This window comes from Streptomyces sp. NPDC026672 (assembly GCF_040638185.1).
GTDB lineage: Bacteria > Actinomycetota > Actinomycetes > Streptomycetales > Streptomycetaceae > Streptomyces.
Genome location: NZ_JBEZXS010000006.1, coordinates 1 through 56,343, shown reverse-complemented (window position 1 = coordinate 56,343; position 56,343 = coordinate 1). Strand labels below are relative to the sequence as shown.

General features: G+C 71.6%; 52 protein-coding genes, 1 pseudogene and 1 riboswitch (1 of these 54 only partly in view). Of the genes and pseudogenes, 15 read left to right on the top strand and 38 right to left on the bottom strand.

Annotation, left to right across the window (positions count from 1 at the left end):
• Positions 1-255 carry the 3' portion of a 2-oxoacid:ferredoxin oxidoreductase subunit beta gene (locus AB0F77_RS08620; RefSeq protein ID WP_361943639.1) on the top strand. The gene continues 810 nt to the left of window position 1, outside the view, so 255 of the gene's 1,065 nt are visible here — the last part of the coding sequence; the start codon falls outside the window, past its left edge; it ends in the stop codon at positions 253-255.
• Between the two features lie 46 nt (positions 256-301).
• On the opposite strand, the gene AB0F77_RS08615 is transcribed toward AB0F77_RS08620, so the two are convergent.
• A complete protein-coding gene (locus tag AB0F77_RS08615; protein WP_361943636.1) occupies positions 302-712 on the bottom strand; it encodes a helix-turn-helix domain-containing protein in 411 nt (136 codons plus the stop codon).
• A 91-nt stretch (positions 713-803) separates the two neighbouring features.
• On the opposite strand from AB0F77_RS08615, the gene AB0F77_RS08610 reads away from it, so the two are divergent.
• The 3 genes from AB0F77_RS08610 (at position 804) to AB0F77_RS08600 (ending at position 3,346) form a co-directional block, all read left to right on the top strand.
• Positions 804-1,658 (top strand): NAD(P)H-binding protein, encoded by an 855-nt coding sequence (locus tag AB0F77_RS08610; protein WP_361943633.1) that lies wholly within the window; start codon positions 804-806, stop codon positions 1,656-1,658.
• A 134-nt stretch (positions 1,659-1,792) separates the two neighbouring features.
• Positions 1,793-2,785, top strand: a complete 993-nt coding sequence (rarD, locus tag AB0F77_RS08605; protein WP_361943630.1) for an EamA family transporter RarD — start codon at positions 1,793-1,795, stop codon at positions 2,783-2,785.
• 96 nt (positions 2,786-2,881) lie between these two features.
• On the top strand, positions 2,882-3,346 hold the full coding sequence (locus AB0F77_RS08600; RefSeq protein ID WP_361943627.1) for a VOC family protein: 465 nt from the start codon (positions 2,882-2,884) through the stop codon (positions 3,344-3,346).
• Between the two features lie 6 nt (positions 3,347-3,352).
• Here the strand turns inward: AB0F77_RS08600 and AB0F77_RS08595 are convergent, their stop codons facing one another.
• Positions 3,353-3,952 carry a hypothetical protein gene (locus tag AB0F77_RS08595; RefSeq protein WP_361943624.1) on the bottom strand — a complete coding sequence of 200 codons (600 nt, stop codon included), beginning with the start codon at positions 3,950-3,952 and terminating at the stop codon, positions 3,353-3,355.
• Positions 3,953-5,501: 1,549 nt separating this feature from the next.
• Between AB0F77_RS08595 and AB0F77_RS08590 the strand changes: the two genes are divergently transcribed.
• Positions 5,502-6,104: an NAD(P)H-dependent oxidoreductase gene (locus AB0F77_RS08590; RefSeq protein ID WP_361943621.1), complete on the top strand. Its 603-nt coding sequence runs from the start codon at positions 5,502-5,504 to the stop codon at positions 6,102-6,104.
• Here the strand turns inward: AB0F77_RS08590 and AB0F77_RS08585 are convergent.
• The 4 genes from AB0F77_RS08585 to AB0F77_RS08570 form a co-directional block, all read right to left on the bottom strand.
• Positions 6,094-7,008, bottom strand: a complete 915-nt coding sequence (locus AB0F77_RS08585) for an ABC transporter permease (RefSeq protein ID WP_361943618.1) — start codon at positions 7,006-7,008, stop codon at positions 6,094-6,096. The genes AB0F77_RS08590 and AB0F77_RS08585 overlap by 11 nt on opposite strands.
• Positions 6,995-7,993, bottom strand: coding sequence for an ABC transporter ATP-binding protein (locus AB0F77_RS08580; RefSeq protein WP_361943615.1), 999 nt, complete (start codon positions 7,991-7,993; stop codon positions 6,995-6,997). Before AB0F77_RS08580 ends, AB0F77_RS08585 begins: the two co-directional genes overlap by 14 nt.
• A gap of 33 nt (positions 7,994-8,026) precedes the next feature.
• Entirely contained in the window at positions 8,027-9,250 is a 1,224-nt protein-coding gene (locus AB0F77_RS08575; RefSeq protein WP_361943612.1) for a DUF2092 domain-containing protein, read from the bottom strand.
• A gap of 392 nt (positions 9,251-9,642) precedes the next feature.
• Entirely contained in the window at positions 9,643-10,653 is a 1,011-nt protein-coding gene (locus AB0F77_RS08570; RefSeq protein ID WP_361943609.1) for a polyprenyl synthetase family protein, read from the bottom strand.
• Between the two features lie 659 nt (positions 10,654-11,312).
• Positions 11,313-11,493, top strand: a riboswitch (cyclic di-AMP (ydaO/yuaA leader).
• A gap of 5 nt (positions 11,494-11,498) precedes the next feature.
• Here AB0F77_RS08570 and AB0F77_RS08565 point away from each other — a divergent pair.
• A complete protein-coding gene (locus AB0F77_RS08565; RefSeq protein WP_361943606.1) occupies positions 11,499-11,990 on the top strand; it encodes a transglycosylase SLT domain-containing protein in 492 nt (163 codons plus the stop codon).
• An 11-nt stretch (positions 11,991-12,001) separates the two neighbouring features.
• Here AB0F77_RS08565 and AB0F77_RS08560 read toward each other — a convergent pair whose 3' ends face one another.
• The 3 genes from AB0F77_RS08560 to AB0F77_RS08550 form a co-directional block, all read right to left on the bottom strand.
• A complete protein-coding gene (locus AB0F77_RS08560) occupies positions 12,002-12,808 on the bottom strand; it encodes an HAD family hydrolase (RefSeq protein ID WP_361943603.1) in 807 nt (268 codons plus the stop codon).
• A gap of 187 nt (positions 12,809-12,995) precedes the next feature.
• Positions 12,996-14,198, bottom strand: a complete 1,203-nt coding sequence (locus AB0F77_RS08555; protein WP_361943600.1) for an FAD-dependent oxidoreductase — start codon at positions 14,196-14,198, stop codon at positions 12,996-12,998.
• 25 nt (positions 14,199-14,223) lie between these two features.
• Positions 14,224-15,468: an ATP-grasp domain-containing protein gene (locus tag AB0F77_RS08550; RefSeq protein ID WP_361944275.1), complete on the bottom strand. Its 1,245-nt coding sequence runs from the start codon at positions 15,466-15,468 to the stop codon at positions 14,224-14,226.
• A gap of 236 nt (positions 15,469-15,704) precedes the next feature.
• Here AB0F77_RS08550 and fahA point away from each other — a divergent pair, with 236 nt between their 5' ends.
• Together fahA and AB0F77_RS08540 are read left to right on the top strand one after the other, a co-directional pair.
• Positions 15,705-16,919: a fumarylacetoacetase gene (gene fahA / locus AB0F77_RS08545; protein WP_361943597.1), complete on the top strand. Its 1,215-nt coding sequence runs from the start codon at positions 15,705-15,707 to the stop codon at positions 16,917-16,919.
• A 194-nt stretch (positions 16,920-17,113) separates the two neighbouring features.
• The gene (locus AB0F77_RS08540; RefSeq protein ID WP_361943594.1) at positions 17,114-18,052 is read left to right on the top strand and encodes a M56 family metallopeptidase; all 939 of its coding nucleotides are present in this window, start codon (positions 17,114-17,116) and stop codon (positions 18,050-18,052) included.
• 31 nt (positions 18,053-18,083) lie between these two features.
• On the opposite strand, the gene recQ is transcribed toward AB0F77_RS08540, so the two are convergent.
• The 15 genes from recQ to AB0F77_RS08465 all read right to left on the bottom strand — a co-directional run bounded on the left by recQ (position 18,084) and on the right by AB0F77_RS08465 (position 36,152).
• A complete protein-coding gene (gene recQ, locus AB0F77_RS08535) occupies positions 18,084-20,060 on the bottom strand; it encodes a DNA helicase RecQ (protein WP_361944272.1) in 1,977 nt (658 codons plus the stop codon).
• 155 nt (positions 20,061-20,215) lie between these two features.
• A complete protein-coding gene (gene nuoN, locus AB0F77_RS08530; RefSeq protein ID WP_361943591.1) occupies positions 20,216-21,865 on the bottom strand; it encodes an NADH-quinone oxidoreductase subunit NuoN in 1,650 nt (549 codons plus the stop codon).
• Positions 21,862-23,433: an NADH-quinone oxidoreductase subunit M gene (locus AB0F77_RS08525; RefSeq protein ID WP_361943588.1), complete on the bottom strand. Its 1,572-nt coding sequence runs from the start codon at positions 23,431-23,433 to the stop codon at positions 21,862-21,864. The genes nuoN and AB0F77_RS08525 overlap by 4 nt, the downstream gene beginning before the upstream one ends.
• Before the next feature lie 5 nt (positions 23,434-23,438).
• On the bottom strand, positions 23,439-25,334 hold the full coding sequence (nuoL, locus tag AB0F77_RS08520; protein ID WP_361943585.1) for an NADH-quinone oxidoreductase subunit L: 1,896 nt from the start codon (positions 25,332-25,334) through the stop codon (positions 23,439-23,441).
• A 15-nt stretch (positions 25,335-25,349) separates the two neighbouring features.
• Positions 25,350-25,649 (bottom strand): NADH-quinone oxidoreductase subunit NuoK, encoded by a 300-nt coding sequence (gene nuoK / locus AB0F77_RS08515; protein WP_046726439.1) that lies wholly within the window; start codon positions 25,647-25,649, stop codon positions 25,350-25,352.
• Entirely contained in the window at positions 25,646-26,488 is an 843-nt protein-coding gene (locus AB0F77_RS08510; protein WP_361943582.1) for an NADH-quinone oxidoreductase subunit J, read from the bottom strand. The genes nuoK and AB0F77_RS08510 overlap by 4 nt, the downstream gene beginning before the upstream one ends.
• Positions 26,485-27,096 (bottom strand): NADH-quinone oxidoreductase subunit NuoI, encoded by a 612-nt coding sequence (nuoI, locus tag AB0F77_RS08505; protein WP_361943579.1) that lies wholly within the window; start codon positions 27,094-27,096, stop codon positions 26,485-26,487. The genes AB0F77_RS08510 and nuoI overlap by 4 nt, the downstream gene beginning before the upstream one ends.
• Positions 27,089-28,453, bottom strand: a complete 1,365-nt coding sequence (gene nuoH / locus AB0F77_RS08500; protein WP_361943576.1) for an NADH-quinone oxidoreductase subunit NuoH — start codon at positions 28,451-28,453, stop codon at positions 27,089-27,091. Before nuoH ends, nuoI begins: the two co-directional genes overlap by 8 nt.
• Positions 28,450-30,954 (bottom strand): NADH-quinone oxidoreductase subunit G, encoded by a 2,505-nt coding sequence (locus AB0F77_RS08495; protein WP_361943573.1) that lies wholly within the window; start codon positions 30,952-30,954, stop codon positions 28,450-28,452. Before AB0F77_RS08495 ends, nuoH begins: the two co-directional genes overlap by 4 nt.
• A complete protein-coding gene (gene nuoF, locus AB0F77_RS08490) occupies positions 30,951-32,300 on the bottom strand; it encodes an NADH-quinone oxidoreductase subunit NuoF (RefSeq protein WP_361943570.1) in 1,350 nt (449 codons plus the stop codon). Before nuoF ends, AB0F77_RS08495 begins: the two co-directional genes overlap by 4 nt.
• A complete protein-coding gene (nuoE, locus tag AB0F77_RS08485; RefSeq protein ID WP_361943567.1) occupies positions 32,297-33,154 on the bottom strand; it encodes an NADH-quinone oxidoreductase subunit NuoE in 858 nt (285 codons plus the stop codon). The genes nuoF and nuoE overlap by 4 nt, the downstream gene beginning before the upstream one ends.
• Complete coding sequence (locus AB0F77_RS08480; protein ID WP_361943564.1) at positions 33,151-34,482, bottom strand: NADH-quinone oxidoreductase subunit D; 1,332 nt, start codon at positions 34,480-34,482, stop codon at positions 33,151-33,153. Before AB0F77_RS08480 ends, nuoE begins: the two co-directional genes overlap by 4 nt.
• Positions 34,479-35,228 carry an NADH-quinone oxidoreductase subunit C gene (locus AB0F77_RS08475; protein WP_361943562.1) on the bottom strand — a complete coding sequence of 250 codons (750 nt, stop codon included), beginning with the start codon at positions 35,226-35,228 and terminating at the stop codon, positions 34,479-34,481. The genes AB0F77_RS08480 and AB0F77_RS08475 overlap by 4 nt, the downstream gene beginning before the upstream one ends.
• Positions 35,225-35,779 (bottom strand): NADH-quinone oxidoreductase subunit B, encoded by a 555-nt coding sequence (locus AB0F77_RS08470; RefSeq protein WP_043442859.1) that lies wholly within the window; start codon positions 35,777-35,779, stop codon positions 35,225-35,227. The genes AB0F77_RS08475 and AB0F77_RS08470 overlap by 4 nt, the downstream gene beginning before the upstream one ends.
• A 13-nt stretch (positions 35,780-35,792) precedes the next feature.
• Positions 35,793-36,152 carry an NADH-quinone oxidoreductase subunit A gene (locus AB0F77_RS08465; RefSeq protein WP_007383963.1) on the bottom strand — a complete coding sequence of 120 codons (360 nt, stop codon included), beginning with the start codon at positions 36,150-36,152 and terminating at the stop codon, positions 35,793-35,795.
• Between the two features lie 742 nt (positions 36,153-36,894).
• Between AB0F77_RS08465 and AB0F77_RS08460 the strand changes: the two genes are divergently transcribed.
• Entirely contained in the window at positions 36,895-37,710 is an 816-nt protein-coding gene (locus AB0F77_RS08460) for a C40 family peptidase (protein ID WP_361943557.1), read from the top strand.
• Positions 37,711-37,827: 117 nt separating this feature from the next.
• Here the strand turns inward: AB0F77_RS08460 and AB0F77_RS08455 are convergent, their stop codons facing one another.
• Entirely contained in the window at positions 37,828-39,666 is a 1,839-nt protein-coding gene (locus tag AB0F77_RS08455; RefSeq protein WP_361943554.1) for an FAD-dependent oxidoreductase, read from the bottom strand.
• A 166-nt stretch (positions 39,667-39,832) separates the two neighbouring features.
• Positions 39,833-41,167: a geranylgeranyl reductase family protein gene (locus AB0F77_RS08450; protein ID WP_361943551.1), complete on the bottom strand. Its 1,335-nt coding sequence runs from the start codon at positions 41,165-41,167 to the stop codon at positions 39,833-39,835.
• Positions 41,168-41,213: 46 nt separating this feature from the next.
• Between AB0F77_RS08450 and AB0F77_RS08445 the strand changes: the two genes are divergently transcribed.
• On the top strand, positions 41,214-41,720 hold the full coding sequence (locus AB0F77_RS08445; protein WP_361943548.1) for a GNAT family N-acetyltransferase: 507 nt from the start codon (positions 41,214-41,216) through the stop codon (positions 41,718-41,720).
• Positions 41,721-41,840: 120 nt separating this feature from the next.
• Positions 41,841-42,149 carry a PASTA domain-containing protein gene (locus AB0F77_RS08440; RefSeq protein WP_361943545.1) on the top strand — a complete coding sequence of 103 codons (309 nt, stop codon included), beginning with the start codon at positions 41,841-41,843 and terminating at the stop codon, positions 42,147-42,149.
• A gap of 62 nt (positions 42,150-42,211) precedes the next feature.
• Here AB0F77_RS08440 and AB0F77_RS08435 read toward each other — a convergent pair whose 3' ends face one another.
• The gene (locus AB0F77_RS08435; RefSeq protein ID WP_361943542.1) at positions 42,212-42,907 is read right to left on the bottom strand and encodes a demethylmenaquinone methyltransferase; all 696 of its coding nucleotides are present in this window, start codon (positions 42,905-42,907) and stop codon (positions 42,212-42,214) included.
• Positions 42,908-43,017: 110 nt separating this feature from the next.
• Here AB0F77_RS08435 and AB0F77_RS08430 point away from each other — a divergent pair, with 110 nt between their 5' ends.
• Positions 43,018-43,998, top strand: coding sequence for a chitinase (locus AB0F77_RS08430; RefSeq protein WP_361943539.1), 981 nt, complete (start codon positions 43,018-43,020; stop codon positions 43,996-43,998).
• Positions 43,999-44,029: 31 nt separating this feature from the next.
• Here the strand turns inward: AB0F77_RS08430 and AB0F77_RS08425 are convergent, their stop codons facing one another.
• From AB0F77_RS08425 to AB0F77_RS08405, 5 genes are all read right to left on the bottom strand, one after another.
• The gene (locus AB0F77_RS08425) at positions 44,030-44,680 is read right to left on the bottom strand and encodes a hypothetical protein (RefSeq protein WP_361943536.1); all 651 of its coding nucleotides are present in this window, start codon (positions 44,678-44,680) and stop codon (positions 44,030-44,032) included.
• A gap of 7 nt (positions 44,681-44,687) precedes the next feature.
• Positions 44,688-45,887, bottom strand: a complete 1,200-nt coding sequence (gene mqnC / locus AB0F77_RS08420; RefSeq protein WP_361943533.1) for a cyclic dehypoxanthinyl futalosine synthase — start codon at positions 45,885-45,887, stop codon at positions 44,688-44,690.
• Positions 45,888-45,957: 70 nt separating this feature from the next.
• Positions 45,958-46,719 (bottom strand): A24 family peptidase, encoded by a 762-nt coding sequence (locus AB0F77_RS08415; RefSeq protein ID WP_361943530.1) that lies wholly within the window; start codon positions 46,717-46,719, stop codon positions 45,958-45,960.
• A complete protein-coding gene (locus tag AB0F77_RS08410; RefSeq protein WP_361943527.1) occupies positions 46,712-48,367 on the bottom strand; it encodes a serine/threonine-protein kinase in 1,656 nt (551 codons plus the stop codon). Before AB0F77_RS08410 ends, AB0F77_RS08415 begins: the two co-directional genes overlap by 8 nt.
• 100 nt (positions 48,368-48,467) lie before the next feature.
• Entirely contained in the window at positions 48,468-49,325 is an 858-nt protein-coding gene (locus AB0F77_RS08405; RefSeq protein ID WP_361943524.1) for a menaquinone biosynthesis protein, read from the bottom strand.
• A gap of 282 nt (positions 49,326-49,607) precedes the next feature.
• On the opposite strand from AB0F77_RS08405, the gene AB0F77_RS08400 reads away from it, so the two are divergent.
• Complete coding sequence (locus tag AB0F77_RS08400; protein ID WP_003992177.1) at positions 49,608-49,811, top strand: cold-shock protein; 204 nt, start codon at positions 49,608-49,610, stop codon at positions 49,809-49,811.
• A gap of 165 nt (positions 49,812-49,976) precedes the next feature.
• Complete coding sequence (locus tag AB0F77_RS08395; protein ID WP_361943520.1) at positions 49,977-50,645, top strand: class I SAM-dependent methyltransferase; 669 nt, start codon at positions 49,977-49,979, stop codon at positions 50,643-50,645.
• Positions 50,646-50,688: 43 nt separating this feature from the next.
• Here AB0F77_RS08395 and AB0F77_RS08390 read toward each other — a convergent pair whose 3' ends face one another.
• Together AB0F77_RS08390 and AB0F77_RS08385 are read right to left on the bottom strand one after the other, a co-directional pair.
• On the bottom strand, positions 50,689-51,036 hold the full coding sequence (locus AB0F77_RS08390; protein WP_361943517.1) for a DUF1330 domain-containing protein: 348 nt from the start codon (positions 51,034-51,036) through the stop codon (positions 50,689-50,691).
• 68 nt (positions 51,037-51,104) lie between these two features.
• Positions 51,105-52,991, bottom strand: coding sequence for an AMP-dependent synthetase/ligase (locus tag AB0F77_RS08385; protein ID WP_361944269.1), 1,887 nt, complete (start codon positions 52,989-52,991; stop codon positions 51,105-51,107).
• A gap of 382 nt (positions 52,992-53,373) precedes the next feature.
• Between AB0F77_RS08385 and AB0F77_RS08380 the strand changes: the two genes are divergently transcribed.
• Entirely contained in the window at positions 53,374-54,297 is a 924-nt protein-coding gene (locus AB0F77_RS08380) for a MaoC/PaaZ C-terminal domain-containing protein (RefSeq protein ID WP_361943515.1), read from the top strand.
• A 75-nt stretch (positions 54,298-54,372) separates the two neighbouring features.
• On the opposite strand, the gene AB0F77_RS08375 is transcribed toward AB0F77_RS08380, so the two are convergent.
• The 4 genes and pseudogenes from AB0F77_RS08375 to AB0F77_RS08360 form a co-directional block, all read right to left on the bottom strand.
• Complete coding sequence (locus tag AB0F77_RS08375) at positions 54,373-55,023, bottom strand: TetR/AcrR family transcriptional regulator (RefSeq protein ID WP_361943512.1); 651 nt, start codon at positions 55,021-55,023, stop codon at positions 54,373-54,375.
• Between the two features lie 50 nt (positions 55,024-55,073).
• The gene (locus AB0F77_RS08370) at positions 55,074-55,373 is read right to left on the bottom strand and encodes a DUF4229 domain-containing protein (protein WP_361944266.1); all 300 of its coding nucleotides are present in this window, start codon (positions 55,371-55,373) and stop codon (positions 55,074-55,076) included.
• A gap of 93 nt (positions 55,374-55,466) precedes the next feature.
• A complete protein-coding gene (locus tag AB0F77_RS08365; protein ID WP_361943509.1) occupies positions 55,467-55,991 on the bottom strand; it encodes a GNAT family N-acetyltransferase in 525 nt (174 codons plus the stop codon).
• 4 nt (positions 55,992-55,995) lie between these two features.
• Positions 55,996-56,343, bottom strand: a pseudogene (locus AB0F77_RS08360) (aminofutalosine synthase MqnE); the annotation flags it as partial.

Here is a 56,343-nt window from a genome sequence, read left to right as displayed (position 1 = left end):
ACCGTGACCGCGGACAACGAGGACCGGGTGCTCGTGCACGACACGCACGCCGAGTCCCCCGCCACCGCCTTCGCCCTCACCCGCCTCGCCGACCCCCACACCCTGCACCACACGCCGATCGGGGTGCTCCGGGACGTCACCCACCCCACCTACGACACCGAGATGAACCACCAGCTGGAGACCGCCGCCCGCGACCGGGGCCCCGGCGACCTCGGCGCGCTCCTCACGGGCACCGACACCTGGACCGTCGGCTGACCGGGTGACCAGGTGACCAGGTGACCAGGGCGTACCCAGGGCCGGGTCAGATCGACCCGGCCCGCTCCCGCTCCGCGTCGTAGCGCTCGCGCGCCGCCTGCACCGCGGCCATCCGTTCGTCGGTCCACAGCGCGAGCCCCCGCACCTGCTCCGCCGCCTCGCGGCCCAGGTCGGTGAGGGAGTAGTCGACGCGGGGCGGGATGACGGGCTTGGCGTCGCGGTGGACCATGCCGTCGCGTTCGAGGGTCTGGAGGGTCTGGGCCAGCATCTTCTCGCTGACGCCCCGGCTGAACCGGCCGATCGCGCGGCGCAGCTCGCTGAAGCGGTGCGGGCCCTCCAGCAGTTGGATCAGAACGAGCACGCCCCAGCGGCTGGTGACGTGTTCGAGGACAAGACGGTGCGGACACATCGCCTCGGCGGTCTCACGGGCCGCCCTCTCCAGTGCACTCACTCCCATGCCAGTACCTTACTTCAAAGTGGGTACTTTCCCCGAGTTAGCGCCGCTCCTAGGGTTAGCGCCAGACGCATCCCACAAGGAGTCCCGAATCATGAGCATCGTCGTCACCGGAGCCACCGGCCACCTCGGCCGCCTCGTCGTGGAACAGCTGCTGGAGAAGGTCCCGGCCGAGCAGGTCACCGCCGTCGTGCGCGACGCGGCCAGGGCCGCCGACCTGGCCGCGCGCGGAGTGCGGCTCGCCGTCGCCGACTACAACGTGCCCGAGACCTTCGACGGCCTCTTCGCCGCCGGCGACAAGGTGCTGCTGATCTCCGGCAACGAGTTCGACAAGGGCCGGGTCCAGCAGCACACGGTCGTGATCGAGGCGGCCAGGGCGGCCGGTGTCGCCCTGCTCGCCTACACCAGCGCCCCCGGCAGCCTGACGGCCGCGCTCGGCGACGACCACCGCGCCACCGAGAAGGTGCTACTGGCCTCCGGCGTGCCCTACTCGCTGCTGCGCAACGGCTGGTACCACGAGAACTACACCGAGAACCTGGCCCCGGTCCTGGAGCACGACGCGGTCGTCGCGGCGGCCGGGGACGGCCGGATCTCCTCCGCCTCGCGCGCCGACTACGCGGCCGCCGCCGTCGCCGTGCTGACCGGCGAGGGACACGAGAACACGACGTACGAGCTGGGCGGCGACGTGGCGTGGAGCCTCGCCGAGTACGCGGCCGAGCTGAGCCGGCAGACCGGCCGGGAGATCGCCTACAACTCCGTGCCCGGTGACGTGCTGCTCGGCATCCTGACCGGCGCGGGTGTGCCCGAGGGCTTCGCGACGATCCTGGTCGGCGTGGACGCGTCGATCGTGAAGGGCGAGCTGGTCGTGGACAGCGGCGACCTGTCGCGCCTGACCGGCCGCCCGACCACCCCGCTCGCCGAGGCCGTCACCGCCGCGCTGAAGGGCTGAACCCCGGGGGAACGGGGGTTCCCCGGACGTTCCACCCCCGTCTGTCATGACCGTATGTCGATACGGGCATGACGGGCGGGGGCGCTCGGCGTTACCTTCGTCCGGGCGGGTCAGGACGTGACGAGGAGGTGCCCGTGGCCGAGGAGTCGGGGAGCGAGCGGCGGACAGGACTGCTGAACGGCTTCGCGGCGTACGGGATGTGGGGGCTCGTCCCCCTGTTCTGGCCGCTGCTCAAGCCCGCCGGGGCGGGCGAGATCCTGGCCCACCGGATGGTGTGGTCGCTCGCGTTCGTCGCGATCGCGCTGGTCGTCGTGCGGCGCTGGGCCTGGGCCGGGGAGCTGCTGCGGCAGCCGCGCAGGCTGGCGCTGGTCACGGTCGCGGCGGCGGTGATCACGGTCAAATGGGGCGTCTACATCTGGGCCGTGAACTCCGGGCACGTGGTGGAGGCGTCGCTCGGCTACTTCATCAACCCGCTGGTGACCATCGCGATGGGCGTGCTGCTCCTGAAGGAGCGGCTGCGGCCCGCGCAGTGGGCGGCGGTGGGCATCGGCTTCGCCTCGGTGATCGTGCTGGCGGTGGCGTACGGGCAGCCGCCGTGGATCTCGCTCTGCCTCGCGTTCTCCTTCGCGACGTACGGGCTGGTGAAGAAGAAGGTCAACATGGGCGGCGTCGAGTCGCTGGCCGCCGAGACCGCGATCCAGTTCGTGCCGGCGCTCGGTTACCTGCTGTGGCTGGGGTCGCGCGGGGAGTCCACCTTCGCGGCGGAGGGCGCCGGGCACGCGGTCCTGCTCGCCTCCACCGGTGTGGTGACCGCGCTGCCGCTGGTCTGCTTCGGCGCGGCGGCGATACGGGTGCCGCTGTCGACGATGGGGCTGCTCCAGTACCTGGCACCGGTCTTCCAGTTCCTGCTGGGCATCTTCTACTTCCACGAGGCGATGCCGGCCGCGCGGTGGGCCGGGTTCGCCCTGGTGTGGCTGGCCCTGTCGCTGCTGACCTGGGACGCGCTGCGCACCGCGCGCCGGGGTGCGCGGGCGCTCGCCGGGGCGCGTGCGGTGGTCCTGCCGGAGCAGGGCGCGGCCGTCGTGGCGCCGGGCAAGGCACCGGGCAACGAGGTCGGCGCGAGCTAGTGCCCCGGCAGGCGACGTTTGCGCGACGGGGCGGACGTTGCCTGTTGGGGCACTGGGGACCGGCGGCGGGCCGCGGGTGGGCTATAAGTGGTCGGCATGACGCAGACGCCCGCACCGCTGCACTGGAAGCTCGTGATCGACGCCGCCGACCCGCACGCGCAGGCCGACTTCTGGGCGGCCGCGCTGCACTACGAGACCGAGGACAACAGCGCGCTCGTCGAACGGCTGCTGGCTCTCGGCGCGCTGCCCCGTGAGGCGGCCGTGAAGGCCCACGGCCGGGCCGCCTTCCGGGACCTGGTCGCGGTACGGCATCCCGGTGACCCCTACGACGCGGACACCGGCACGGGCCTCGGGCGGCGGCTGCTGTTCCAGCGCGTGCCCGAGGCGAAGACCGTCAAGAACCGGCTCCACCTCGACGTGCACGCGGCCGACGGCGACCGGGACGCGGAGGTGGACCGGCTGGAGGGGCTCGGCGCGCGGGTGCTGCAGCGGGTGTCGGAGCCGGGCGGGACGTGGGTGGTGATGGCGGACCCGGAGGGCAACGAGTTCTGCGTGCTGTGAGCCCGGTCAGCGGGCCGCGCGGAGGGTGAGGCGCCGCATGCGGGCCCGCGCGGACTCCAGTTCCTCCGTGTCGTCGGCGGCCGGGCCGTCCCCCTCGGTGAGTTCGGTCCACAGGGTGATCAGGTCGGCGCCGAGGCGCAGGCCCTGCTCGGGGTCGCGGACGGCACGCCAGGCGGTGGCGGCGCTCTGCACGTTGCCGTAGGCCGCCTCGGCGTCCTCCTTGCGGTGCCACAGCCCGGCGAGGTCCAGGGACAGCCGGAAGGCGCGGAGCGGGTCGCCGGCCAGGTAGGCGATGTAGGCGGTGAGTTCCCGCAGCCTGAGCACCTCCGGGTGCTCGTCGCCGAGCGTCCCGGACGCCTCCCGTACGGTGCGCTCCGCGAGGTCGGCGGCGACGTCGATCCGTCCGTCCCGCACCGCGGCGTTCACCCGGGCCATGGCCTCCCCCAGCACCGCCCCGGCGGCCACCCCGTCCTCCCCGAGCACGGCCTCGGCGACGGCGTCGAACCCCCGGGCGGGAGTCGCCTTCGGATCGAACTCGGCGTCCCCGGCGAGACCGGCGACGGGCACATGCGTGAGCGAGCACTGCGGGGACGACGGGGGTATCACGTAGGGGTCGGATGCGGGGGCGGGAACGGACCGGGCGGAGGAGCCGGACGGGGAAGCGGGTGCCGGGATGGCGGCGGGGCCGGGGGGCGGGGGCAGGTGGGTGACGGCGGGTTCGGCGGGACGGGGCGCCTGAACAGCGCCGGGCGGCCCGGCGGGCGCAGGCGCAGGGCTGGCCACAGGACCGGCGGGCGGACGCACATGGGTGACGGCGGAGTCGGCGGGACGGGGCGCCCGAACAGCGACGGGCGACCCGGCGGGCGCAGGCGCAGGGCTGGCCACAGGACCGGCAGGCGGACGCACATGGGTGACGGCGGAGTCGGCAGGACGGGGCGCCCGAACAGCGACGGGCGACCCGGCAGGCGCAGGCGCAGGGCTGGCCACAGGACCGGCGGGCGGACGCACATGGGTGACAGCAGAGTCGGCGGGACGGGGCGCCCGAACAGCGCCGGGCGGCCCGGCAGGCGCAGGCGCAGGGCTGGCCACAGGACCGGCGGGCGGACGCACATGGGTGACAGCAGAGTCGGCGGGCGGGGGTGTCCGGGGGACGGCGGAGCCGACGAACGAAGGGGTCGACTTCGGTGGGACGGGGCCGGGGGCCGGGGGTGTCGTGGGGGGTGCGGGCGGCCGGGTCGGGGTGGAAGCAGGGGCCGGGGTGGAAGCCGGGGCCGGGGTCATCACCGGGGGTGGGCCGAATACACCGGTGGGCGGTCGGACCGTGCCCGGCGCTGCCGGAGGCGCCTCCGCGGCCTGCGCGGGGAACGCCGGTACGGCGTCCTCCGCCGGCTCGGGGACCGGGTGGAGCAGACGGGTCGGCCGGTCGCGGTATGGCGCCTGCGCAGGGCCGGGGAAAGCCGTGGTCGACGCGGCTCCGGTCGCCGGGGACAAGGGCTCCTCGTCCGACCGGCCCCCGATCGACGCCACCGCCGGGCCTCCCGCCGGTTCGGCTTCCGGACCCGGCGTCGGCCCCGCCGACTCCACTGCCGGCCCCACCGACTCCACTGCCGGTCCAACCGTCGAAACCCGGTTCGATTCAGCCGGGGGGTTCTCCGCCGGGCCGGCCGGTGGAGTCATCGGGGCGGGGTCGCCCGAGAAGGTGCTCGCGCCGTCCGGGGCGACCTGGAGGGGGACCACGTAGCCGATGCGGTCGTCGTGGATCGTGGCGTGGACGGGGCGTCCCGTCGTGAGGGCGAGCCGGTGGAGGTGGTCGAGCACGGCCTGCTGGGGCTCCTCACCCGACGCGGTCCGCAGCCGTACCCCGTCCGCCGTGGCCACCCCCTCGGTCGTCACCCGGACGACGACCGGTGTCACCGGGCGCCCGTCGCCCCACTGTTCCCGCCTGCCCTCGCGGCTGAGCCGAGACATCGGTCCCTCACTCTCCCGGCATCACGATCCGGTCGTACTCGTCCCTGCCTACGAGTTTCGCTCCCCCACCACGGCGCCCGCGTCACCACGACGTCACAGCCTCGCACCAGGGGCAGCCCTCGCCCATTTAGCTGCACGTGCATATAATGCAGGTGACTGCAGACCATGCTCCCACCTGGGGGACCCCGTGACGCGTCGTTTCCTGTTCGTGCTGGGCAGCGCCCGGTCCGACGGCAACACCGAACTGCTCGCCCGCAGGGCCGCCGAGCAACTGCCCCCCGACGTCGAACAGCGGTGGATCAGCCTCGCCGAGCACCCGCTGCCCGACTTCGTGGACCTGCGGCACGACAGCGACCACGCAAGGCCGCCCGCCGGCAGCGCCGCCGCCCTGCTCCTCGACGCCACGCTCGCGGCCACGGACATCGTGATCGCCTCGCCGCTGTACTGGTACTCGGTGTCCAGCCTCACCAAGCGCTACCTCGACCACTGGTCCGCCTGGCTGCGCACCCCGGGCGTCGACTTCGAGGCGACCCTGGCCGGGCGCACCCTCTGGGGCGTCACGGTGCTCGCGCACACGGAGACGGAGGTGGCCGACCTGCTGACCGGCACGCTCAACCACTCGGCCGCCTACCTGAGGATGCGGTTCGGCGGGGTGCTGCTCGGCAACGGCAGCGCGCCCGGGAACGTCCTGCGCGACACGGACGCGCTGGCCCGCGCGAAGACCTTCTTCACCCGGGAGGCCCCCTTCGCCCGCTTCCCGTACGAGACGGAGACGCCGCCTACGCGGTGATGTCCTTCGTGGTGAACCGGGCCCACGCGGCCGTGCCGAACACCGCGGCGTAGAGCGCCTGGAGGCCCAGGTTCTTGACCAGGTCGTCCCAGTAGACGGGATCGCGCATCAGGTCGGCGAAGGACAGCCAGTAGTGCGAGAAGAAGTACGGCTGGAGGGCGTGCAGTTGGGGGATCTGGTCGAGGATCTGCACGGTGATCAGCAGCCCGACGGTGGTGGCCATGGCCGCGATGCCGCTGTTGGTGAGGGTCGACACGAACAGCCCGAGCGCCGCGATGCCGACGAGTGACGCGGCGACGACCAGGGCGATCAGCAGCGCCCGGCCGAGTCCTTCGGTGAAGCTGATCCGCGTACCGGAGATGGTCGTCAGCTCGCCGAGCGGGAACAGCAGCGCCCCCACGATCAGCGCGGACAGCGCCACGACGAGGGTGGCCAGCAGACAGAAGGCCATCGTGGTCGTGTACTTGGTGAGCAGCAGCCGGGTGCGGCCGGCCGGGGCGACCAGGAGGTAGCGCAGGGTGCCGGCGTTGGCCTCGCCCGCGATCGCGTCACCCGCGACGACGCCGACGGCCATGGGCAGGAAGAAGGGGAGCGTCGCGGCGAGCGCCGTGAACACCAGGAACAGACCGTTGTTGGTGATCTGCGCGATGAACGGCGGACCTTCGCCGCCTCCACCGCCGGCCGACGAACCGTCGCCCGTCTCGATCTTCACCGCGATCCCGACCAGGACCGGCACCGCGGCCAGCACGCCGAGGAGGGCGAGCGTGCGCCAGCGGCGGAGGGTGGTGAACAGTTCGCTGCGCAGCAGCCCGAGGGTCCACAGCGGACGGGGCGCGCGTACGGTCGCCGCCGGGCCGTCGGCCGTCGGCCCGCCCCCGGTGGCCACGACTTCAGCCTGCGACATCGAAGCCCTCTCCGGTCAGTGCCACGAACGCGTCCTCCAGCGAGGCCCGTTCGACCCCGAAACCGCGGACCCGGACGCCGGCCGTGACCAAGGCGCCGTTGAGGTCGGCGAGTTCGCCCTCCGGCGGCTCCCCGGTCACCCGGTCCTCGGCCACCACGACGTCGGCGACCCCGTGCTCCTTCAGCACCCGGGCCGCGTCGCCCGCGTCCGGCGTGGTCACGACCAGCCGGCCGCGCGTCCCGGCCGCCAGGTCGGCCACCGCGCCCTGGGTGATCAGCCGTCCCTGCGCCATCACGGCCGCGTGGGTGCACACCTGCTCGATCTCGTCGAGGAGGTGGGAGGAGAGGAAGACGGTCGTGCCGTCCGAGGCCAACTCCCGTACCAGCGAGCGGATCTCCCGCATGCCCTGCGGGTCGAGGCCGTTGGTGGGCTCGTCCAGGACGAGGAGCCTGCGCGGCTGGAGCAGGGCGGCCGCGAGACCGAGGCGCTGCTTCATGCCGAGGGAGTAGGCGCGGGCCTTCTTGCCCGCGGCGGCCGTCAGACCCACCCGGTCGAGCGCCGCGCCGACGCGGGCCCGGCGGGTGCGCGGATCGGCGGTCGGGTCGGCGGCGTCGTAGCGCAGCAGGTTGTCCCGGCCGGAGAGGAAGCCGTACAGGGCGGGGCCCTCGATGAGCGCGCCCACGTGCGGCAGTACGGTCCGTGCCGAGCGCGGCATGGGGCGGCCGAGCACCTGGGCCGTGCCGGAGGTGGGCTCGATCAGGCCCATCAGCATGCGGATGGTGGTGGTCTTGCCGGAGCCGTTCGGACCGAGGAAGCCGAAGACGCTGCCCGCCGGGACGGTCAGGTCGAGACCGTCCACGGCGAGCTGTCCGCCGCGGTAGCGCTTGGTGAGGCCGCGGGTGTCGATGACGCCAGGCCCGGTGTCGACGCCGGGCCCGGGGTCCCGCGGCCGCTCCGGCTCCCGCGTGGCGGACGGTTCGTCCATCGGCTCCCTCGATTCGTCGTGCCCGCAGGGTACCTACTTGGCCGCGTCGGCCGCCTTGACCAGCGCGTCCTTGGTGACGGCGCCGACGTACACCTTGCCGTCGTCGGTGACCAGGGCGTTGATCAGCCGGGTGGAGAAGACCGTGCCCTTGCCGAAGTCGCCGCTGACCTGGTCGCCGAGCGAGCCGAGGACGCCGCCCAGGTCGCCGCCGGCCGAGCCGGTCGGGACACCGCCCTCGGTCCCGCTGTCGAACGTGGCGATCGCGTTCCACCCCTTGCCGATGACCTTGCCTCCCTCGAAGCCCTTGGCGAGGTCGCCGTCGGGCTTGGCGAAGCCGTCACCGGGCTTGCCCGAGGGGGCTCCGGGCCGGTCCGAGGGGGCCGTGGAGTTCTTCTCCGCGTGGTCGTCCTCGGTGACCTTGGCGCCCTTGGGCGGGCTGAAGTCGAAGGTGGAGGCGGCCGGCCGGGCGAAGCTGACCTGGGTGAAGCCCACGTCCAGCACGGCCGCGCCGCCGCTCGCCGGGGTGAGCGTGAACTTCAGCGGCATACCGGTCTTCGCGTCCACGGCGATGCTGAGGGCGCCGACCGTGGTGCCGGACTGCTTCGGGCGGACGAGCAGCTTGTAGGCGTCGCGGTCGGCCACCCGCATGGTGCCGTCGACCGTGACGGACGTCGTGTCGTCCACGGACTTCAGGGCCTCGTCGGCGAAGTCCTTCGGCGTGGCCGGGGGCTCGTGCGTCTGGCCGCGGCCGGACTCGTCCGCGGTGCCGTGGTAGACCTCGTTGGACTTGCTGTCGTAGCCCCAGACGTCCTTGCCGTTGTGGATGAGGCTGTACTCGGCGGCGTTCTCGATCAGCGAGAGCTTCTGGCGGTCCGGGCCGTCGGTGGCGACGCGCAGGGTGTGCGTGCCGGTGGCGAGTTCGGTGAGCTTGGCGCTCGGGTCGGCGGACGAGTCCCCGCCCGAGGGGGTCGCGCCGGAGAGCAGGCTGTTCTCCAGGCCGCCCAGGTCGGGCAGGCCGAGGTCGGTGCTGACCTTCACCGTGCCGGACAGCTGCTGCACGTCCGACTTGGCGATCTTCTCGATGAGCTGCTGCGCGGTGATCTTCGGCAGGTCGGGGTCACCGGAGTCGGCGAGCGCCGGGACGAGCCCGATGGTCGCTGCCGCCACCCCCACCACCGTGACCGGGACGACGTAACGGGCGGCCCTGCGGCGCCCCGAGCGCACGTCCTCGACCTCGTCGGATTCGTACGGTGCCATGTCTGCCTTACCTCCGTCGTCGGCGGCGGCCGCCTCGCACTTCTCCCACCCTGAGCCGCCATTCTCACCCGAATCGGTGAGGAGTGGTGATTTCCGTGCTCACCATCAGACCAAATCCCTCCCCCGCAATCGTCACCCCTCGGTCCCAACTCCGTGTACACCTCCGGTATGACACGGGGAGGCGACGGAGGGACGGTCCCGTAGGGGGAGGGAGGGCGGCGCTCGGCGGGAGGCGGGCGGGGGCCGGAGTTCCACGGGGAAGGGGGCGTCCCACCCAACGCGCGTGGGGACGGTCGGCAGCCTCGCGGGGTGCGCCCCTCCGGGGTCCGGGGTGGAGCCCCGTGGGGGTGCTGTTCGAGGGACCGAGTCGGGTGGGTGGGCAGGAAGGCCGGCTAGCCCGCTCGGTGGACCACCGCGTCGCAGAGTTCCAGCAACGCGGCCTTCGCATCGCACTCCGGCAACGGCGCCAACGCCGACCGCGCGTCCTCCGCGTACCGCACGGTGTCCCGCCGGGCCTGCTCCAGCGCCGGATGCGCCCGCAGCGCGGCCAGTGCGTCGGCGTGCCGCGCGTCGTCCGTGAGGTCGGAGTCCAGCAGCTCGCACAGCGCGAGGTCCTCGGCCAGCCCCAGCCGCGCCGCCCGCTCCCGCAGCCGCAGCACCGGCAGCGTGGGCACGCCCTCGCGCAGATCCGTCCCGGGCGTCTTCCCGGACTCGCGCGAGTCGGACGCGATGTCCAGCACGTCGTCCGCGAGCTGGAACGCGACGCCCAGCCGCTCGCCGTACTGCGTGAGCACGTCCACGACCGTCTCGTCAGCCCCGGACATCATCGCGCCGAACCGGCACGACACCGCGACCAGCGACCCCGTCTTGCCGCCCAGCACGTCGAGGTAGTGCTCGACCGGGTCCCGTCCGTCCGACGGCCCCGCGGTCTCCAGGATCTGCCCGGTGACGAGCCGTTCGAACGCGACGGCCTGGACCCGGACCGCCTCCGGGCCGAGGTCGGCGAGGATCTGCGAGGCCCGCGCGAACAGGAAGTCGCCGGTGAGGACCGCGACCGAGTTCCCCCAGCGGGTGTTGGCGCTGTCGACCCCGCGCCGCACCGCCGCCTCGTCCATCACGTCGTCGTGGTACAGCGTCGCGAGGTGGGTCAGCTCGACCACGACGGCCGAGGGCACGATCCCGGGTGCGTACGGATCGCCGAACTGCGCCGCCAGCATCACGAGCAGCGGCCGGAAGCGCTTCCCGCCCGCGCGCACCAGGTGCTGCGCGGCCTCCGTGATGAACGGGACCTCGCTCTTGGTGGCTTCGAGCAAGCCTTCTTCGACAGCCGTCAATCCGGCCTGGACATCGGCTTCCAGAGCCTGGTCCCGCACGCTCAGCCCGAACGGCCCGACGACGGTCACGAGGGGTCTCCTGTCTGCTGGTGTCTGCTGGCGGTCACACGGTTTGTCGATAGGTCGCTGCCCTCACCCGAGTCAGCGTATCCGGTCATGTTTCGATCACCGATAGCGCCCACCCGGCCGGACCGGGCGGTACCACCGCTCGGCCGGTATGTTTCCCATCGGCCCATATGACTCATATGGGCGATATTTCTCGACTACACGTTACGTGCCGGGACAACGACCGACACCACACGCACGGTTCCACCCTCACCTCCGTCGATCGTGAGCGGTGTCACGTATACCCCTCGAAGGGTCACGGAAAAGCGAATTCCGCACCCCCGGAACACACCCCGGGAGCAATACCGACCGATGCGGACCGACGTGCCCGTTTTGCCGCTATTAATACTCCGATTCCCCTTGGTGGATATAACGGCCGAACCCCTCCGCGCGTGAGTTGGGTCACTTGTGCCCCTCGGGAGGAATACCTGGAGAAACCCTTGCACACCCTTGCCCGGCAAGCGAGTTGAGTGTTGGCAACCGCAAAGGATCAAGCGCCCCATACGCACCGGACCAAGGTCAATTGGTACGAGCCGCATGTCAGCCACTTGTTCCGGACATGTGCTGTCGCATACGTTCCGGGCCTGTCGGGCGAACGCCTAATCCTGCCGGCGTCCGACACGACCATCAACGAACTCATTCACGTACGGCAGGAGCGGGGGACCCAGGTAAGTCGCCGGACCGGAACGACACCCGTCGTACCGGAACGGCTCGGGGTGAAGTCGTGTCGCGTCCCCGCGACCCGGCCGGGCACCTCCCCGCCCGAACCCGACAGCTCACCTCGCAGGCGGCCGGAGAGGAATTCCGACATGCCCGCTGCCGCTCAGCACAGCCGTTTCCGCGCCAACCGCCTGGTGCGCACCCTCGTCGTCGCCGGTACCGGCGCCGCCGTACTCGCCCTTCCGCTGATCGGCGCCACCGGCGCCTCCGCGGCCCCCGCGTCCACGAGCACCACGCCCGCCACGACCCTGGCCGGCTACCCGAACAACCTCGACGGCTGGATCCGCGAATCCCTCGCGATCATGGCGGAGCGGCACATCCCGGGCACGTACAACGGCATCTACCGCAACATCATGCGGGAGTCCTCGGGCAACCCCATGGCCATCAACAACTGGGACTCCAACGCCGCCGCCGGCACCCCCTCCAAGGGCCTGCTCCAGGTGATCGACCCGACGTTCAACGCCTACCACGTGGTCGGCACGTCGTTCGACATCTACGACCCGGTCGCCAACATCACCGCGGCCTGCAACTACGCCGCCGCGCGCTACGGCTCGATGGACAACGTCCACGGCGCCTACTAGGCCGGCACCCCTCACGCGAACAGTCTTTCGAGGACGACGGCGATGCCGTCGTCCTCGTTGGACGAGGTGACCTCGTCGGCCACCGCCTTGAGTTCGGGATGCGCGTTGGCCATCGCGACCCCGTGGGCGGCCCAGTGGAACATGGGGATGTCGTTGGGCATGTCCCCGAAGGCGATCGCCTCCCGCCGGCTCAGCCCCAGGTGCTCGGCGGCCAGCGCCAGACCGGTCGCCTTGGTGATGCCGCTCGGCTGGAGCTCCACCGTCCCCGGCCCCGACATCGTCACGGTCGCCAGCGAACCCACCACCGAACGCGCCGTCGCCGCCAACTCGTCGTCCGACAGGCTGTGGTGGCGCAGCAGCACCTTGCTGATGGGCGCGCACCACAGGTCGTCGCGCCGCTCCACCCGCACGGCGGGCAGCGTCGGATGGGGCATCACGTACCCGGACTCGACGAGCGTGAGCCCGTCCACCCCGTCCTGGTCGACGGCCGCGTACACCTCCCCCACCTCGGCCTCGATCTTGCCGAGCGCCGTCTCGGCCAGTTCCCGGTCCAGGGTGACCGACCACAGCAGCCGGTCCGCTCCGGCGTCGTACACCTGCGCCCCCTGCCCGCACACCGCGAGGCCCGTGGAGCCGAGGACGTCGAGCAGCGGCCGCACCCTCGGCGCCGGGCGGCCGGTCACCACGAGGTGCCGGGCCCCCGCCTCGGTCACCCGCGCGAGCGCCGCGAGCGACCGGTCGGAGAGTGTGTCGTCACCGCGCAGGAGCGTTCCGTCAAGGTCCGTGGCGACGAGTGAACAGCGGGGAGGTACGGCCATGATCAGAGAATACGGACAACGCGCTCCGATCACTCACCCCGTCGTCCCGAGCTGTTCAACCCCGGGTGACCCGCGCTAAGTTGTGCGGTTCACCACGTCCGGCCCGCGGCCCACCGCGCTGTTGGAGCGCGGCTCGTCGCGCCGCCGGGACCGCGGCCCACCGCACCGCAGGGACGCGGGCGCGGGCTCAGCCGTGGGCCGCCGCCAGATGCGCGGCCAGGCGCGGCGAGGCGAACGCGGTGCCGCAGACGAAGCGCATCACCGGCCCGTACGAGGAGGCCGCGGGCAGGCCGGTGAAGTAGAGGCCCGGCACCGACGAGACGTATCCGGCGCCGAGCACCGGTGCGCCGCGGCTCACCGTGAGCGCGGTCCGCAGGCCCGCGCCGAGGAAGTCCATCGCGGCGGTGTCCACGCGGTAACCGGTGGCCGCGACGACGTGGTCGGCGACCAGCCGGTACGTCGCCCCGGTGTGGGTGCGCACGGTGAGGACCGTGCCGCCGTCCTCGGTGGCCGCGCCCAGCACGCGCTCGACCTCGCGGACCTCCACCTTGCCCTCGAAGCGGTCGCGCAACCACCAGGCGCCGAGCGGCCCGAGGACCCGGCGGACCAGGTAGTGGCGGGCGCGGGCCGGGAGATGACGGTAGGGCTGCGGGTAGTAGCTGAGGGCCCACAGCGACCAGGCGCGGCCGAAGGGCGACTCGGGGCGCAGCCGCGGCTGCTTCCAGGGCGGTGCGCCGAAGGCGACCCGGCCCCGGCCGCGCGAGACCACCCTGACCCGCGCGCCCGCCTCCGCCGCCAGCGCCGCCGTCTCCAGCGCGGACTGGCCGGCCCCGACGACGATCAGTTCCCTTCCGGAGAACCGGCCGAGGTCGTGGTGCTGGGAGCTGTGCGACACCGGGCCCGCCGGCGCCGGTCCGCCCGCCGTCGCCCCGGCCAGCTCCGGCGGGAGGTGCGCCAGTCCCGACAGGCCGGTCGCGACGACGACCGCGCGGGCGGTGAACGACTCCCCCGAGTCCAGATCGAGTTCGAAGCCGCCCCCGCCCCGCCGGTCGACGGAGACGACCCGGACCCGCTCGAGTCCGGGCAGCAGGTTGCGCTGGAACCACTCGCCGTACCCGACGAAGGTCTCCACCGGGATGACGTCCTCGTCGGTCACGAGCCGGCGCAGGCCGGCCGCGTCGCAGTAGTCGGCCAGGGTGTGGCCGGTCTGCGGGGCGTCGATGGTCGAGGCCGCCGGGGTCGACTTGAGGAGCATTCCGGCGGGCATGTGGTCGCGCCAGCTCACCATGGGGTCGCCGAAGACGCGGACGGGGATGCCGCGCGCCCTGAGATGCGCGGCGGTGGACAGGCCGAACGGGCCCGCACCGATGACTGCTACCGGTCGGATCACGAAGTCCCTCCCCAGGACGTGTCGCCTACTTCGTGCTGGTCGCCCCGCCGCGACGGTGGGTGCGCCACAGCTGATAGAGGTGCTTCGCGCCCGGCCGCACGAAGCGCGCGAGCATCGTGAGGAACGGCAGCGGGTCGTCACCCGCGAACCAGGCCAGCTCCGTCCCGCTCGCCCGTCGCGGCGCGTGCGGCGTCGTGTAGCCGCTGCGCCGGTAGGCGAGGAGGGCGGGGAGGTCGATGTTCTCCACGACGTAGCGGTGACCGGCGCGCTGTTCCCCCTCCGGGACGGCGCGTCCGGTCAGGTCCAGGTGCATGGCCCGTACGACGTCCACGCCCGCCCCGCTCTCGAAGAGCCGGAACTGGGCGCCCATGCGCGGGTTGAAGTCGAGGAGCTTGTACCGCCCGTCGCGGCGGTCGAAGCGCAGGTCGAGGTCGACGATGCCGGTGAAGCCGATCTGTTTGACGAACCGCGCGGCGAGGTCCGCGAGTTCGGGGTTGTCGACGACGTACGCGTGCGCCGTCATCCCCGCGTGCGGCGGCCAGGAGCGCACCTTGACGCCGGTGAACAGGGCGAGCGGCACCGAGTCCGCGTCGAAGCAGGCGTGCACGATCCAGTCCTCGGCCTGCTCCCGGGGCAGGTACTCCTGGAGGATCACGCCAGGTCGCTCGCCCCAGTCCCGGGCGAGGGCGAGCAGGCCCTCCCGGGTGGTGATCCGGGTGGTGCCGTTCACCGCGGGCCGCCGGCGCCGCACGAACGCCTCGCGGTTCTTGGCCACCACCGGGAAGCGGGCCTTCTCGGCGAACTCCACGATCTCGTCGTAGGACTCCGGGAAGGCGGCCTCCGGGCTGGGCACGCCGTGCTTCACGCACAGTTCGTGCAGCCCCTGCTTGCTGGCCAGGCGGCGCGGCAGTCCGGGGTCGACCCGCGGGAAGAGGAACCGCTCGCCCAGCGCGTCCTGGTGCTCGGCGATCAGGACGGCCGCTTCCTCGTCGGTCGGGATCAGGACGGCCGGGCGGCCGATGCGCCGGCCGATCCGCAGCAGCCCCTCCACCAGGTGGCCCGGGTCCTCCGCGCCGCTCGTCGGCCAGACGAACGCCCGCTCCAGGTAACGGGAGGAGGCCGCCGGTGTGTACGGGTCCTCCGTGATCGCGTACATGGGGACGCCCAGGCGGCCCAGGCTGCGGATCGCTCCGACGCCGCCGTGGTGCAGCGGGTAGTCGCCGAACTTGACGATCAGTCCCGGCACATCACGGTCCGCCTCGAACGGCACGCCGACGGCATTCCTGGCCACGGGTCCCCCCACGTGTCCCCCTCCACGGACCGGACCCACCCCGCCCGCGTCCCCCAAAGGACGCTAAGCCGGAATTGGGTACTCCGACAAGGCTTATCCGGACATTGCGAACTCTTTAGACATTGCCCGAGGGCGGTGACTCCCCCGTAACCTGAGCCGCGACCACCTGGAACGTTCGGCCGTGCCCGGCACGGATGAGAGTGAGGCAGCACCCCATGCCCCCCTTCGACGTCCCCGAGGGCGACCCCTTCGGCCCGCACAACCTTCCCTACGGCGTGTTCTCTCCCTCCGGCTCCACGGAGCGGAGGGTGGGCGTCCGGCTCGGCGACCACGTGCTCGACGCGGGCGCCGCGGCCGCCGCGCTCGGCTCCCCGTACGTCTCCCTGCTCGCCCGCCCGGACCTCGGGCCGCTGCTGGCGGCCGGCCGCACCGCCTGGTCCGACGTGCGGCGCGCACTCACCGCGTGGGTGACGGTCCCCGCGCACCGCGAGGTGATCGCCCCGCTGCTGCACCCCCTGGCGTCGGTGACCCTGCACCTGCCCTTCCAGGTCGCCGACTACGTCGACTTCTACGCGTCCGAGAACCACGCCCGCAACGTCGGCCGGATCTTCCGTCCGGACGCCGCGGACTCGCTCACCCCCAACTGGAAGCACCTGCCGATCGGTTACCACGGCCGCTCCGGCACGGTCGTGGTCTCGGGCACCGACGTCGTCCGCCCCTCGGGCCAGCGCAAGGCCCCGGCCGACCCGGCACCGGTCTTCGGGCCGTCCGTCCGGCTCGACATCGAGGCCGAGGTCGGCTTCGTGGTCGGTGTGCCGTCGCCGATGGGCCGGGCGGTGCCGCTGGACGGCTTCCGCGAGCACGTCTTCGGGCTGTGCCTGCTCAACGACTGGTCGGCGCGCGACCTCCAGGCGTGGGAGTACGTCCCCCTCGGCCCCTTCCTCGGCAAGTCCTTCGCCACCTCGGTGTCGGCGTGGATCACCCCGCTGGAGGCCCTGGAGGCGGCGCGGGTGACCCCGCCCGAGCGCACCCACCCCCTGCTGCCCTACCTGGACGACACCGACGCCGACGGTCCCGGCGGCTACGACCTGCGGATCTCCGTGGCGATCAACGGGCATGTCGTCTCCGAACCCCCCTTCTCCACCATGTACTGGACCGCCGCCCAGCAGCTCGCCCACATGACGGTCAACGGCGCCTCCCTGCGCACCGGCGACCTGTACGCCTCGGGCACGGTCAGCGGACCGTCCGCGCACGAGCGCGGCTCCCTCCTGGAACTCACCTGGAACGGCCGCGACGCCCTGGAACTCCCGGACGGCAAGCGGACGTTCCTGGAGGACGGCGACGTCGTCACACTGTCCGCGTGGGCACCGGGCCCGGACGGCACCCGGGTCGGCCTGGGCGAGGTCACCGGACGGATCACGGCCGGCTGAGCCCTCGGCCCGGCCCGCGGGCGGGAGCGGACCGTACCGACGGAAACCCGTTCGTCCCCGGAGACTGACCGCTGTGCCCCGCGGCCGTCATACTGGCGGCGGGACACCGCACCGCCCGTCGCACCACCCCCGTTCCGCATGCGCACCACCACCCCTCTCCCGCCCCCTTCCGACCAGGAACCGGAGCCACTGGCATGACCGTCTGCCTGCTCCTGCTGAGCCTCGTCGCCCTCTCGGCCTCCGTACCGGCGCCGCGCGCGCTGACCAGGGCCGTGTGGCCCGAGCGGGAACCCGTGGTCGGGCTGTGGGCGTGGCAGTGCCTGGTCGCCACCGTGCTGCTGTGCTGTCTGGCGGCGCTGACGCTGGGGGCGGCGGCGGTCTTCCACACCGTGCGCGACCACGTCTTCGCGCCCGCGCCGCCCGCCGTCACCGCCGCCTACGACCTGTCCGCCGCCCCGCTGTGGGCCGCCGCCCTCACGGTGCTGCTCGCCTGCGGGGCCGCCTGGACGACGGCGATGCTCGCCCGGGAGATGGCCGAGGCCCGCAGACGGCGCGGCCGGACCCGGGCCCATCTGCGGGAGCGCGCCCCGGAGCTGCCCGCCGGGCTACCGGCCGCGCGCGGTCCGATGCTGGTGCTTGAGGACGAGTACCCGGACGCCTGGTGGATGCCCGGCCATCCGCCCCAGCTCGTGGTCACCACCGGCGCCCTGCACCGCCTCACCGACCCCCAGCTGGACGCCGTCCTCACCCATGAGCGCGGTCACGCCCGCGCCCACCACGACTGGCTGCTCCATCTCTCCACGGCGCTCGCCACGGGCTTCCCGAGGGTGCCGCTGTTCTCCCACTTCTGCGACCAGACACACCGTCTCGTCGAACTCGCCGCCGACGACGCGGCCTCCCGGCGCTGCGGCCACCTCACCACGGCCCTCGCGCTGATCGAGCTGAACCAGCACCGAGGCGTGCTGTCCTGCGCGTCCAGCCGGCGGCTGCTCGGCGAGCGTGTGGACCGGCTCCTCGAACCCCCGCCGCGGCTGCTGCGCAGGCACCGGGCCCTGACGACGACGCTCGCCACGCTGATCCCGCTGCTGCCCCTGCTGATCACCTTCGCCCCGGGGCTGACCGCGCTGTCCTGAGCGCCGCCGTGCGCCCCGGGGGGGGGCGCGCTCACATCCAGTCGTCGGGCTCGGGCTCCTCGTCCGGCTCCGACCGCGGCCAGTCGTCGTCCGCGGGGGCGCCGCCGCCCGCCGGGGCCGGGGTGCCCGTCCCGGACAGCGCGGAGAGCACCGCGAGCACGCCCTCGCCGTAGGTGACCAGCTTCTTCTCGCCGACACCGCTGACGGTGCCCAGCTCCGCCACCGAGCCGGGGGCCCGGACGACGATCTCCCGGAGCGTGGCGTCGTGGAAGACGACGTACGCCGGGACGCCCTGTTCGCGGGCCTGCTCGGCACGCCAGGCGCGCAGCGCCTCGAACGCCGGGAGCAGTTCCGCGGGCAGTTCGGCCACCGCCGCCTTGGCCTTGCCGCCCTTGCCCGAGGACGAGGAGCCGCGTGCCGCGGCCGGCTTCTTCGGCTCCTTGCGCAGCGGCACGTCCCGCTCGCGCCGCAGCACCGTGCCGCTGTCCTCGGTGAGCACCAGCGTGCCGTACTCCCCCTCCACGGCGAGCAGGCCCTGGGCCAGCAACTGCCGGACGACACCCCGCCACTCGCCCTCGGTCAGCTCCTCGCCGATCCCGAACACGGACAGCTGGTCGTGGTCGAACTGGATCACCTTGGCGTTGCGCCTGCCGAGCAGGATGTCGATGATCTGCACCGCGCCGAACTTCTGTCCCCGCTCGCGCTGGAGCCGCACGACCGTGGAGAGCACCTTCTGCGCGGCGACCGTGCCGTCCCAGGTCTCCGGCGGGGTGACGCAGGTGTCGCAGTTGCCGCAGCCTGCCGCGTCCGGGTCCTGGCCGAAGTAGGCGAGCAGCTGGCCGCGGCGGCAGCGGACCGTCTCGCACAGGGCGAGCATCGAGTCCAGGTGGGCGGCGGCACGGCGGCGGAACGCCTCGTCGCCCTCGCCGGACTGGATCAGCTTGCGCTGCTGTATGACGTCGTTGAGGCCGTAGGCCATCCAGGCCGTGGAGGGCAGTCCGTCGCGGCCGGCCCGGCCCGTCTCCTGGTAGTAGCCCTCGATCGACTTGGGCAGGTCGAGGTGGGCGACGAAGCGCACGTCCGGCTTGTCGATGCCCATGCCGAAGGCGATGGTGGCGACGACGACCAGGCCGTCCTCGCGCAGGAACCGGGACTGGTGCGCCGCGCGTGTGCCCGCGTCGAGGCCCGCGTGGTAGGGCACGGCCTCGATGCCGTTCTGGCTGAGGAACTCGGCGGTCTTCTCCACCGAGTTGCGCGACAGGCAGTACACGATGCCCGCGTCGTCCGGGTGCTCCTCGCGCAGGAAGGCCAGCAGTTGCTTCCTGGGGTCGGCCTTGGGGACGATGCGGTACTGGATGTTGGGGCGGTCGAAGCTCGCCACGAAGTGGCGGGCCGACGGCATGCCCAGGCGCCGGGTGATCTCCTCGTGCGTCGCGCGGGTGGCCGTCGCCGTGAGGGCGAGGCGGGGGACGTCCGGCCAGCGCTCGCCCAGCAGGGAGAGGGAGAGGTAGTCGGGGCGGAAGTCGTGGCCCCACTGGGAGACGCAGTGGGCCTCGTCGATGGCGAAGACGGAGATCTTGCCCCGGGAGAGCAGGTCGAGGGTGGCGTCCAGGCGCAGCCGCTCGGGGGCGAGGTAGAGCAGGTCCAGTTCGCCGGCGAGGAACTCCGCCTCGACCACGCGCCGTTCGTCGAAGTCCAGCGTGGAGTTGATGAACCCGGCGCGCACGCCGAGCGCCCGCAGCGCGTCCACCTGGTCCTGCATCAGGGCGATGAGCGGTGAGACGACGACGCCCGTGCCCGGTCTGACCAGGGCCGGGATCTGGTAGCACAGCGACTTGCCGCCGCCGGTCGGCATGAGTACGACGGCGTCGCCGCCCGTCACCACATGTTCGATGATCGCTTCCTGCTCGCCCCGGAATGCCTCGTACCCGAAGACCCGGTGCAGCGTGGCCAGCGCCTCGCTCTCGGTCGCCTCTGGCATCTCGCCGATCCCGCCCGTCCCGCGCATCGTCGTGTCCCCCGTACGTCGTCCCTCGACCACTGCGTCCACGATAGGGGTCCGCGCCGACAGCGTCGGAGTTGTCCACAGGTCCGGTGCGCACAGCACGGCGGCCCGGCCCCCACTCAGGGGTGCCGGGCCGCCGGATGCGGGCGTGCGCCGGGTCAGCGCACGAAGACTCCCGCCTGGCTCGCCAGGTCCAGGAAGTACTGCGGGGCCACACCGAGGACCAGCGTCGCCGCCACGCCCACACCGATCGCGATCGTCGTCAGCGGGGACGGCACGGCGACCGTCGGGCCCTCGGGCCGGGGCTCGCTGAAGAACATCAGCACGATCACGCGGATGTAGAAGAACGCCGCGATCGCCGAGGAGATCACACCGACCACGACCAGCGGGGCCGCGCCGCCCTCCGCCGCCGCCCGGAACACGGCGAACTTCCCGGCGAAGCCGGAGGTCAGCGGAATGCCCGCGAAGGCCAGCAGGAACACCGCGAACACCGCCGCGACCAGCGGGGAACGACGGCCGAGGCCGGCCCACTTGGACAGGTGCGTGGCCTCGCCGCCCGCGTCGCGCACCAGCGTGACCACGGCGAACGCGCCGATCGTCACGAAGGAGTACCCGGCCAGGTAGAACAGGACGGACGAGACACCGTCCTTCGAGGTCGCGATGACACCCGCGAGGATGAATCCCGCGTGCGCGATCGACGAGTAGGCCAGCAGCCGCTTGATGTCGGTCTGGGTGATCGCGACGATCGCGCCGCCGAGCATCGTGATGATCGCGACGGCCCACATGACCGGCCGCCAGTCCCAGCGCAGGCCGGGCAGGACGACGTACAGCAGCCGCAGCAGCGCGCCGAACGCGGCCACCTTGGTCGCCGCCGCCATGAAGCCGGTCACCGGGGTCGGGGCGCCCTGGTAGACGTCGGGCGTCCACATGTGGAAGGGCACCGCGCCCACCTTGAACAGCAGGCCCATAACGACGAGGGCGACGCCGATGAGCAGCAGCGCGTCGTTGCCCATGGTGTCGGCGAGCGCCGGGTCGACGTTGGCGACCGTGCCGTCGACGACCTGCGCGACCGTCGCGTACGACACCGAGCCCGCGTAGCCGTACAGCAGGGCGATGCCGAACAGGGTGAACGCGGAGGCGAAGGCGCCGAGCAGGAAGTACTTGACCGCGGCCTCCTGCGACATGAGGCGCTTGCGGCGGGCCAGCGCGCACATGAGGTACAGCGGCAGGGAGAAGACCTCCAGGGCCACGAACAGCGTCAGCAGGTCGTTGGCCGCGGGGAACACCAGCATGCCCGCGATCGCGAAGAGCAGCAGCGGGAAGACCTCGGTGGTGGTGAACCCGGCCTTGACGGCCGCCTTCTCGCTGTCGCTGCCGGGCACGGAGGCGGCCTGCGCGGCGAAGGAGTCGACCCGGTTGCCGTGCGCCTCCGGGTCCAGGCGCCGCTCGGCGAAGGTGAACAGGGCGACCAGGCCGGCCAGCAGGATCGTGCCCTGGAGGAACAGGGCGGGTCCGTCGACGGCGATGGCGCCCATGGCCGCGATGTGCGACTTCGTCGTGCCGTATCCGTCGGCCGCCAGGGCGATGATCGCGGCGAAGGCGGCGCACAGGGCGACGACGGAGACGAACACCTGGGCGTAGTACCGGGACTTGCGCGGGACGAACGCCTCGACCAGCACCCCGACGATCGCCGCTCCGACGACGATCAGGGTGGGCGACAACTGGCCGTACTCGATCTTCGGCGCGTCGATCTTCGAGATCGGGTCGGCCGCGGTTGTCCACAGGCTGTGGACGGCTGCTGCGCTCACTTGGCGGCCTCCACTTCGGGCTTGGGGTCGGTCTGGTGTACGTCCGACATGGTCTGCTTGACCGCCGGGTTGACGATGTCCGTGACGGGCTTCGGGTAGACGCCCAGGAAGATCAGCAGCACGATCAGCGGGGCCACGACGAGCAGTTCACGCGCCCGCAGGTCGGGCATGGCGGAGATTTCCGGCCGGACCGGGCCCGTCATCGTCCGCTGGTAGAGGACGAGGGTGTAGAGCGCGGCGAGGACGATGCCGAAGGTGGCGATGATGCCGATGGCCGGGTAGCGCGTGAACGTGCCGACCAGCACCAGGAACTCGCTGACGAACGGGGCGAGTCCGGGCAGTGACAGGGTGGCGAGACCGCCGATCAGGAAGGTGCCGGCGAGCACCGGGGCGACCTTCTGCACTCCGCCGTAGTCGGCGATGAGCCGCGAGCCGCGCCGGGAGATCAGGAAGCCGGCGACCAGCATCAGCGCGGCGGTGGAGATCCCGTGGTTGACCATGTAGAGCGTCGCCCCGGACTGGCCCTGGCTGGTCATCGCGAAGATGCCCATGATGATGAAGCCGAAGTGCGAGATCGACGCGTAGGCCACCAGCCGCTTGATGTCGCGCTGGCCGACCGCGAGCAGCGCCCCGTAGACGATGCTGACGAGCGCCAGGACGAGGATGACCGGTGTCGCCCACTTCGAGGCCTCCGGGAACAGCTGGAGGCAGAAGCGCAGCATCGCGAAGGTGCCGACCTTGTCGACGACCGCGGTGATGAGGACGGCGACCGGAGCGGTGGCCTCCCCCATCGCGTTGGGCAGCCAGGTGTGCACCGGCCACAGCGGGGCCTTCACCGCGAAGGCGAAGAAGAAGCCCAGGAACAGCCAGCGTTCGGTGCTGGTCGCCATGTCCAGCGTGCCGTTGGCCCGCGCCTGCGCGATCTCCTGGAGGCTGAAGTTCCCGGCGACCACGTAGAGCCCGATCACCGCGGCCAGCATGATCAGACCGCCGGCCAGGTTGTAGAGCAGGAACTTCACGGCCGCGTACGACCGCTGGGTCGACGCCGCCTCCTCGCCGTGCTCGTGGGCACGGTCCCCGAAGCCGCCGATGAGGAAGTACATCGGGATCAGCATGGCTTCGAAGAAGATGTAGAAGAGGAAGACGTCGGTCGCCTCGAAGGAGATGATCACCATCGCCTCGACGGCCAGGATCAGCGCGAAGAAGCCCTGGGTGGGCCGCCAGCGCCGGCTGCCGGTCTCCAGCGGCTCCGCGTCGTTCCAGCCGGCGAGGACGATGAACGGCATGAGCAGGGCGGTCAGGGCGAGCAGGGCGACGCCGATGCCGTCGACGCCCAGTTCATACCTGACGCCGAAGTCCGAGATCCACGCGTGGGACTCGGTGAGCTGGTAGCGGGCGCCGTCCGGGTCGAAGCGGACCAGGACGACGATCGCGAGCACGAGCGTGGCCAGCGAGACCAGCAGCGCAAGCCACTTGGCGGCGGTGCGCCGCGCGGCCGGTACGGCGGCCGTGGCGATCGCCCCGACGGCCGGGAGCACCGCCGTCGCTGTCAGCAGAGGAAAGGACATCGGTATCAGACCGCCCTCATCAGCAGGGTCGCGGCGACGAGGAGTGCCGCACCGCCGAACATCGAGACCGCGTAACTGCGCGCGAAGCCGTTCTGGAGCCGGCGCAGCCGTCCGGACAGGCCGCCGAACGAGGCCGCCGTGCCGTTGACGACCCCGTCGACCAGGGTGTGGTCGACGTACACCAGGGAGCGCGTGAGGTGCTCTCCGCCGCGGACCAGCACGACGTGGTTGAAGTCGTCCTGGAGCAGGTCGCGCCGGGCGGCCCGGGTGAGCAGGGAACCGCGCGGGGCGACGACCGGGACGGGCCTGCGGCCGTACATCAGGTACGCGATGCCCGCGCCGACGACCAGGAGCACCAGGGTCGCGGCGGTGACGGCGCCCGCGCTGACCGGGGAGTGGCCCCCCTCGTGCCCGGTGACGGGCTCCAGCCAGTGCAGGAAGCGGTCGCCGATCCCGAACAGCGCGCCCGCGCCGACGGAGCCGACGGCCAGCACCATCATCGGGATCGTCATGACGCTCGGCGACTCGTGCGGGTGCGGCTGGTGGCCGTCCGCGTCGGGCTGCCAGCGCTTCTCCCCGAAGAACGTCATCAGCATCACGCGCGTCATGTAGAACGCGGTGATGGCCGCGCCCAGCAGGGCCGCGCCGCCGAGGATCCAGCCCTGTGTGCCGCCCTTGGCGAAGGCCGCCTCGATGATGGCGTCCTTGGAGTAGAAGCCGGACAGGAACGGGAAGCCGATGATCGCCAGATAGCCGAGGCCGAAGGTGACGAAGGTGACCGGCATGTACGTCCTGAGGCCGCCGAACTTCCTCATGTCGACCTCGTCGTTCATGCCGTGCATGATCGAACCGGCGCCGAGGAACAGCCCGGCCTTGAAGAAGCCGTGCGTCACGAGGTGCATGATCGCGAAGGCGTAGCCGATCGGGCCGAGGCCGGCGGCCAGCACCATGTAGCCGATCTGCGACATCGTCGAGCCGGCCAGCGCCTTCTTGATGTCGTCCTTCGCGCAACCGACGATCGCACCGAACAGCAGCGTGACCGCGCCGACGACCGTGACGACGAGCTGTGCGTCGGGCGCTCCGTTGAAGATCGCGCCGGAGCGGACGATCAGGTAGACGCCCGCGGTCACCATGGTCGCGGCGTGGATGAGGGCGGAGACCGGGGTCGGGCCCTCCATCGCGTCCCCGAGCCAGGACTGGAGCGGCACCTGGGCGGACTTGCCGCAGGCGGCGAGCAGCAGCATCAGCCCGATCGCGGTGAGCTTGCCCTCGGACGCCTCGCCCGCGCCGTCCAGGACGGGCCCGAAGGCGAAGGTCCCGAACGTCGTGAACATCAGCATGATCGCGACGGACAGGCCCATGTCGCCCACGCGGTTGACGAGGAACGCCTTCTTCGCCGCCGTGGCCGCGCTGGGCTTGTGCTGCCAGAAGCCGATCAGCAGGTACGAGGCGAGGCCCACGCCCTCCCAGCCGACGTACAGCAGGAGGTAGTTGTCGGCGAGGACGAGCAGCAGCATCGCCGCGAGGAACAGGTTCAGATAGCCGAAGAAGCGGCGGCGCCGCTCGTCGTGCTCCATGTACCCCACGGAGTACAGGTGGATCAGCGAGCCGACACCGGTGATCAGCAGGACGAACGTCATCGACAGCTGGTCGAGCCGGAAGGCCACGTCCGCCTGGAAGCCCTCGACGGGGATCCAGGTGTACAGGTGCTGGGTCAGGGTGCGGTGTTCGGCGTCCTTGCCCAGCAGGTCGACGAAGAGGAGCACGCCGAACACGAAGGACGTCGTCGACAGGAGCGTGCCGACCCAGTGGCCGACGGCGTCCAGCCGGCGACCGCCGACCAGCAGGACGGCCGCTCCGAGCAGGGGCGCCGCGATCAGCAGCGCAATCAGGTTCTCCACGATTCTTCCGACCCCTTACAGCTTCATCAGGCTGGCGTCGTCGACCGAGGCCGAGTGGCGGGTGCGGAACAGCGACACGATGATCGCGAGACCGACCACGACCTCCGCTGCGGCGACGACCATCGTGAAGAAGGCGATGATCTGGCCGTCGAGGTTGCCGTGCATCCGGGAGAAGACGACGAACGCGAGGTTGCAGGCGTTGAGCATCAGCTCGATGCACATGAACACGACGATCGCGTTGCGCCTGATGAGCACGCCGGTCGCGCCGATCGTGAACAACAGGGCGGCGAGGTAGAGGTAGTAGACCGGGTTCACTTCGACGCCTCCTCGGCCCGCTTGAAGTTCGCCGGCTCGATCGCCGTGCGCTCCAGCCGCTCCTCGGCGCGCTGCTCCAGGGCCCGCAGGTCGTTGAGCGCCTCCGTGGAGACGTCGCGGATCTGGCCGCGCCCGCGCAGCGTCTTGTTGACCGTCAGCTCCGAGGGGGTGCCGTCGGGGAGCAGACCCGCGATGTCCACGGCGTTGTGCCGGGCGTAGACACCGGGGGCGGGCAGCGGCGGGAGGTGCTTGCCCTCGCGCACGCGCTCCTCGGCCAGCTCGCGCTGGGTCTTGGCGCGCTCGGTGCGCTCGCGGTGGGTGAGCACCATGGCGCCGACGGCGGCCGTGATGAGCAGGGCGCCGGTGATCTCGAACGCGAAGACGTACTTCGTGAAGATGAGGGCGGCGAGGCCCTCCACGTTGCCGTTGGCGTTCGCCTGGCCGGTGCCGTCGAACTCCGTGAGGGAGGCGTTGCCGATGCCGGCGATCAGCAGGACGCCGAAGCCGACCCCGCACAGCAGGGCCAGCCAGCGCTGGCCCTTGATCGTCTCCTTCAGGGAGTCCGCCGCGGTCACGCCGACGAGCATCACCACGAACAGGAACAGCATCATGATCGCGCCGGTGTAGACGACGATCTGCACGATGCCCAGGAAGTAGGCGCCGTTGGCGAGGTAGAACACCGCCAGGATGATCATGGTCCCGGCGAGGCTGAGCGCGCTGTGCACGGCCTTCTTCATGAAGACGGTACTCAGGGCGCCGATCACGGCGACGCTGCCCAGGACCCAGAACTGGAACGCCTCACCGGTGGAGGTGGTGTAGGCGGCGAGCTGCTGGCTCATGCGTCCACCTCCTGGTCCTCGGGCCGCTCTCCCTTGGAGACGGCGACCTGGCGCACGGTCCCGGGCGCGGCCTCCGTGACCAGGCCCCGGTAGTAGTCCTGCTCGTCGGTCCCCGGGAAGATCGCGTGCGGGGTGTCGACCATGCCCTCCTCCAGACCGGCGAGCAGCTGCTCCTTGGTGTAGATGAGGTTGGCGCGGCTGGAGTCGGCCAGCTCGAACTCGTTGGTCATCGTCAGCGCGCGCGTGGGGCACGCCTCGATGCACAGCCCGCACAGGATGCAGCGGGCGTAGTTGATCTGGTAGACGCGGCCGTACCGCTCGCCCGGCGAGTAGCGCTCCTCGTCGGTGTTGTCGGCGCCTTCCACGTAGATGGCGTCGGCGGGGCAGGCCCAGGCGCACAGTTCACAGCCGACGCACTTCTCCAGGCCGTCCGGATGGCGGTTGAGCTGGTGCCGTCCGTGGAACCGCGGGGCCGTGGTCTTCTTCTGTTCCGGGTACTGCTCGGTCAGCCGCTTCTTGAACATGGCCTTGAAGGTCACGCCGAAGCCGGCGACGGGGTTCATGAAGCCGGGCTTCACCTGCTCGGTCTCCTTGGGCTCCTCAGCCATCGGACGCCTCCTTTCCATCCGTGGGTCCGTCACTGACAGTGTCCGTCCCGCCACTGACAATCAGCTCCCGCTCACGGCGGGGCCGGCGCCTGGGCACGGGCGGAAGCTCCTGGCCGGGCAGCGGCGGGACGGGGAACCCGCCCGCCATCGGGTCGAACCCGATCGCCTCGGCCGCGGGCTGCTCGGCCTTCTTCGAGCGGTCGCGGAAGATGTCGACCACGAAGGACAGGAGCAGCAGGGCCAGGACGCCTCCGCCGACGTACAGCGCGATGTCGGCGAAGTCGTAGTTCTCGTTCCTGAGGGTCCGCACGGTCGCGACGAGCATCAGCCAGGCCACGGAGACCGGGATGAGCACCTTCCAGCCGAGCTTCATCAGCTGGTCGTAGCGCACGCGCGGGAGCGTGCCGCGCAGCCAGATGAAGAAGAACAGCAGCAGTTGGACCTTGATGACGAACCAGAGCATCGGCCACCAACCGTGGTTGGCGCCCTCCCAGAAGGTGCTGATGGGCCAGGGGGCCCGCCAGCCGCCGAGGAACAGCGTGGTCGACACGGCCGACACCGTCACCATGTTCACGTACTCGGCGAGCATGAACATCGCGAACTTGATCGACGAGTACTCGGTGTTGAAGCCGCCGACGAGGTCGCCCTCGGACTCCGGCATGTCGAAGGGGGCGCGGTTGGTCTCGCCGACCATCGTGACGATGTACAGGAGGAAGGAGACCGGCAGCAGCAGGATGTACCAGCGGTCGTGCTGCTGCTCGACGATCGTGGACGTCGACATCGACCCCGAGTAGAGGAACACGGAGGCGAACGCGGCGCCCATGGCGATCTCGTAGGAGATCATCTGCGCGCAGGACCGCAGGCCGCCGAGGAGCGGATACGTGGATCCGGAGCTCCAGCCCGCGAGGACGATGCCGTAGATGCCGACCGAGGCGACCGCGAGGATGTAGAGCATCGCGATCGGCAGGTCGGTGAGCTGCATCGCGGTGCGGTGGCCGAAGATCGAGACCTCGTTGCCCGAGGGGCCGAAGGGGATCACCGCGATCGCCATGAAGGCGGGGATGGCCGCGACGATCGGCGCGAGGACGTAGACGACCTTGTCCGCGCGCTTGACGACGACGTCCTCCTTCAGCATCAGCTTCATGCCGTCGGCGAGCGACTGGAGCATGCCCCAGGGGCCGTGCCGGTTGGGGCCGATGCGCAGCTGCATCCAGGCGACGACCTTGCGCTCCCACACGATGGAGAACAGCACGGTGACCATCAGGAAGGCGAAGCAGAAGACCGCCTTGACGACAACGAGCCACCACGGGTCCGTGCCGAACATCGAGAGGTCTTCGGCGGCGGTGTACGGGCTCATGCCTCCACCTCCTCGGGAGCCTCACCGGCGAGCGGCGCCGGGCCGATGCGGACGAGCGAGCCGGGCAGCGCCCCGGTGTCGGAGGCGACCCCGCCGCCCGCGGAGTTGAGCGGGAGCCACACCACCCGGTCGGGCATCTCGGTGACCTGGAGCGGGAGTTCGACGGACCCGACGGGCCCGCTGACGGCGAGCACGTCGCCGTCCTTGACGCCGGCCTCGGCGGCCGTGGCGGCCGACAGCCGCGCCCGGGCCGCGTGCCGGGTGCCGGCGAGCGCGTCGTCGCCCTCCTGGAGCAGGCCCTGGTCGAGCAGCAGCCGGTGCCCGGCGAGCACCGCCTCGCCCGTGGCCGGGCGGGGCAGCGCCACCGAGGACTCGCGCGGGCCGTCGGCCGGGGCGCCGTCCCAGGCGCCGAGCCGGTCCAGCTCCGCGCGCGCGGTGCGCAGGTCGGGCAGGCCCAGGTGCACGTCCATGGCGTCGGCGAGCATCTGGAGCACCCGCAGATCGGTCGGCGCGAGGCGCCGGGTCATCTGCTCGGGCTTGAGCGCGGCCTCGAAGGAACGGGCGCGGCCCTCCCAGTTGAGGAAGGTGCCCGCCTTCTCGGCGACCGCGGCGACCGGCAGGACGACGTCGGCACGCTCGGTGACCTCACCGGGCCGCTGCTCCAGCGACACCAGGAAGCCGACCGCGGAGAGCGCCTCACGCGCGCGGGCCGGGTCGGGCAGGTCGGCGACCTCGACGCCGGCGACCACCAGGGCGGACAGTTCGCCGGTGGCGGCGGCCTCGACGATCCGGCCGGTGTCCCGGCCGTCGCCGGCGGGGAGTTCGGCCAGGCCCCAGGCCGCGGCGACCTCCTGACGCGCGCGGGGGTCGGTCGCGGGGCGCCCGCCCGGCAGCAGCGACGGCAGCGCGCCGGCCTCGACGGCGCCGCGCTCCCCGGCCCGGCGCGGGATCCACACCAGTCGTGCCCCGGTGGCGGACGCGGCCCGTACGGCGGCGGTGAGGCCGCCGGCCACGCCGGCCAGCCGCTCGCCGACCACGATCACCGCGCCCTCGGCGCGCAGCGCCTCGGCGGCCACCGCGCCCGCCTCGTCCAGGCCGACCCCGCCGGCGAGCGCGTCCAGCCACTCGGTCTCGGTGCCGGGAGCGGCCGGCAGCAGTGTGCCGCCCGCCTTCTCCAGGCCCCGGGTGGCGTGCGTGGCCAGCGAGAACACCCGCTGCTTGCGCTTGCGCCAGGCCCTGCGCAGCCGCAGGAAGACGCCGGGGGCCTCCTCCTCCGACTCGAAGCCGACCAGCAGCACCGCGGGCGCCTGCGCCAGCGAGGTGTACGTGACACCCGTGCCGTCGAGGTCGTACCCGCGGCCTGCGACGCGGGCGGCCAGGAAGTCGGCCTCCTCGGCGCTGTGCACGCGCGCGCGGAAGTCGATGTCGTTGGTGTCGAGCGCCACGCGGGCGAACTTGCTGTACGCGTAGGCGTCCTCGACGGTGAGGCGACCGCCGGTGAGGACGGCGGCGCGGGAGCGCGCCGCGGCGAGGCCCCGGGCGGCCGCGTCCAGCGCCTCGGGCCAGGACGCGGGCTCCAGGACGCCGTCGGCGCCCCGCACCAGCGGGGTGTCGAGGCGGTCCTTGAGCTGCGCGTACCGGAAGCCGAAGCGGCCCTTGTCGCAGATCCACTCCTCGTTGACCGCGGGGTCGTTGGCGGCGAGCCGCCGCATGACCTTGCCGCGCCGGTGGTCCGTGCGCGTCGCGCAGCCGCCGGCGCAGTGCTCGCACACCGACGGCGAGGAGACCAGGTCGAAGGGGCGGGAGCGGAAGCGGTACGCGGCCGAGGTGAGCGCTCCGACCGGGCAGATCTGGATGGTGTTGCCGGAGAAGTACGACTCGAAGGGGTCGCCCTCGCCGGTGCCGACCTGCTGGAGCGCGCCCCGCTCGACCAGCTCGATCATCGGGTCGCCCGCGATCTGGTTGGAGAACCGGGTGCAGCGGGCGCACAGCACGCAGCGCTCGCGGTCGAGCAGCACCTGCGTGGAGATCGGGACGGGCTTCTCGTAGGTCCGCTTGCGGCCCTCGAAGCGGGACTCGGCGTTGCCGTGCGACATGGCCTGGTTCTGGAGCGGGCACTCGCCGCCCTTGTCGCAGACCGGGCAGTCCAGCGGGTGGTTGATGAGCAGCAGCTCCATCACACCGTGCTGGGCCTTCTCGGCGACCTCCGAGGTGAGCTGCGTCTTCACGACCATTCCGTCCGTGCACGTGATCGTGCAGGACGCCATGGGCTTGCGCTGGCCCTCGACCTCGACGATGCACTGGCGGCAGGCGCCGACGGGGTCGAGCAGCGGATGGTCGCAGAAGCGCGGGACCTCGATGCCGAGCTGCTCGGCGGCGCGGATCACCAGGGTGCCCTTGGGCACGCTGATGTCGGCGCCGTCGATCGTCAGCGAGACGAGGTCCTCCGGCGGGACCGCCGCCTCTCCCCCGCCTGAGGGAGCGCTGCTGGTCACGGTCATGCGGTCACCTCCGGGCGGTCCGCCCAGGCTGTGGACTTGGCCGGGTCGAAGGGGCAGCCCCGGCCCGTGATGTGCTGCTCGTACTCCTCGCGGAAGTACTTGAGCGAGGAGAAGATCGGTGAGGCCGCGCCGTCGCCGAGGGCGCAGAAGGACTTGCCGTTGATGTTGTCGGCGATGTCGGCGAGCTTGTCGAGGTCGGACATGGCGCCCTTGCCGGCCTCGATGTCGCGCATGAGCTGGACGAGCCAGTAGGTGCCCTCGCGGCAGGGGGTGCACTTGCCGCAGGACTCGTGGGCGTAGAACTCGGTCCAGCGGGTGACGGCGCGCACGACGCAGGTCGTCTCGTCGAAGCACTGGAGCGCCTTGGTGCCGAGCATGGAGCCCGCGGCGCCCACCCCTTCGTAGTCGAGGGGGACGTCGAGGTGCTCGTCGGTGAACATCGGTGTCGAGGAGCCGCCAGGGGTCCAGAACTTCAGCCGGTGTCCGGGCCGCATGCCGCCGCTCATGTCGAGCAGCTGGCGCAGGGTGATCCCGAGCGGCGCCTCGTACTGGCCGGGGCTCGCGACGTGGCCGCTGAGCGAGTACAGCGTGAAGCCGGGCGACTTCTCGCTGCCCATCGACCTGAACCAGTCCTTGCCGTTCTTCAGGATGGCGGGAACGGATGCGATCGATTCGACGTTGTTCACCACAGTCGGGCAGGCGTAGAGCCCTTCGACGGCAGGGAAGGGAGGACGCAGCCGCGGTTGGCCACGGCGGCCTTCGAGCGAGTCGAGCAGCGCGGTCTCCTCACCGCAGATGTACGCGCCGGCGCCGGCGTGCACGGTGAGGTCCAGGTCGATTCCGCTGCCGAGGACGTCCTTGCCGAGGTAGCCCGCCGCGTAGGCCTCGCGCACGGCCTCGTGCAACCGCCGCAGGACGGGGACGACCTCGCCCCGGAGATAGATGAAGGCGTGCGACGACCGGATGGCGTAGCAGGCGATGACGATGCCCTCGATGAGGCTGTGCGGGTTCGCGAAGAGGAGCGGGATGTCCTTGCAGGTCCCGGGCTCCGACTCGTCGGCGTTGACAACGAGATAGTGCGGTTTTCCATCGCCCTGGGGAATGAACTGCCATTTCATTCCGGTCGGGAACCCGGCGCCGCCGCGTCCGCGCAGACCGGAGTCCTTGACGTACGCGATGAGGTCGTCCGGCGACATGGCGAGCGCCTTGCGCAGGCCCTCGTACCCGTCGTGCCGGTGGTAGACGTCGAGCGTCCAGGACCTGTCCTCGTCCCAGAAGGCCGACAGCACGGGTGCGAGCAGCTTCTCGGGACTGGTGTCCTTGAGGTCGGGTGCCACGGTCATCACTCCCCCTCCTCGGCTGCGGGGCCCGCCGGGTGGGCCGGATCGGAGGCCGAGGTCTCCTGCGGCGCGTCGTGCGAGCTGAGGTGCTCGGCCGGGGACGGCCGGTGCACGGCGCCGTCCCGCGGTTCGTCGCGCGGGTGGACCACACGCGCGGGTGCGGTCTCGCCCTTGGCCAGGCGGAGGCCCACCAGCGAGGCGGGTCCCGCGCCGCCGCTCTCCTCGACGGCCCCGGGCCGCTCGTCGGGGAAGCCCGCGAGGATCCGGGAGGTCTCCTTGAAGGTGCACAGCCGGGCCCCGCGCGTGGGCTCGACGGGGCGTCCCTCGCGGAGGTCGTCGACGAGGCGCGTGGCGCTGCCGGGGGTCTGGTTGTCGAAGAACTCCCAGTTGACCATCACGACCGGCGCGTAGTCGCAGGCCGCGTTGCACTCGATGTGCTCCAGGGTGACCTTGCCGTCGTCGGTGGTCTCGCCGTTGCCGACGCCCAGGTGCTCCTGGAGCTGTTCGAAGATCGCGTCGCCGCCCATGACCGCGCACAGGGTGTTGGTGCAGACGCCCACCTGGTAGTCACCGCCCGGCCGGCGCCGGTACATGGTGTAGAAGGTGGCGACCGCCGTGACCTCGGCCGTGGTCAGGCCGAGCACGTCCGCGCAGAACCGCATCCCGGTGCGGGTGACGTGGCCCTCCTCCGCCTGCACGAGGTGCAGCAGCGGCAGCAGGGCGGACCTGGAGTCGGGGTAGCGCGCGATCACCTCGCGCGCGTCCGCCTCCAGCCGGGCGCGGATGTCGTCCGGATACGCGGGCGCGGGCAGTTCGGGCATGCCCAGGCTGACGCCGCGCTCCGAAGAACTGGTGGTCACCGGTCGACGCCTCCCATCACGGGGTCGATGGACGCGACGGCGACGATGACGTCGGCGACCTGGCCGCCCTCGCACATCGCCGCCATGGCCTGCAGATTGGTGAACGACGGGTCCCGGAAGTGGACCCGGAAGGGGCGGGTGCCTCCGTCGGAGACGGCGTGCACCCCGAGTTCGCCCTTGGGCGACTCGACGGCCGCGTACACCTGTCCCGGCGGTACGCGGAAACCCTCGGTGACCAGCTTGAAGTGGTGGATCAGGGCCTCCATGGAGGTGCCCATGATCTGCTTGATGTGGTCGAGGGAGTTGCCCAGTCCGTCCGGTCCCAGGGCGAGCTGGGCGGGCCAGGCGATCTTCTTGTCGGCGACCATGACCGGTCCGGGCTGGAGCCGGTCCAGGCACTGCTCGACGATCCTGAGCGACTGGCGCATCTCCTCCAGCCGGATCAGGAAGCGGCCGTAGGAGTCGCAGGAGTCGGTGGTCGGGACCTCGAAGTCGTAGGTCTCGTAGTCGCAGTAGGGCTGCGACTTGCGCAGGTCGTGCGGCAGGCCGGTGGAGCGCAGGATCGGGCCGGTGGCACCGAGGGCCATGCAGCCGGCCAGGTCCAGGTAGCCGACGTCCTGCATGCGGGCCTTGAAGATGGGGTTGCCGGTGGCGAGCTTGTCGTACTCCGGGAGGTTCTTCTTCATCTTCTTCACGAACTCGCGGATCTGGTCCACCGCGCCGGGCGGCAGATCCTGGGCGAGTCCGCCGGGCCGGATGTACGCGTGGTTCATCCGCAGGCCCGTGACCAGCTCGTAGATGTCGAGAATCATTTCACGATCACGGAATCCGTAGATCATGATGGTGGTGGCGCCGAGTTCCATGCCGCCGGTGGCGATGCACACCAGGTGGGAGGACATCCGGTTCAGCTCCATCAGGAGCACTCGGATGATCTTGGCCCGCTCGGTGAGCTGGTCCTCGATGCCGAGCAGCTTCTCGACGGCGAGGCAGTACGCGGTCTCGTTGAAGAAGGACGTCAGGTAGTCCATGCGCGTCACGAACGTGGTGCCCTGCGTCCACGTGCGGTATTCGAGGTTCTTCTCGATCCCGGTGTGGAGGTAGCCGATGCCGCAGCGGGCCTCGGTGACCGTCTCGCCCTCGATCTCCAGAATAAGACGGAGCACTCCATGGGTGGACGGGTGCTGGGGTCCCATGTTGACGACGATGCGTTCGTCGTCGGCGCGGGCGGCGGTCTGGACGACCTCGTCCCAGTCACCGCCGGTGACCGTGTAGACCGTTCCCTCGGTGGTCTCGCGCGCCGAGGCTGCCGATGTTGACTGCGTGCTCACGAGTACGACCTCCGCTGGTCGGGAGCCGGGATCTGGGCGCCCTTGTACTCGACGGGGATGCCGCCGAGGGGATAGTCCTTGCGCTGCGGGTGGCCCTGCCAGTCGTCCGGCATCATGATCCGCGTCAGCGCGGGGTGGCCGTCGAAGACGATCCCGAAGAAGTCGTAGGTCTCGCGCTCGTGCCAGTCGTTGGTCGGATACACGGGGACCAGGGACGGGACGTGCGGGTCGGCGTCCGGTGCGCTGACCTCCAGGCGGATCAGCCGGTTGTGGGTGATCGAGCGCAGGTGGTAGACGGCGTGCAGCTCGCGGCCCTTGTCGTGCGGGTAGTGGACACCACTCACGCCCGTGCACAGCTCGAAGCGCAGGGCCGGGTCGTCGCGCAGGGTGCGGGCGACGCGCGGCAGGTGCTCGCGCTCGACGTGGAAGGTGATTTCGCCGCGGTCGACGACCGTCTTCTCGATGGCGTTGCCGGGGACGAGTCCCTGTTCCTCCAGGGCGCCCTCCAGCTCGTCGGCGACCTCGTCGAACCAGCCGCCGTAGGGGCGGGCGGCCGGGCCGGGGAGCCGGACGGAGCGGACCAGGCCGCCGTAGCCGGAGGTGTCGCCGCCGTTGTTGGCGCCGAACATGCCGCGCTGGACGCGGATCTCCTCACCGCCCTGGCCGCGCTGACCGGGGAGGTTGGACGCGGAGAGGTCCTTCTCGGGGTTCACGCCGTTCGTCCCGTTGCCGTTCGCGTCGCTCACCGCAGCAGCCCCTTCATCTCGATCGTGGGCAGGGCCTTGAGCGCCGCCTCCTCCGCCTCGCGGGCCGCCTCCTCGGCGTTGACGCCGAGCTTGGAGGTCTGGATCTTGTGGTGGAGCTTGAGGATGGCGTCCATCAGCATCTCGGGCCGGGGCGGGCAGCCGGGGAGATAGATGTCGACCGGGACGATGTGGTCCACGCCCTGGACGATCGCGTAGTTGTTGAACATGCCGCCCGAGGAGGCGCAGACGCCCATGGAGATCACCCACTTCGGGTTGGGCATCTGGTCGTAGACCTGCCGCAGCACCGGCGCCATCTTCTGGCTGACCCGGCCCGCGACGATCATCAGGTCCGCCTGGCGGGGCGAACCGCGGAACACCTCCATGCCGAAGCGCGCCAGGTCGTAGCGGCCCGCGCCGGTGGTCATCATCTCGATGGCGCAGCACGCGAGGCCGAACGTCGCGGGAAAGACGGACGACTTGCGCACCCAGCCCGCGGCCTGCTCGACGGTGGTCAGCAGGAAGCCGCTCGGCAGCTTTTCTTCGAGTCCCATGTCCTTAGGCCCCTCAGTCCCATTCCAGACCGCCGCGCCGCCATACGTACGCGTACGCGACGAAGACGGTGAGCACGAAGAGCAGCATCTCCACGAGCCCGAAAACACCCAGGGCGTCGAAGGTGACGGCCCAGGGGTAGAGGAAGACGATCTCGATGTCGAAGACGATGAAGAGCATCGCCGTCAGGTAGTACTTGATCGGGAAACGCCCGCCGCCGGCCGGCGTGGGGGTCGGCTCGATGCCGCACTCATAGGCCTCGAGCTTGGCGCGGTTGTAGCGCTTCGGCCCGATCAGCGTGGCCATGACCACGGAGAAGATCGCAAAGCCTGCCCCGAGGGCTCCCAGTACGAGGATGGGCGCATATGCGTTCACCGCTCCTCGCTCCTCTCAGTCGGCACTGACTGCTGGCGGTTCACGGGCTCACTTCCGCCCCACGCGCCCCACGAACCCCGCCTGTCCCGGCGAAGATCGAGAACATGTGAAGCAGGTCACAAGCCCAACTGCCTGGCATCCTATGCCCGCCACTCTGTGATCTGCGACACGGCGTATTGCCGAAGCTTTGTGATCTCCACCACCTGACGAAGGATCATGAAGTCGGATGAGCGGTGATCTTCGCACTCGAAGCGTCAGAGCCATCACGAGAAGTGACATTTTCGCTCGTCATCGCAGGCCGGAGGGTGAGTCTCCATATCAAGAGGCTTCCCTTGCATGCAAATTGGTGCTGGACCGGACCGCTTGATAGAGGACTGCATTCACACATCAGGGGGAGGCGCGGAACGGGATGTGGACGCGTGCGCGCGTTCACGAAGTCGACGGACCCCGAGCCGCGCGCGGGACGCGACGCCCCCGGTAATCGTTCCGTGACCTCCGCCACACCCGCGGGAGTGGCCGAAGAACGGGGCTTGGCCAACGAGCCCAACGAATGGTAGGTGCGGGGCAATTCGGGCGTATTAGCGAAAGGGCATGATCACGGGCATGATCACGTGTGCGCGATTTGTCCGTTACGGCGTCAATAAGGAACAACACGCGAGGTATTCACAGCCTCCATTGAGCAACTGTGGCGCACCACACGTTGCTTGTAGATATGAAGGAGCCCCTGATACCGGTTGTTCCCATGTCCCACACCGCTCACATACGCAGCCACCGGAAGCCCCGGAACCGCAACGCGTCGACGATCGCGATGCGGGCCGGTGTCGCCGGTGGCGTTCTCAGCCTGGCCGCAGCCGGCGCCTCGGCGACGGCGTTCGCCGCCGAGCCGGTGACGCAGACCCTTGAACTGCCCACCCTGACGGCCGACATGGCCACCCAGGTCGCCCAGTCCGCGGACGCCACGCAGCAGACCGCCGCGGACTACCAGCTCCAGGCGGAGCGCGACGCCGCCGCCGCAAAGGCCGCGAAGCAGGCCAAGGCGGACCTCGCCGACGCGAAGAAGAAGGCCGAGGCCAAGAAGAAGGCCGCCGAGGACGCCCGCAAGGCCGCCGCCGAGCGCGCCTCGCGCACCAGCGAGCGGACCGTCCTGTCCGCCTCCGCGACCACGTCGACCTCGACCGCCTCCACGAGCACGTCCACGGCCACCGGTTCGGCCGCCGCGATCGTGTCCTTCGTGAAGGCCCAGGTCGGCAAGGCGTATGTCTCCGGCGCCACCGGCCCCTCCGCCTACGACTGCTCCGGTCTCGTCCAGACCGCCTTCAAGCAGATCGGCGTGAACCTGCCGCGGGTGTCCCAGGACCAGTCGACCGCGGGCACCCAGGTGTCGCTGAGCAACCTCCAGCCCGGCGACATCCTCTACTGGGGCGGTGCGGGCAGCGCGTACCACGTGGCGGTGTACGTGGGCGACGGCATGTTCGTCGGCGCGCAGAACCCGTCCTCGGGCGTCGTGGAGAAGCCGCTGTCGTACGACCCGCCGTCCGGCGCGGTGCGGGTGCTCTGAGGCGTCCCGCACGGGAGAGGGCCGCAGCCGCTCGGGGGCAGCGGCCCTTCCGGCGTACCCGGAACCCTTCCGGGTCCGGTCCTGGAGACGCTTCTAGCCCAGGTCGAAGGTGTTCTTCTAGCCCAGGTCGAAGGTGTTGGGCAGGCCCAGCCGGTGGCGTAGCGCGTCGATGCGCTTGAGCGGTTCCAGCTCCGGCGGCCGGAACAGGTCCCAGACGCGGCAGCGCGCGGCGTCCGAACCGTCGGCGTCCAGAAGGGCGTTGACGGCCCTGCGCGCGGACTCGTTGGCACCCTCCATCGTGGCCAGGTCCACGTCGGTGCGGACATAGTCGCCCGCGAGGAAGAAGTTGGGCACCGCCGTGTCCGCCGACGGGCGGTTGTAGAGCGTGCCCGTGGGGTGGATGAGGAGCTGTTCGCGGTTCTGCGGGTCCGGGCCGCCGAGACCGGTCACCGCCGGGTCCATGAACCAGCCGAGGCGGTCCTCGTCCCGCAGCACCGTCTTCCCCGCGTCGTTCAGGCCGTCCTTCAACTGGGCCCACAGCTCGGCGACGATCTCCTCCTTGGTGCACTCGCGGGCCGTCCTGCCGTACAGGATGCCGGGCTTGTCCCATTCCGAGATGATCGCCGACAGGCAGTCGTGCGCGCGTCCGTCGCCGTAGTCGCGTGAGAAGTCCCGTACGTCCCAGAACTGGGCCTGTGCGATGCCGGTGACCGCCCAGGGCGAGTCGAGGCAGTTGATGTGCCCGTGCACCACGGGCGTGGGTGAGTGCAGATAGAACATCACGCCGGTCATCCAGTCCGTGCGCAGCGCGTCGCAGCGGCCGAGCTGCGGGTCGGCCGCGCGCAGGGCCGGGCCCCAGGTGAGGCGCGCGTGCTCGACGGGCAGGGCGGAGACGTAGTGGTCGGCGGTGACCGTACGTTCCCTGCCGCCGTCGCGGTCCGTGACACGGACGCCGGTCACGCGGCCGTCCGCGTACTCCACCTCGCGGACCTCCGTGCCCAGGACGAACTCGACGCCCAGGGTGCGCAGATGGGTCTCCCAGGGGTCGATCCACGCCTCGCTGGTGGGGGCGTTCAGGACGCGGTCGACGTCGGCGTCGCCGTCCATGCCCCGGCCGAGCAGCCCCCACAGCATCAGGGCCTCGATGATGACGCGGCCGACCGTGCGGGTGGAGGCGGTCTCGGCGCGGGTGGCGACGAGGTTGCGGGTCTGGCCGATGCCGAGGAGCACCTGGTACTCGCGGCTCATCTCACCGGCGCGGATGAAGTCCCACCAGGGCGTCCTCTCCCACTCGTCCTCGCGGCGGGCGTCGCAGCTGGTGAGGTGGACCAGGAGGCGGCCCGCGAAGTAGGCGGCCTCGTGGGCGGGGAGGCGGGTGCCGAGGTCGAGGACGGACAGCAGCTGGTCGCGGATCCAGGACGGGGTGATGTCGCCGGGCGCGGGCGGGGTGGTGACCCGGCGCAGCGGGAAGTGGAGGTCGGGGCGGCCGGCGTCCCTTGCGAACAGGACCTCGGTGGCGTTGCGCAGGTTGTCGTGGACGCCGTGCGGATTGCCGGGGAAGGGGATGCGGCGCAGGGTGTCGGGGAGGTTGCGGTAGAAGCCGGGGAAGAAGCGGAAGCCGTGTTCGCCGGGGAGCGGTCTGCGGCCGGGGCCTGCGGTGCCGGGTACGTCCATGGAGCGGGCCTTGCCGCCGAGGACGTCGTAGTACTCGTAGACGGTGACGGCGTAGCCGCGTTCGGCGAGTTCCTGCGCGGCGCTGAGACCGGAGACGCCGCCGCCGAGGACGGCGACGCGCTTGGCCGCCGGGGCGGCCTGGGCGGCGGCCGCGCTGCCGGCGGCGGTGCCTAAGGCGGTGGTGGTGGCGACGGCCCCGGTGGCGGCCGTGGCGGCCGTCAGAAAGCGTCTGCGCGAGTGTCCGAGGTGCCCCTGGGGCTGCCGCGCGTGTTCTGTTGTCATGAGAACCGGAGGGTAGGGAGGGCCTCCGCGCCCCGGAACCCCACCGGCCCCTCACCCACAGCATCCTCACAAACACGGGGAGGCACGGCGAGCCACGTGTGCCCGCCCGCCGTGCACCGGCGAACCCCACGGGGTCGCCGGTACCGGCGGGATCAGCCCCTTCTGTTCACGCCTTCGGGGCGACTCGGCTCAGGCCGTTGATGATGCGGTCCATCGCGTCGCCGCCCGTGGGGTCCGTGAGGTTGGCGAGGAGCTTGAGGGTGAACTTCATCAGCAGCGGGTGGGTCAGTCCGCGCTGGGCCGCGATCTGCATGACCTTCGGGTTGCCGATGAGCTTCACGAAGGCGCGGCCCAGCGTGTAGTAGCCGCCGTAGGTGTCCTTGAGGACGCGCGGGTAGCGCTGGAGGGCGAGTTCGCGCTGTCCCGGCGTGGCCCGCGCGTGCGCCTGGACGATGACGTCGGCGGCGATCTGCCCGGACTCCATGGCGTAGGCGATGCCCTCGCCGTTGAAGGGGTTCACCAGACCTCCGGCGTCCCCGACGAGCAGCAGGCCCTTGGTGTAGTGCGGCTGGCGGTTGAAGGCCATCGGGAGGGCGGCGCCGCGGATCGGGCCGGTCATGTTCTCCGGGGTGTAGCCCCAGTCCTCCGGCATGGACGCGCACCACGCCTTGAGGATCTCGCGCCAGTCCAGCTCCTTGAAGGCGGCCGAGGTGTTCAGCACGCCGAGACCGACGTTGGACGTGCCGTCGCCCATGCCGAAGATCCAGCCGTAGCCGGGCAGCAGGCGCTCCTGGGCCCCGCGCCGGTCCCACAGCTCCAGCCAGGACTCCAGGTAGTCGTCGTCGTGGCGCGGGGAGGTGAAGTACGTGCGGACCGCGACGCCCATCGGCCGGTCCTCGCGGCGGTGCAGCCCCATCGCGAGGGACAGCCGCGTGGAGTTGCCGTCGGCGGCGACGACCAGCGGCGCGTGGAAGGAGACCTCGCGCTTCTCCTCGCCGAGCTTGGCCTTCACCCCGGTGATCCGGCCGGTGCGGTCGTCGACGATCGGCCCGGAGACGTTGCAGCGCTCGTACAGCCGCGCGCCCGCCTTCTGGGCGTTGCGGGCCAGTTGCTCGTCGAAGTCGTCCCGCTTGCGCACGAGTCCGTAGTCGGGGAAGGAGGCGAGATCCGGCCAGTCGAGCTGGAGCCGGACGCCGCCGCCGATGATCCTCAGGCCCTTGTTGCGCAGCCAGCCGGCCTCCTCGGAGATGTCGATGCCCATGGACACCAACTGCTTGACCGCGCGCGGGGTGAGGCCGTCGCCGCAGACCTTCTCCCGCGGGAACTCGGTCTTCTCCAGGAGGAGGACGTCGAGGCCGGCCCGGGCGAGGTGGTACGCGGTGGTGGAGCCTGCTGGCCCCGCCCCCACGACGATCACATCGGCGGAGTTGTCGGAGAGGGGCTCGGTCACGGCGGGATCTCCCCAAGGTTCGAAATCTGCGTGCCGACCGGCACTGGACATGGGCAGTCTATTCAGCGGCATCGATCACCGGCCGAAGGGATGCCCAGTGGAGCGAGTTCTTCCCGATGTGCGGTTGCGCGTCCCCACGCACGAGGACGCCTTCGTCTGGCACCGGATCTTCGCGGACCCGGACGTCATGGAGTTCCACGGCGGCAGGTCCGCGGAGCCGTCCGTCTACGAGGAACTCACCGCCCGCCAGCGGCGGCACGACGCCGAGCGCGGCTTCTGCCTGTGGTCCGTGGTCGACGGCTCGGGCGACGTCGTCGGCTTCACGGGCGCCCAGCCGTGGGACCATGACTGGGGTCCGGCGGGCGAGATCGAGATCGGCTGGCGGCTCGGCCGGGCGCACTGGGGGCGGGGCTACGTCACGGCGGCGGCCGGGGAGACCCTGGAGCGGCTGCGGGCGCTGGGCGTGCCGCGGGTGGTGGCGATGGTGGACTCCCGCAACGAGCGCTCGATCGCGGTGACCCGGCGGCTGGGGATGCGGCTGGCCGAGAGGTTCACGACGCCGCTGTCCCAACGGCAGGGGCATTGTTACGCCCTTGATCTGTGACTCTGGGTAATCAACTGTCACAGAACGCCACTTCTCACTTCCGGGTGGGCGGGCCGCGGGGTTACCCTTCCAGTACCGCTGGGGGTGACATCTGTGCACATAACACCCAAGACGCCCGAAGTGCGCGTGCCACGGCTCGTCGGCCTGATGGCCGTGGACGCGCGCGAGAGGGCCAGGTCCCAGGGCCTGTTCGTCAACTCGCCCGACCGGCCGGACTTCCACCTCGCCGTCGTCGACTACGTCGTACGCCAGTACCCGCAGCCCGGTGCCGAGGTGCCGCGGGACTCCATGGTCTACGTCTGGTTCGACTTCGGTGAGGGCGAGGGCGGCGGGGGCGTGCGCGAACCCCGCGTCCCACGGCCGCCGACGGGCGGTCTGCAACGGGAGCTGGACCAGCCCGGGGACGCCTTCGAGATGATCAACAGATGAGCCCGCCCGCGCCGGTCACCCCGTCCGCGCCGGTCACCCCACCCGGGCGATGACGCCGCGGGTCACTCCGCCTTGAAGCCGCGGTGCAGGGCGACCACACCACCGGTGAGGTTGCGCCACGCCACCTTGGTCCAGCCCGCCCCGCGCAGCCGCTCGGCCAGCGCGGGCTGGTCGGGCCAGGCGCGGATGGACTCGGCGAGGTAGACGTACGCGTCGGGGTTGGAGGAGACCGCGCGGGCGACCGGGGGCAGAGCCCGCATCAGGTACTCGGTGTAGACGGTCCGGAACGGCGTCCATGTCGGGTGCGAGAACTCGCAGATCACGACCCGCCCGCCGGGTCGCGTCACCCGGTGCATCTCCCGCAGCGCCGCGTCCGTCTCCTGCACGTTGCGCAGCCCGAAGGAGATCGTCACCGCGTCGAAGGTGTCGTCCTTGAACGGCAGCCGTGTCGCGTCGCCCGCCGTGAACGGCAGCCAGGCGTTGCGCTTCTTGCCGACCTGGAGCATGCCGATGGAGAAGTCGCAGGGGACGACGTAGGCGCCCGTGCGCGTGAACGGCAGCGAGGACGTGGCGGTGCCGGCGGCGAGGTCGAGGACCTTCTGCGCGGGGCGCGCGTCGACCGCCCGCGCGACCTCCTTGCGCCATCTCCGGTCCTGCCCGAGGGACAGCACGTCGTTGGTGAGGTCGTACCGTTCCGCCACGTTGTCGAACATCGAGGCGACTTCGTGCGGCTGCTTGTCCAGGGATGCGCGGGTCACCCGCCCATTGTGGCAGCAGGGGGTACGGAGGTGGGGAAGCGCCCTCGGGCGGCGGCCGATTTCCGCAACCCGCCCCGCACGGCCCGCCGGATGCCCGAGGATGGACCGCGATGAGACGATTTCGCACCCCGATCACCTGGCTCACCTGCACCCTCGCTCTGGCGGTCGCGGGCTGCGCGTCGTCGGCCGAGTCGGCGGAACCCGACGGACCGGACACCGTGTACGCCCCCTACGTCAGCGCGACGGACGCCTCCGCCGGTGACACGGCCGGGGCGCCGACGGCGTACAACCTCGCCTTCGTGATCGCGGACGGCGACGGCTGCACCCCGGCGTGGGACGGTTCCGAGGCCCTCGACGACCCGGCGGTGAAGGCCCGGATCGCCGCGCTGAAGAAGGACGGCGCGACGGTCCGCGTCTCCTTCGGCGGGGCCTCGGGCAGCGAACTCGCGCGGACCTGCGGCAGCGCGGCCGACCTCGCGGCGGCCTACGGCCGGGCGCTGGACGCGGCGGGCGCCACCCGCGCCGACTTCGACGTCGAGGGCGACACACTCGCCGACTCCGCGTCCGTCGCCCTGCGTTCGCGGGCGATCGCCCTGCTCCAGAGGGAACGCAGCGACCTGGACGTCTCCTTCACGCTGCCGGTGATGCCCTCCGGGCTCGACGCCGACGCCCTGGCGCTGCTGGAGTCCGCGAACGACCACGACGTACGGGTCGACACCGTGAACATCATGACGATGAACTACGCGGAGTCGTACACCGGCGACATGGGCGACTACGCCCTCGCCTCGGCGCGCGCCGCCCACGCCCAGGTGCGGAAGGTCTTCGGGCTGTCCGACGCCGACGCCTGGCGGGGGCTGGCCGTGACCTCGATGATCGGCGCCAACGACATCGAGGGCGAGACGTTCACCCTCGCCGACGCGGCCCGGGTACGGAAGTTCGCCGAGGACAAGGATCTCGCCCGGGTGTCGATGTGGGCCTCCTTCCGCGACCGGCAGTGCGTGGCGGGGCGGGCCGGACGCGACGACGCGGCGACCGACTGCAGCGGGGTGGAACAGGGCCCGGGGGCGTTCGGCGAGGCCCTGGCGGGCTGAACCCCGGCACCGCGTCCCACCGGAGTGGACGCTAGCGCCGGCGGAACAGCAGCCGGCCTGCGACGACCGTCGCCACGCAGCTTCCCGCGCCCCGCTCCGCGAGGGCCGTCCCGTCCGGTACGTCGAACACCACGAAAGTGGCGACACGGCCGGCGAACGGCAGCAGCGGCGCCAGGATCGCGTCCGCCAGGCTCCGCCCGGCCAGCGGATCGAGGGACGGCGGCCCCGCGGGCTCCGCGGACCGCGCCCCGACCGTCAGCCCCGACCGCTCCACCGCGTCGCGCACCACGGGCCGCAGCGGTCCCCCGGCGACCGCGACCGTCCCGTGGGCCAGCATCCGCTGCACCCCGCGCCGCGCGCTCGCACCCCGGCGGGCGTCCGTCAGGCCGAGCGTCGCGAGGGCGTCGTCCCCGGTGATCGGTTCCGTGCCGAGTTCGTCCGCCTCGCGCGGGTCGGGATGGTAGGCCCGCTCCAGGAGTTCGGGCCCGTACGGGTTCACCAGACCGGGAGCGAGCAGGCCGGGCCAGCGGCGTACACGGGCGGTCGGATGCGCGGCCGCCAGATCCTCGTACGGTCCGACGGCCCCGATCTCCCGCCCGTCCACGAGCACCGCGCCGCCGGGCACGCACAACTGCCCCGGGCCGCCCGGCACGAGCAGGTCGGCGGTGTGAAGAGTCAGCATGGTGCGGCTAGTTGGAGGCGAGCAGCTTCAACTCGGGGTGCGCGGTGCCGCCCTCGATCGCGGTGGACGAGATGTGCGACACCACCCGCTCGTCGACCGGGTCGTTCGCCGGGTCGTCGTGGACGACCAGGTGCTCGTACGTCGTCGAGCGCTGCGCGGGGACCCGACCCGCCTTGCGGATCAGGTCGATGATCTCCAGCCGGTTGGAGCGGTGCTTGGCACCCGCCGAGGAGACCACGTTCTCCTCCAGCATGATCGAGCCCAGGTCGTCGGCGCCGTAGTGGAGCGACAGCTGCCCGACCTCCTTGCCGGTGGTGAGCCAGGAGCCCTGGATGTGCTGGACGTTGTCCAGGAACAGACGCGCGATGGCGATCATCCGCAGGTACTCGAACAACGTCGCCTGGGTGCGGCCCTTGAGGTGGTTGTTCTCGGGCTGATAGGTGTACGGGATGAACGCGCGGAAGCCACCCGTGCGGTCCTGCACGTCACGGATCATCCGCAGGTGCTCGATCCGCTCCGCGTTCGTCTCCCCCGTGCCCATCAGCATCGTGGTGGTGGACTCGACACCCAGGCCGTGCGCGGTCTCCATGATCTCCAGCCAGCGCTCGCCGCTCTCCTTCAGCGGGGCGATGGCCTTGCGGGGACGCTCCGGCAGCAGCTCCGCACCGGCGCCCGCGAAGGAGTCCAGACCCGCCGCGTGGATCCGGCTGATCGCCTCCCCGACGGAGACCTTGGAGATGCGGGCCATGTGCTCGACCTCGGACGCCCCGAGCGAGTGGATGACCAGCTGCGGGAACTCCTTCTTGATGGCACCGAAGTGCTTCTCGTAGTACTCGACCCCGTAGTCGGGGTGGTGGCCACCCTGGAACATGATCTGGGTCCCGCCCAGCTCCACGGTCTCCGCGCACCGGCGCAGAATGTCCTCCAGATCGCGCGTCCACCCCTTGGCCGTGTCCTTGGGGGCCGCGTAGAACGCGCAGAACTTGCACGCCGTGACACACACGTTCGTGTAATTGATGTTCCGCTCGATGATGTACGTCGCGATGTGCTCAGTGCCCGCGTACCGACGCCGACGCACCGCGTCGGCAGCCGCGCCCAACGCGTGCAACGGAGCGTCACGGTAGAGGGACAGCGCCTCTTCGGGGGTGATCCGACCACCGGCGGCGGCACGGTCGAGGACGGGCTGGAGGTCGGCCTTCTCGGACACCGGGCGTCCCTTTCGTCAAGGGTGTGGACGGACCGAACCAGCCTACGCCAGCGTCTTGGCCGGGTTTGTGTCAGGCCGCGTAGGCCCCGACCAGCAGCCCCGTGTACGCCCCCGCGATCAGGAACGGCCCGAACGGGATCGCCGTCCTGCGCCCCGCGCGCCGGGCGACGACGAGCGCACCCCCGTACAGCGCGCCGAACACGAACCCGGCGAAGGTGCCGAGCAGCACGGTCGCCCAGCCGTACCAGCCGAGGACGGCGCCCGCGCCGAGGGCCAGCTTGACGTCTCCGAAGCCCATGCCGCCCGGGTTGACGAGGAACAGCACCAGATAGCCGCCGCCGAGCGCGAGGGTGCCGTACAGCGCGGTGGGCCAGTCACCGGCGTGCTCGGGGACGAGGGAGACGAGCGCGAGCAGGGCGAGGGCGGCGCCGGCGAGGGACAGGGTGAGCGGGTCGGGCAGCCGCCGCACCGCGAAGTCCACGACGGCGAGCAGCACCCCGAGGGGAGCGAGCAGCAGCCAGACCACCAGCTCCGGCCGGGTACCGGTGGCGAGGGCGAGCCCGCCGCAGACGAGGGCGGTGACAACGGCGAGGACCCCACTCCGACGGGCGAGAACCGCGTCACCACGACGGTCCCCTCCCGTGCTCCCGGCCCGCGCGCACTCCGCGCACACCCCGCCGCCGAGCCACCCCCGAACCGGATGCCCGGCCGGACACCGGTCCCGCCAGGGCTCCCCCGACGGCACGGCGAACCGGTACACGGCCCGCGGCAGCACCGCTCCGGCCGCCGCGCCCCAGACGAGCGCCACGACGACAAGCCCCCACTCAGCCATCCGACCCGCTCCCGCTCCCCGTCTTCGACAGCCGGGCCGTCGGATTGCCCTCCGCCCCGCTGGTGGACGTATAGGTCAAGTCGTCCCCCGTCGGGGTGAGATGGATGGTGTGGGGGGTGGGGTTGCAGCCGCCGTGGTTGGTCTTCGCCCCCGTGGACGTGGCTTCGAGGCGGGTCTTCGTCAGCCGTTTCAGGGTGAGCACGTCCGTGCAGGTGCCGCCGAGCTGGTCGGTCTGCACGAGGCGCCCCACCTCGCCCCCCACGGCCGCCTGCCGGACCGTGAGGCGGAAGGTGCCGATGGGCAGGGTGCCGTCCAGGGCCGTCGCCCGGCCCTCCCAGGTGCCGAGGTAGCGGGCCGGGACGACACCCGCGCCGGACGCCGAAGCGGACGCCGAGGCCGAACTCGAAGCGGACGCCGATGCGGAAGCGGTCGCCGCGGGCGGTCGCGCCCCCGTGTCCCCGGCCGCGTCGCCGCCGTCGCCGCCGCTCCACGGGCGGAGCACACCGAGGCCGACCGTCACCGCGGCCAGCGCGCCCGCGACCGCGAGGGCCACCGTGCAGCTCACCCGGCGGCCCCGTCCGCCCTCGGCGGGGGCGGCCGTCGCCGCGAGACTCACCGACACCTTCCCCTGCCCCGGCACCGCGTCCCGCGGCCCGGAGGTGGCCGTCGGTGTGGACACCGCGCTGAACTCCACCGGCCCCGACACCGGTCGGCGCACCGGTTCCGGCCCCGCCCCCGGTTCCACCGCGTCCGGTGACTCCAGGTTCAGGATCCGCACCGCGCTGCGGCTGACCTCTTCGACCAGGGGCCCCGGGAGCCAGCCGGCCGCCACCAGTCCGGCCGCGCCCCGGGGGGCGAGGCGGCGGGCCAGGGCGAGCGGGGCCGGGCGGCCCGTCGGGTCCTTCGCCAGGCACCCCTCCGCCACCTCCCTCAGCTCACCGTCGAGGGAGCCGAGTTCGGGCGGCTCGTGGACGACCCGGTAGAGCAGGGCGGCCGAGGAGTCCCCGGGGAAGGGCGGTTCGCCGGTGGCCGCGTACGCGAGGACCGCGCCGAGGGAGAAGACGTCCGCCGCTCCCGTGACCCCCTTGCCGAGGATCTGCTCGGGGGACATGTAACCCGGCGAGCCGATGGAGACGCCGGACGCGGTGAGCGAGGCCGTGCCGTCGGTGGCGCGGGCGATCCCGAAGTCGATCAGGAGCGGGCCGTCGAGGGTGAGCAGCACATTGGACGGCTTCACGTCCCGGTGCACCAGCCCCAGTTCGTGCACGGCCGCGAGCGCCTCGGCGAGCCCCGCGCCCAGCACCCGTACCGTGTGGGCGGGCAGCGGGCCGGTGGCGCTCACCGCGGCGGCCAGGGAGGGGCCCGCCACGTAGGCGGTGGCGACCCAGGGCACGGGGGCCTCCGGGTCGGCGTCCAGGACCGGTGCCGTCCAGGCCCCGCCGACCCGGCGCGCGGCCTCGACCTCGCGCCGGAAGCGGACGCGGAACTCCTCGTCGAGCGCGTGGTGCGGGTGCACGATCTTGACGGCGACCGTGCGTCCGCCCGCGCTGCGGCCCAGGTAGACCCGGCCCATGCCGCCGGCACCGAGCCGGCCGAGAAGCCGGTAGGGCCCGACGGCGGTCGGCTCGTCGGCTCCGAGCGGCTGCATGCCTCCCCCTCTCCCCCGAGGCCCCCTCCCCCGGGGGCCCTTCCCCGAAGCCTCTCTCCCCCGTGCGCCCGCACGGCACACCGCCGGGAGACGGCAGCGGCTACGACGCCAGGGGTCGCAGCAACTCGACCGGTACGTCCGCCGGGAAGCCCGTCGTCGGGCCCACCCGGCGGGCGAACTCCGCGACCGCGGCGAGCTGCGGCTCGGCGAAGCGGAAGTCGAGCGTCGTGAAGTACCGCTCCAGGACCCGCTCGTCGAACGCCTCCCAGCGGGCCGCCTGTTCGGCGACCTTGCCGACCTCCTCCAGGGAGAGGTTGCGGGAGGACAGGAACGCCTCGTGCACCTGGCGGGTGAGCACGGGCTCGCGCTCCAGGTAGTCGCGCCGGGCCGCCCAGACCGCGAAGACGAACGGCAGGCCCGTCCACTCCTTCCACAGCGTGCCCAGGTCGTGGACGTCGAGGCCGTAGCGCGGTCCGTCGAGCAGATTGGCGCGCAGGGCCGCGTCGCCGATGAGCACGGCCGCGTCCGCCTCCTGCATCATCAGGCTGAGGTCGGGCGGGCAGGTGTAGTAGTCGGGGCGCACGCCGAAGCGGTCGGCCAGCAGGAGCTGGGCGAGGCGGACGGAGGTGCGGGACGTCGAACCGAGGGCGACGCGGGCGCCGTCCAGCCGGTCGAGGGGGACCTGCGAGACGATCACGCAGGACATCACCGGACCGTCGCAGCCGACCGCGATGTCGGGGAAGGCGACCAGGTCGTCCGCGTTCTTGAGGAACTCGACGAGGGTGATGGGACCGATGTCGAGGTCTCCGCGCACCAGCTGCTCGCTGAGCTTCTCCGGGGTGTCCTTGGTGAGCTCGAAGTCGAGGAGGGTGCCGGTTCTCGCGAGCCCCCAGTAGAGGGGCAGGCAGTTCAGGAACTGGATGTGGCCGACACGCGGCCGGGTGCGAGAATTGTCCACATCGCGAGACTAGACCCATGGGTCGGCGGGCCGAGACCGACCCCACCGTCAACCCTTCCGGTGGATCTTTCAAACGTCCGGGTGACGTGATCTTGACCTCTATTGCTTTCGGGTGCCCGCGTGCTAGGCTCGCCGCAAGTTGCAGTTTGGTTTCCCTTGCAGTACAGAGCCTGCGGAGCATGTGACCGCGGGCTCTCGTCGTTTTCAGACGTATGCACTTGTGCTGTTTCACACTTGCAGGTTCTGGAGCAGGGCGACCCTTTGTGAGCCCAAGGAGGGCTTATGGCTACCGGAACCGTTAAGTGGTTCAACGCCGAAAAGGGCTTTGGCTTCATCGCCCAGGAAGGCGGCGGCCCCGACGTCTTCGTTCACTACTCCGCGATCAACGCCTCTGGCTTCCGCTCCCTCGAGGAGAACCAGCAGGTGAGCTTCGACGTGACCCAGGGTCCGAAGGGCCCGCAGGCGGAGAACGTCACCCCCGTCTGAGCAGCGGTCTGATCGAATCGCAGCCCGAGTGCAGTACCCAAGGAGCCCCACGCCATCCGGCGGCGGGGCTCCTGCCCTTTTCCCGGGGCCATTTCCCGCCCACACGTGCCGTGGGCGTATGTCGTACGCGGGAAAGTCCCCGGGATTCGGTTACGGTCCACGGTCATGACCGGTATAGACGCGGGAACCCCGGACGGCGCCGACTTCCTGAACAGGACACGGACGTTCTACGACACGGTGGTGACGGACTACGCCGAACACTTCCGGGACCCTCTCCCCGCGCAACACGTCGACCTTGGTGTGCTCTCGGCCTTCGCGGGCCTCGTCGGACACGGCGCCCGGGTGGCGGACCTGGGCAGCGGTCCCGGCCGGGTGACGGCGTACCTCGCCTCGCTCGGTCTGTCCGTGTTCGGGATCGACCTGTCGGGCGGCATGGTCGAGCACGCCCGCCGCGAGCATCCGGGCCTGTCCTTCCGGCAGGGGTCGATGTTCGATCTGGACCTGCCCGACGGGGAGTTGGACGGGGTCCTCGCCTGGTACTCGATCATCCACACCCCGACGGAGCGGCTGCCCGGCCTGTTCGCCGAGTTCGCGCGGGTGCTGGCCCCGGGCGGGCATCTGCTCGTCGGGTTCCAGGTGGGGGACGAACCGCTGCGGCTGGACCGGCCCTTCGGGCACGACGTGAGCCTCGACTTCCTCCGCCGGCAGCCCGACGAGGTCGCCGCGCTGCTGGAGGACGCGGGCTTCGAGGTACGGGCACGGATGGTGCGGGAGCGGGACGAACAACGCCGCGAGACGGCCCGCCAGGCATCCCTGCTCACGCGTAAACGCTGACCCGCCGCGGCCTCCCGCGCTCCCGTCACCGCTTCCCGCTCGGTCAGTCGCCGGAGACCGCCTCGCGGATGGTCCCGGCGGTGACCGCGGGGTCGTAGCCCTCGGGAACACCCTCGACGAGGATGATGTCGCCCTCGATGTGCCGGGAGCGCAGCGGGGCGATCTCCCGGTAGGCCGGTGAGTCCCACCAGGCGCGGGCCTCGTCGATCCCGGGGAAGCCGATCACGACCACGTGGCCGGGCCAGTCGCCCTCCTTGACCTCGTGCGCGGTGCCGTGCACGAGGAACCGGCCGCCGTGGGGCTCGAAGGTGGCGGTGATCCGTTCGATGTACTCCGCGATCTCCGGATGCGGCGCGGCCTCGCGGAGACGGGCGATGGCGTAGGCGGTCAACTCGGCTTCCCCCCTCGGCTCGAAGCGGTACGGGAGGCATCGTGACACGGGGCCCCGCGCCCGCGCGATCACCTGACGGGGGGCTGTCGCACGTACAACTGCTCCACCACTTCCGTGAAGTCGTGCATGATCTGGTCGCGGCGCAGTTTCATCGACGGGGTCAGATGGCCCGCGTACTCGGTGAAGTCGATCGGCAGGACGGCGAACTTCCTGATCGACTCGGGGCGGGAGACCATGCGGTTGGCGTCGTCCACGGCCCGCTGGAGGACGGCGTTCAGGTCGGGGTCGTCGACGAGGAGTTCCGCAGGCACCGGGTGCTTGCGGTTCATCTGGCGCCAGTGGGTGATGCCGTCGGCGTCGAGGGTGATCAGCGCCGTGACGTAGGGGCGGCCGTCGCCGATCAGCATGCACTGGGAGATCAGCGGATGCGAGCGCAGCCAGTTCTCCATGGGCGCCGGCGCCACGGACTTGCCGCCGGCGGTGATGAGGAGTTCCTTCTTGCGGCCGGTGATGGTCAGATATCCCTCGTCGTCCAGCTCCCCGATGTCCCCGGTGGGCAGCCAGCCGTCGCGGGTCACCGGGACGACTCCGCCCGCCGCCGGGTCCCAGTAGCCGCGCAGCACGTGCTCGCCGGCGATCAGGATCTCGCCGTCCGCCGCGATCCGGACCTTGGTGCCGGGCAGCGGCCAGCCCACCGTGCCCAGACGGGGCTTGAGCGGCGGGGTCACCGTGGACGCGCCGGTGGTCTCGGTGAGCCCGTAGCCCTCGAAGATCTCGATGCCCGCACCGGCGTAGAACGCGCCCAGCCGCCGTCCGAGCGGTGAGCCTCCGCAGATCGCGTACTTGACCCGGCCGCCCATCGCGGTGCGGATGCGGCGGTAGACCAGCGGGTCGAAGAAGGCGCGGGCCGTGCGCAGCCCCCGGCCGGGGCCGTTGCCGGTGCCCGTCTGGCGGGCCTCCAGCGCCTCGCCGTAGCGGACGGCGATCGAGGTGGCGCGGTCGAAGGTGGAGACCCGGCCGCCGCGTTCCGCCTTGGCGCGGGCGGTGTTGAAGACCTTCTCCAGCATGTAGGGGATGGTCAGCAGACAGGTCGGCCGGAACGCGGCGAGGTCGGGCAGCAGTTCCTCCGCCTTGAGGCTGGGGGCGTGGCCGAGCCGCACCCGGGCCCGGACGCAGGCGATGGCGACCATGCGGCCGAAGACGTGGGACATCGGCAGGAACAGCAGGACCGACGGTTCCTCATCGGTGCGCGCCTTGAAGATCGGGTAGAGGAGTTCGATCGCGTTGTCGACCTCGGCGAAGAAGTTGCCGTGGGAGAGCGCGCAGCCCTTGGGGCGGCCGGTGGTGCCCGAGGTGTAGATGAGGGTGGCGAGGGTGTCGGGGCCGAGCATGCCCCGGCGCACGGCGACCTCGGACTCGGGGACCTGCGCGGTGCCGATCTCACCGAGCCGTACGACGTGGTCCTTCTCCATGACCCACATGTGCCGCAGGTCGGGCAGGTGCTGGAGCTCGGGGCCGATCGCCGCCGCCTGGGCCGCCGTCTCCGTGACGAGGGCGACCGCGCCGGAGTCCTGGAGGATCCAGCGGGTCTGGAAGACGGAGGAGGTGGGGTAGATGGGGACGGTCACCAGGCCCGCGGCCCACGCGGCGAAGTCCAGCAGCGTCCACTCGTAGGTGGTGCGGGACATGATGGCGACCCGGTCGCCGGGGACCAGCCCCTCGGCGATCAGGCCCTTGGCGACGGCGAGCACCTCCTCGGCGAACCGGCCCGTCGTCAGGTCCTCCCAACTGCCGTCCACGGTACGGCGGCTGAGGACGACCGCACCGGGAGCCCGCTCCGCGTTCTCGAACGGCAGGTCGGCCAGCGACCCGTGCCTCACGGGAGGGGCGAACGGCGGTACGGACACCTCCCGCACGGCCCCGTCCAGGCGCCGGGTCACGGGTTCGATCAGGATGGGCTCGCCGTCGTAGTCGACCGCCGAGACCGTGGCGCCGGAGGAGACGGGGACGTTCGGATACGGGGTGGACACGGGGGCGGCTCCTCGGGCGTGCAGCGACGACTGCTTGCTGCATGACGTACGTGCCTCGCACACCGAGGCGTTCACCGGCGGTGCGCCACAAGGGAGTTACCGGCAGTCAGGCACGCGATCGTACGGCCCCGCCGTGGGGGTCCTGTGCGGTTTCGGCGTCGGTACGGCGCCGGGCCTGTGCAACATCGGCGGTTACGTGAGGAACCTTCACGTACGCCCCCTGACGACCGTCACGCCCGACCCGTCTCCGCCGTCACCTAGGCTTACCTTCGGTAACACTATGGTCGATTCCCGTGGGAGCCCCGACATGGCCGACCGCCGCCCGAGCCTCACCGGCACCGTGCCCGCCGTCCCGTCCGTCGTCCTGCCGGCCGCGCCCGCCCTCGCGCCGCTGCTCGCCGCGGGCGCCCTGCGCTCCCCGTTCAGACGGCCCCGCCCGGACGCCCCGTTCCCGCGCACCCGGCTGGTGCTGCCCGGTGTCCGCGTGGACCTGGCCCGGCTCGCCGCCTACGAGCGGGTGTGCGGCTTCGCCACCGGTGACGACGCGCTGCCCGTCACCTATCCGCACGTCCTGGGCTTCCCCCTGGCGATGCGCCTGATGAGCGGGCGGGACTTCCCGCTGCCGCTGCTCGGCCTGGTGCACACGTCGGTCGAGATCACCCGGCACACCGTCCTGCCGGCCACCGGGGAGTACGAACTCGCCGTGCGCGTCGACGGGTTGGCGCCCCACCGGCGCGGGACGGAGGCCACCGTCGTGACCGAGGCCCGGACCGGCGGGGACGTCGTGTGGGAGTCGCGCAGCACCTTTCTCGCCCGGCACCGGACCGACGCCCCCGTGGGCGGTGTCCCGGCCGGCGGTGCGCCGAGCGCGCGGGAGCCGCTGCCCGCACGGGAGCCGCTGCCCGCGGTGGCGGTGTGGGGGATCGCCGGGGACGTCGGGCGGCGCTACGCGGCCGCGTCCGGCGACCGCAACCCCATCCATCTGCACCCGCTCACCGCCCGGCCGTTCGGCTTCCCGCGCGCCGTCGCCCACGGCATGTGGGCCGTCGCCCGCTGCCTCGCCGCCCACGGCACCCCGCGGGCCGTCTCCCTGCGCGCCGAGTTCAGGTCGCCGCTGCCGCTGCCGGCCACGGTGGAGTACGCGGCGGACGGGGCCGGCCGCTTCGCACTCCGGGACGCGGCGGGGGGCCGTCCGCACGTGGCCGGCGACATACGCCCGGCGCGCGCCTGAGTCCGTCCGCGCCCCGCGAATCCGTGCACGCCCCGCTCCTCCGAGTCCGCACACGCCCCCGCACGCACGGGTCCGTCAGTCGGTGGCCGGGGGCGGGCTCCACGGGTGGCCCGTCATCAGGTCGCCCAGACCCGCCCAGGAGAAGTTCATCAGGGTCGCCGCCGCCTGGCGGGCCGTCACCCCGGGGGTGGCGTTCGCCCAGGCCGCGAGGGACTCCGCCGCCCCCACCAGCGCCTCGGCGAGCCCGGCGACCTCCCGCTCGGGCAGATCGGGGTCACGGTGCGCGGCACGGGCGGCGACCGCGATCAACTCGGTGACGAACGCGACCAGTTCCGCGCGCATCGCCCGCACCTCGGCGGCGAACGTCCCGCCGTGGGTACGGGCCTGGACGTGCAGCACGGCCCAGCCGTCGGGATGTTCGGCGGTGTGCGCGAAGAACGCCCGCAGGCCGTCCCAGAGTTGCCGGTCGGCGGGCAGTTCCGGGCGCACCGCGCCCCGCACCGCCTCCGTCAGCGCCGCCGCCTCACGGCGGATGCACGCCGTGAACAGGTCTTCCTTCGAGTTCAGGTACAGGTACACCAACGGCTTGGACACACCCGCCAGTTCGGCGATCTCGTCCATCGAGGCGGCCGTGTACCCCCGCCGGCCGAACGTCGCCACGGCGGCGTCCAGCATCTGCTGCTCCCGGACCGCGCGCGGCATCCGCTTGGTCTTCACGGCACCCATGGGCCAAGCCTAGAGGCGCCCCCGCACCCCCGGTGCCGTCGTGGCGCCGCTCAGGACGTCTGCTCCTGGGCCCGCGCGCTGTCGTCGGCCACGTCCTCCTGGCTGCGGTTGGCCTCCAGGTTGGCCTTGGCCCGGTCGACCCGCCGCACGATCTGCTCGGACGCCCGGTCCCGCTCCTTGCGCAGCACGACGAAGCTGATCGGCGCCGAGATCACCAGGGAGAGCAGCAGGACCCACAGGAAGTTGGAGTCGCCGAAGCCACGCGGCACCACGCCGCCGTAGACGAGGCCCCAGACGACGAGGAGGCAGCCCGCGAAGATCCCGAGGCGCATCAGCGTGTAGCGGAGCATCTCAATCCACTCTTCCATATCGATCCGTGCCGAAAGGCCCGAACGTCCAGTGAAGCACGGGCCGCGGCCGATCTTGGAGGCGGGTCACGGGGGTCACGGCAGCGGCAGCAGCATGGTGATGTCGTCGCGGTCGTCGCCCGGGGCCACCCGGATCGCGCCGGGCACCCGGCCCACCTCCTTGTAGCCGCAGGAGGCGTAGAAGTGCTCCAGGCCGGTGCCGCCCCGGCAGGTGAGCCGTATCGCCCGGACGCCGTCCCAGCCGGTCACGGTGTCCGCCGCCGCGGCGAGCAGGTCGCGCCCGTACCCGCGGCCCTGGTGGCGGGGGTGCACCATCACCGTGTAGAGCCACACCCAGTGCCGCATCAGCCGGTGGGTGTTGTGGGTGATGAACGCCGTCGCCGCGACCGCGCCGGTCCCGTCCCGGCCGACCAGCAGCCGGGTGCGGCCCTCGGCCATGGCCGCGAGGTGCCGCAGCAGCTCGGGCCGTATGTCGTCGGCCGTCACGGGCGGTACGAAGCCGACGGAGCCGCCCGCGTTCGACACGTCGGCCCACAGGGTGAGCACGTCGTCCCGCAGGGCGGGCGTGACCGCCGGGTCCAGTTCGAAGGTCAGGGACACCGTGTCACACGCGCATCGGCTGCGGCGAGTCGCGGCGGGCGGGGTCGGGTCCGTCGTACTCGCGGATGATCTCGTAACGGGTGTTGCGCTCCACCGGCTTGAACCCCGCGTCCCGGATGAGGTCCAGCAGGTCCTCACGCGTCAGCTTGTTCGGCGTCCCGTAGTTGTCCGCATCGTGCGTGATCTTGTACTCCACGACCGAACCGTCCATGTCGTCCGCACCGTGCTGCAACGCCAGCTGCGCCGTGTGCAGACCATGCATCACCCAGAACACCTTCACATGCGGCACATTGTCGAACAGCAGCCGCGACACCGCGAACGTCTTCAGCGCCTCCGCACCCGTCGCCATCGA

What these genes read in the sequence shown, in the direction of transcription:
- AB0F77_RS08615 (WP_361943636.1), bottom strand. Translation starts at nt 712, where the DNA reads ATGGGAGTGAGTGCACTGGAGAGGGCGGCCCGTGAGACCGCCGAGGCG.
- AB0F77_RS08610 (WP_361943633.1), top strand. Translation starts at nt 804, where the DNA reads ATGAGCATCGTCGTCACCGGAGCCACCGGCCACCTCGGCCGCCTCGTC.
- AB0F77_RS08600 (WP_361943627.1), top strand. Translation starts at nt 2,882, where the DNA reads ATGACGCAGACGCCCGCACCGCTGCACTGGAAGCTCGTGATCGACGCC.
- AB0F77_RS08585 (WP_361943618.1), bottom strand. Translation starts at nt 7,008, where the DNA reads ATGTCGCAGGCTGAAGTCGTGGCCACCGGGGGCGGGCCGACGGCCGAC.
- AB0F77_RS08580 (WP_361943615.1), bottom strand. Translation starts at nt 7,993, where the DNA reads ATGGACGAACCGTCCGCCACGCGGGAGCCGGAGCGGCCGCGGGACCCC.
- AB0F77_RS08575 (WP_361943612.1), bottom strand. Translation starts at nt 9,250, where the DNA reads ATGGCACCGTACGAATCCGACGAGGTCGAGGACGTGCGCTCGGGGCGC.
- AB0F77_RS08565 (WP_361943606.1), top strand. Translation starts at nt 11,499, where the DNA reads ATGCCCGCTGCCGCTCAGCACAGCCGTTTCCGCGCCAACCGCCTGGTG.
- AB0F77_RS08560 (WP_361943603.1), bottom strand. Translation starts at nt 12,808, where the DNA reads ATGGCCGTACCTCCCCGCTGTTCACTCGTCGCCACGGACCTTGACGGA.
- fahA (WP_361943597.1), top strand. Translation starts at nt 15,705, where the DNA reads ATGCCCCCCTTCGACGTCCCCGAGGGCGACCCCTTCGGCCCGCACAAC.
- AB0F77_RS08540 (WP_361943594.1), top strand. Translation starts at nt 17,114, where the DNA reads ATGACCGTCTGCCTGCTCCTGCTGAGCCTCGTCGCCCTCTCGGCCTCC.
- recQ (WP_361944272.1), bottom strand. Translation starts at nt 20,060, where the DNA reads ATGCGCGGGACGGGCGGGATCGGCGAGATGCCAGAGGCGACCGAGAGC.
- AB0F77_RS08525 (WP_361943588.1), bottom strand. Translation starts at nt 23,433, where the DNA reads ATGTCCTTTCCTCTGCTGACAGCGACGGCGGTGCTCCCGGCCGTCGGG.
- AB0F77_RS08510 (WP_361943582.1), bottom strand. Translation starts at nt 26,488, where the DNA reads ATGAGCCAGCAGCTCGCCGCCTACACCACCTCCACCGGTGAGGCGTTC.
- nuoI (WP_361943579.1), bottom strand. Translation starts at nt 27,096, where the DNA reads ATGGCTGAGGAGCCCAAGGAGACCGAGCAGGTGAAGCCCGGCTTCATG.
- nuoH (WP_361943576.1), bottom strand. Translation starts at nt 28,453, where the DNA reads ATGAGCCCGTACACCGCCGCCGAAGACCTCTCGATGTTCGGCACGGAC.
- AB0F77_RS08495 (WP_361943573.1), bottom strand. Translation starts at nt 30,954, where the DNA reads ATGACCGTGACCAGCAGCGCTCCCTCAGGCGGGGGAGAGGCGGCGGTC.
- AB0F77_RS08470 (WP_043442859.1), bottom strand. Translation starts at nt 35,779, where the DNA reads ATGGGACTCGAAGAAAAGCTGCCGAGCGGCTTCCTGCTGACCACCGTC.
- AB0F77_RS08460 (WP_361943557.1), top strand. Translation starts at nt 36,895, where the DNA reads ATGTCCCACACCGCTCACATACGCAGCCACCGGAAGCCCCGGAACCGC.
- AB0F77_RS08455 (WP_361943554.1), bottom strand. Translation starts at nt 39,666, where the DNA reads ATGACAACAGAACACGCGCGGCAGCCCCAGGGGCACCTCGGACACTCG.
- AB0F77_RS08450 (WP_361943551.1), bottom strand. Translation starts at nt 41,167, where the DNA reads ATGTCCAGTGCCGGTCGGCACGCAGATTTCGAACCTTGGGGAGATCCC.
- AB0F77_RS08430 (WP_361943539.1), top strand. Translation starts at nt 43,018, where the DNA reads ATGAGACGATTTCGCACCCCGATCACCTGGCTCACCTGCACCCTCGCT.
- AB0F77_RS08425 (WP_361943536.1), bottom strand. Translation starts at nt 44,680, where the DNA reads ATGCTGACTCTTCACACCGCCGACCTGCTCGTGCCGGGCGGCCCGGGG.
- AB0F77_RS08415 (WP_361943530.1), bottom strand. Translation starts at nt 46,719, where the DNA reads ATGGCTGAGTGGGGGCTTGTCGTCGTGGCGCTCGTCTGGGGCGCGGCG.
- AB0F77_RS08410 (WP_361943527.1), bottom strand. Translation starts at nt 48,367, where the DNA reads ATGCAGCCGCTCGGAGCCGACGAGCCGACCGCCGTCGGGCCCTACCGG.
- AB0F77_RS08400 (WP_003992177.1), top strand. Translation starts at nt 49,608, where the DNA reads ATGGCTACCGGAACCGTTAAGTGGTTCAACGCCGAAAAGGGCTTTGGC.
- AB0F77_RS08395 (WP_361943520.1), top strand. Translation starts at nt 49,977, where the DNA reads ATGACCGGTATAGACGCGGGAACCCCGGACGGCGCCGACTTCCTGAAC.
- AB0F77_RS08380 (WP_361943515.1), top strand. Translation starts at nt 53,374, where the DNA reads ATGGCCGACCGCCGCCCGAGCCTCACCGGCACCGTGCCCGCCGTCCCG.
- AB0F77_RS08375 (WP_361943512.1), bottom strand. Translation starts at nt 55,023, where the DNA reads ATGGGTGCCGTGAAGACCAAGCGGATGCCGCGCGCGGTCCGGGAGCAG.
- AB0F77_RS08370 (WP_361944266.1), bottom strand. Translation starts at nt 55,373, where the DNA reads ATGCTCCGCTACACGCTGATGCGCCTCGGGATCTTCGCGGGCTGCCTC.